51 protein-coding genes (2 of these 51 cut by a window edge) are annotated in these 57,671 nt (G+C 74.5%); 18 read left to right on the top strand and 33 right to left on the bottom strand.

Going from position 1 to position 57,671, the window contains the following annotated elements; genetic code table 11:
- Window positions 1-2,211: the 5' end (the start) of a hypothetical protein gene (locus AAHH18_RS03350; protein ID WP_343300570.1), read on the bottom strand. Its footprint begins 2,676 nt before the window's first position; 2,211 of the gene's 4,887 nt are visible here — the first part of the coding sequence; the start codon lies at window positions 2,209-2,211; the stop codon falls past the left edge of the window.
- A 908-nt stretch (window positions 2,212-3,119) separates the two neighbouring features.
- Here AAHH18_RS03350 and AAHH18_RS03345 point away from each other — a divergent pair.
- On the top strand, window positions 3,120-3,560 hold the full coding sequence (locus AAHH18_RS03345) for an OsmC family protein (RefSeq protein WP_343300569.1): 441 nt from the start codon (window positions 3,120-3,122) through the stop codon (window positions 3,558-3,560).
- Here the strand turns inward: AAHH18_RS03345 and AAHH18_RS03340 are convergent.
- From AAHH18_RS03340 to AAHH18_RS03325, 4 genes are all read right to left on the bottom strand, one after another.
- Window positions 3,523-6,021, bottom strand: coding sequence for a LuxR C-terminal-related transcriptional regulator (locus tag AAHH18_RS03340; RefSeq protein ID WP_343300568.1), 2,499 nt, complete (start codon window positions 6,019-6,021; stop codon window positions 3,523-3,525). The two genes, AAHH18_RS03345 and AAHH18_RS03340, sit on opposite strands and share 38 nt — an antisense overlap.
- Window positions 6,022-6,122: 101 nt before the next feature.
- Window positions 6,123-7,118 (bottom strand): pirin family protein, encoded by a 996-nt coding sequence (locus tag AAHH18_RS03335; protein ID WP_343300567.1) that lies wholly within the window; start codon window positions 7,116-7,118, stop codon window positions 6,123-6,125.
- Window positions 7,119-7,185: 67 nt separating this feature from the next.
- Window positions 7,186-7,746, bottom strand: a complete 561-nt coding sequence (locus AAHH18_RS03330; RefSeq protein WP_343300566.1) for a hypothetical protein — start codon at window positions 7,744-7,746, stop codon at window positions 7,186-7,188.
- A gap of 10 nt (window positions 7,747-7,756) precedes the next feature.
- Window positions 7,757-8,905, bottom strand: coding sequence for a zinc-dependent alcohol dehydrogenase (locus AAHH18_RS03325; RefSeq protein ID WP_343300565.1), 1,149 nt, complete (start codon window positions 8,903-8,905; stop codon window positions 7,757-7,759).
- 76 nt (window positions 8,906-8,981) lie between these two features.
- On the opposite strand from AAHH18_RS03325, the gene AAHH18_RS03320 reads away from it, so the two are divergent.
- The 3 genes from AAHH18_RS03320 to AAHH18_RS03310 all read left to right on the top strand — a co-directional run bounded on the left by AAHH18_RS03320 (window position 8,982) and on the right by AAHH18_RS03310 (window position 11,870).
- Window positions 8,982-10,196 carry a sensor histidine kinase gene (locus AAHH18_RS03320; protein WP_343300564.1) on the top strand — a complete coding sequence of 405 codons (1,215 nt, stop codon included), beginning with the start codon at window positions 8,982-8,984 and terminating at the stop codon, window positions 10,194-10,196.
- Window positions 10,193-10,858, top strand: a complete 666-nt coding sequence (locus AAHH18_RS03315; protein WP_343300563.1) for a response regulator transcription factor — start codon at window positions 10,193-10,195, stop codon at window positions 10,856-10,858. The genes AAHH18_RS03320 and AAHH18_RS03315 overlap by 4 nt, the downstream gene beginning before the upstream one ends.
- Window positions 10,859-10,949: 91 nt before the next feature.
- A complete protein-coding gene (locus AAHH18_RS03310) occupies window positions 10,950-11,870 on the top strand; it encodes a CPBP family intramembrane glutamic endopeptidase (protein ID WP_343300562.1) in 921 nt (306 codons plus the stop codon).
- Here the strand turns inward: AAHH18_RS03310 and AAHH18_RS03305 are convergent.
- The 7 genes from AAHH18_RS03305 to AAHH18_RS03275 form a co-directional block, all read right to left on the bottom strand.
- Window positions 11,836-12,213: a hypothetical protein gene (locus tag AAHH18_RS03305; RefSeq protein WP_283321353.1), complete on the bottom strand. Its 378-nt coding sequence runs from the start codon at window positions 12,211-12,213 to the stop codon at window positions 11,836-11,838. The two genes, AAHH18_RS03310 and AAHH18_RS03305, sit on opposite strands and share 35 nt — an antisense overlap.
- Before the next feature lie 144 nt (window positions 12,214-12,357).
- Window positions 12,358-16,869 (bottom strand): polysaccharide lyase family 8 super-sandwich domain-containing protein, encoded by a 4,512-nt coding sequence (locus tag AAHH18_RS03300; protein WP_343300561.1) that lies wholly within the window; start codon window positions 16,867-16,869, stop codon window positions 12,358-12,360.
- 125 nt (window positions 16,870-16,994) lie between these two features.
- Complete coding sequence (gene manA / locus AAHH18_RS03295) at window positions 16,995-18,170, bottom strand: mannose-6-phosphate isomerase, class I (protein WP_283321355.1); 1,176 nt, start codon at window positions 18,168-18,170, stop codon at window positions 16,995-16,997.
- 13 nt (window positions 18,171-18,183) lie between these two features.
- Entirely contained in the window at window positions 18,184-19,290 is a 1,107-nt protein-coding gene (locus AAHH18_RS03290) for a glycoside hydrolase family 130 protein (RefSeq protein WP_459349073.1), read from the bottom strand.
- Between the two features lie 122 nt (window positions 19,291-19,412).
- Complete coding sequence (locus AAHH18_RS03285; RefSeq protein ID WP_459349072.1) at window positions 19,413-20,321, bottom strand: carbohydrate ABC transporter permease; 909 nt, start codon at window positions 20,319-20,321, stop codon at window positions 19,413-19,415.
- Entirely contained in the window at window positions 20,321-21,289 is a 969-nt protein-coding gene (locus AAHH18_RS03280) for a carbohydrate ABC transporter permease (RefSeq protein WP_343300560.1), read from the bottom strand. The genes AAHH18_RS03285 and AAHH18_RS03280 overlap by 1 nt, the downstream gene beginning before the upstream one ends.
- A 16-nt stretch (window positions 21,290-21,305) precedes the next feature.
- Complete coding sequence (locus AAHH18_RS03275; RefSeq protein WP_343300559.1) at window positions 21,306-22,598, bottom strand: ABC transporter substrate-binding protein; 1,293 nt, start codon at window positions 22,596-22,598, stop codon at window positions 21,306-21,308.
- A 240-nt stretch (window positions 22,599-22,838) separates the two neighbouring features.
- Between AAHH18_RS03275 and AAHH18_RS03270 the strand changes: the two genes are divergently transcribed.
- Window positions 22,839-23,948 (top strand): LacI family DNA-binding transcriptional regulator, encoded by a 1,110-nt coding sequence (locus AAHH18_RS03270; protein WP_343300558.1) that lies wholly within the window; start codon window positions 22,839-22,841, stop codon window positions 23,946-23,948.
- Window positions 23,949-24,038: 90 nt separating this feature from the next.
- Here AAHH18_RS03270 and AAHH18_RS03265 read toward each other — a convergent pair whose 3' ends face one another.
- From AAHH18_RS03265 to AAHH18_RS03230, 8 genes are all read right to left on the bottom strand, one after another.
- Window positions 24,039-24,347: a hypothetical protein gene (locus AAHH18_RS03265; RefSeq protein ID WP_343300557.1), complete on the bottom strand. Its 309-nt coding sequence runs from the start codon at window positions 24,345-24,347 to the stop codon at window positions 24,039-24,041.
- Window positions 24,348-24,508: 161 nt separating this feature from the next.
- The gene (locus AAHH18_RS03260; RefSeq protein ID WP_343300556.1) at window positions 24,509-24,982 is read right to left on the bottom strand and encodes a hypothetical protein; all 474 of its coding nucleotides are present in this window, start codon (window positions 24,980-24,982) and stop codon (window positions 24,509-24,511) included.
- 245 nt (window positions 24,983-25,227) lie between these two features.
- Window positions 25,228-25,647: a hypothetical protein gene (locus tag AAHH18_RS03255; protein WP_343300555.1), complete on the bottom strand. Its 420-nt coding sequence runs from the start codon at window positions 25,645-25,647 to the stop codon at window positions 25,228-25,230.
- A gap of 13 nt (window positions 25,648-25,660) precedes the next feature.
- Entirely contained in the window at window positions 25,661-25,984 is a 324-nt protein-coding gene (locus AAHH18_RS03250) for a hypothetical protein (protein ID WP_343300554.1), read from the bottom strand.
- A gap of 94 nt (window positions 25,985-26,078) precedes the next feature.
- The gene (locus tag AAHH18_RS03245) at window positions 26,079-28,172 is read right to left on the bottom strand and encodes a glycoside hydrolase family 2 protein (protein WP_343300553.1); all 2,094 of its coding nucleotides are present in this window, start codon (window positions 28,170-28,172) and stop codon (window positions 26,079-26,081) included.
- A 41-nt stretch (window positions 28,173-28,213) separates the two neighbouring features.
- On the bottom strand, window positions 28,214-29,164 hold the full coding sequence (locus AAHH18_RS03240; protein WP_343300552.1) for a carbohydrate ABC transporter permease: 951 nt from the start codon (window positions 29,162-29,164) through the stop codon (window positions 28,214-28,216).
- Window positions 29,164-30,066, bottom strand: a complete 903-nt coding sequence (locus AAHH18_RS03235) for a carbohydrate ABC transporter permease (RefSeq protein WP_283321371.1) — start codon at window positions 30,064-30,066, stop codon at window positions 29,164-29,166. Before AAHH18_RS03235 ends, AAHH18_RS03240 begins: the two co-directional genes overlap by 1 nt.
- Window positions 30,063-31,478, bottom strand: coding sequence for an ABC transporter substrate-binding protein (locus AAHH18_RS03230; protein WP_343300551.1), 1,416 nt, complete (start codon window positions 31,476-31,478; stop codon window positions 30,063-30,065). Before AAHH18_RS03230 ends, AAHH18_RS03235 begins: the two co-directional genes overlap by 4 nt.
- 125 nt (window positions 31,479-31,603) lie before the next feature.
- Here AAHH18_RS03230 and AAHH18_RS03225 point away from each other — a divergent pair, with 125 nt between their 5' ends.
- A complete protein-coding gene (locus tag AAHH18_RS03225) occupies window positions 31,604-32,653 on the top strand; it encodes a LacI family DNA-binding transcriptional regulator (protein ID WP_343300550.1) in 1,050 nt (349 codons plus the stop codon).
- A gap of 102 nt (window positions 32,654-32,755) precedes the next feature.
- On the top strand, window positions 32,756-33,076 hold the full coding sequence (locus tag AAHH18_RS03220) for a hypothetical protein (RefSeq protein WP_283321375.1): 321 nt from the start codon (window positions 32,756-32,758) through the stop codon (window positions 33,074-33,076).
- 36 nt (window positions 33,077-33,112) lie between these two features.
- On the opposite strand, the gene AAHH18_RS03215 is transcribed toward AAHH18_RS03220, so the two are convergent.
- Entirely contained in the window at window positions 33,113-35,401 is a 2,289-nt protein-coding gene (locus AAHH18_RS03215; protein WP_343300549.1) for a putative bifunctional diguanylate cyclase/phosphodiesterase, read from the bottom strand.
- A 217-nt stretch (window positions 35,402-35,618) separates the two neighbouring features.
- On the opposite strand from AAHH18_RS03215, the gene AAHH18_RS03210 reads away from it, so the two are divergent.
- On the top strand, window positions 35,619-36,701 hold the full coding sequence (locus AAHH18_RS03210) for a fatty acid desaturase family protein (protein WP_343300548.1): 1,083 nt from the start codon (window positions 35,619-35,621) through the stop codon (window positions 36,699-36,701).
- A gap of 84 nt (window positions 36,702-36,785) precedes the next feature.
- Here AAHH18_RS03210 and AAHH18_RS03205 read toward each other — a convergent pair whose 3' ends face one another.
- From AAHH18_RS03205 to AAHH18_RS03180, 6 genes are all read right to left on the bottom strand, one after another.
- Entirely contained in the window at window positions 36,786-36,995 is a 210-nt protein-coding gene (locus AAHH18_RS03205; RefSeq protein ID WP_283321889.1) for a cold-shock protein, read from the bottom strand.
- Between the two features lie 568 nt (window positions 36,996-37,563).
- Entirely contained in the window at window positions 37,564-38,175 is a 612-nt protein-coding gene (locus AAHH18_RS03200) for a hypothetical protein (RefSeq protein WP_343300547.1), read from the bottom strand.
- Complete coding sequence (locus AAHH18_RS03195; protein WP_343300546.1) at window positions 38,172-38,849, bottom strand: DUF6226 family protein; 678 nt, start codon at window positions 38,847-38,849, stop codon at window positions 38,172-38,174. Before AAHH18_RS03195 ends, AAHH18_RS03200 begins: the two co-directional genes overlap by 4 nt.
- A 74-nt stretch (window positions 38,850-38,923) precedes the next feature.
- Window positions 38,924-39,208 (bottom strand): hypothetical protein, encoded by a 285-nt coding sequence (locus AAHH18_RS03190; protein WP_343300545.1) that lies wholly within the window; start codon window positions 39,206-39,208, stop codon window positions 38,924-38,926.
- 170 nt (window positions 39,209-39,378) lie between these two features.
- Window positions 39,379-40,002 carry a DUF47 family protein gene (locus tag AAHH18_RS03185; protein ID WP_222171465.1) on the bottom strand — a complete coding sequence of 208 codons (624 nt, stop codon included), beginning with the start codon at window positions 40,000-40,002 and terminating at the stop codon, window positions 39,379-39,381.
- On the bottom strand, window positions 39,999-40,970 hold the full coding sequence (locus AAHH18_RS03180) for an inorganic phosphate transporter (RefSeq protein WP_283321382.1): 972 nt from the start codon (window positions 40,968-40,970) through the stop codon (window positions 39,999-40,001). Before AAHH18_RS03180 ends, AAHH18_RS03185 begins: the two co-directional genes overlap by 4 nt.
- Window positions 40,971-41,181: 211 nt before the next feature.
- Between AAHH18_RS03180 and AAHH18_RS03175 the strand changes: the two genes are divergently transcribed.
- The 6 genes from AAHH18_RS03175 (at window position 41,182) to AAHH18_RS03150 (ending at window position 48,845) form a co-directional block, all read left to right on the top strand.
- Entirely contained in the window at window positions 41,182-42,111 is a 930-nt protein-coding gene (locus AAHH18_RS03175; protein ID WP_343300544.1) for a carbohydrate ABC transporter permease, read from the top strand.
- Window positions 42,111-42,929, top strand: coding sequence for a carbohydrate ABC transporter permease (locus tag AAHH18_RS03170; RefSeq protein ID WP_343300543.1), 819 nt, complete (start codon window positions 42,111-42,113; stop codon window positions 42,927-42,929). The genes AAHH18_RS03175 and AAHH18_RS03170 overlap by 1 nt, the downstream gene beginning before the upstream one ends.
- Window positions 42,930-42,946: 17 nt before the next feature.
- A complete protein-coding gene (locus AAHH18_RS03165; RefSeq protein WP_343300542.1) occupies window positions 42,947-44,299 on the top strand; it encodes an extracellular solute-binding protein in 1,353 nt (450 codons plus the stop codon).
- A 121-nt stretch (window positions 44,300-44,420) separates the two neighbouring features.
- Entirely contained in the window at window positions 44,421-45,050 is a 630-nt protein-coding gene (locus AAHH18_RS03160) for a 2'-5' RNA ligase family protein (RefSeq protein ID WP_343300541.1), read from the top strand.
- Between the two features lie 76 nt (window positions 45,051-45,126).
- Window positions 45,127-46,161: a LacI family DNA-binding transcriptional regulator gene (locus AAHH18_RS03155; protein WP_343300540.1), complete on the top strand. Its 1,035-nt coding sequence runs from the start codon at window positions 45,127-45,129 to the stop codon at window positions 46,159-46,161.
- A 185-nt stretch (window positions 46,162-46,346) separates the two neighbouring features.
- Complete coding sequence (locus AAHH18_RS03150) at window positions 46,347-48,845, top strand: glycerophosphodiester phosphodiesterase family protein (RefSeq protein WP_343300539.1); 2,499 nt, start codon at window positions 46,347-46,349, stop codon at window positions 48,843-48,845.
- A 124-nt stretch (window positions 48,846-48,969) separates the two neighbouring features.
- Here AAHH18_RS03150 and AAHH18_RS03145 read toward each other — a convergent pair whose 3' ends face one another.
- The 3 genes from AAHH18_RS03145 to AAHH18_RS18290 all read right to left on the bottom strand — a co-directional run bounded on the left by AAHH18_RS03145 (window position 48,970) and on the right by AAHH18_RS18290 (window position 51,745).
- Window positions 48,970-49,653, bottom strand: a complete 684-nt coding sequence (locus tag AAHH18_RS03145) for an 8-oxoguanine DNA glycosylase OGG fold protein (protein ID WP_343300538.1) — start codon at window positions 49,651-49,653, stop codon at window positions 48,970-48,972.
- 35 nt (window positions 49,654-49,688) lie between these two features.
- Window positions 49,689-51,290: an exonuclease domain-containing protein gene (locus AAHH18_RS03140; RefSeq protein ID WP_343300537.1), complete on the bottom strand. Its 1,602-nt coding sequence runs from the start codon at window positions 51,288-51,290 to the stop codon at window positions 49,689-49,691.
- A gap of 239 nt (window positions 51,291-51,529) precedes the next feature.
- A complete protein-coding gene (locus tag AAHH18_RS18290) occupies window positions 51,530-51,745 on the bottom strand; it encodes an HNH endonuclease signature motif containing protein (RefSeq protein WP_459349076.1) in 216 nt (71 codons plus the stop codon).
- A gap of 955 nt (window positions 51,746-52,700) precedes the next feature.
- Here AAHH18_RS18290 and AAHH18_RS03135 point away from each other — a divergent pair.
- The 4 genes from AAHH18_RS03135 to AAHH18_RS03120 all read left to right on the top strand — a co-directional run bounded on the left by AAHH18_RS03135 (window position 52,701) and on the right by AAHH18_RS03120 (window position 55,676).
- Window positions 52,701-53,276 (top strand): hypothetical protein, encoded by a 576-nt coding sequence (locus AAHH18_RS03135; protein ID WP_343300536.1) that lies wholly within the window; start codon window positions 52,701-52,703, stop codon window positions 53,274-53,276.
- A gap of 80 nt (window positions 53,277-53,356) precedes the next feature.
- Complete coding sequence (locus tag AAHH18_RS03130) at window positions 53,357-54,199, top strand: nuclease-related domain-containing protein (protein ID WP_343300535.1); 843 nt, start codon at window positions 53,357-53,359, stop codon at window positions 54,197-54,199.
- Between the two features lie 46 nt (window positions 54,200-54,245).
- Window positions 54,246-54,815, top strand: coding sequence for a hypothetical protein (locus AAHH18_RS03125; protein WP_343300534.1), 570 nt, complete (start codon window positions 54,246-54,248; stop codon window positions 54,813-54,815).
- Window positions 54,816-55,028: 213 nt separating this feature from the next.
- The gene (locus AAHH18_RS03120) at window positions 55,029-55,676 is read left to right on the top strand and encodes a hypothetical protein (RefSeq protein ID WP_343300533.1); all 648 of its coding nucleotides are present in this window, start codon (window positions 55,029-55,031) and stop codon (window positions 55,674-55,676) included.
- A gap of 82 nt (window positions 55,677-55,758) precedes the next feature.
- On the opposite strand, the gene AAHH18_RS03115 is transcribed toward AAHH18_RS03120, so the two are convergent.
- The 3 genes in view from AAHH18_RS03115 to AAHH18_RS03105 are tightly spaced (at most 54 nt apart) and all read right to left on the bottom strand, a layout consistent with a single transcriptional unit that may run on beyond the window.
- Entirely contained in the window at window positions 55,759-56,238 is a 480-nt protein-coding gene (locus AAHH18_RS03115; RefSeq protein ID WP_343300532.1) for a GNAT family N-acetyltransferase, read from the bottom strand.
- 54 nt (window positions 56,239-56,292) lie between these two features.
- Entirely contained in the window at window positions 56,293-57,567 is a 1,275-nt protein-coding gene (locus AAHH18_RS03110; RefSeq protein ID WP_343300531.1) for a low temperature requirement protein A, read from the bottom strand.
- A 47-nt stretch (window positions 57,568-57,614) separates the two neighbouring features.
- Window positions 57,615-57,671, bottom strand: partial view of a PIN domain-containing protein gene (locus tag AAHH18_RS03105; RefSeq protein WP_343300530.1) — the end only. Its footprint extends 399 nt past the window's final position; the window shows 57 of its 456 coding nt (coding positions 400-456); its start codon lies off the right edge, out of view; it ends in the stop codon at window positions 57,615-57,617.

Below are 57,671 nucleotides of genomic sequence, written 5' to 3'. Positions count from 1 at the left end.
GGTGCCGGCCAGCACCGGCGCGAGCGCGTCGAGGTCGGCCCGCACGGCGCGGTGCTCCGCCTCGATGTCCGCCAGGCCCTCGGGCAGCCGGGGCCAGCCGCCCGCCGGGCAGTGCGCCTGCCAGATCTCCCGCTGGCGCTGGACGTCGACGAGCGCCGCGTGGAGGTCGGCGACGGGCCGGCCGGGTCGCAGCAGGTCCTTGGCCTGCTTGCGCAGCCGACGGCGCAGCCAGTACCCCATCGGGCTGCCGTGCTCCGCGCGCCACGCCTTCGAGGCGGTGGCGGCCACCATGTCGGAGGGGCTGCGCTCGAACACCAGCGGCTGGAACACGTCGAGCGCCCCGCGGACCCCCGCGAGCACCTCGAGCTGCTCGGCCCACGTCGCGAGCGTCGTCGCGGGGGTGAATCCCGTGACGTCGGCGACCTCCGCGATCCGACGCTGCAGCGCCGGGAGCCCGTCGTCGCCCGCGAGCCGCTCCACCCGGCGCAGCGCGTCGGCCGCCTCGGCGTCGGAGAGCAGCACCGCGCCGTACCAGGGGGTGTCGACCGGACGCAGCGTGAACGCGCCGGCGCGCGCGGCCTCGGCAAGGTCCGCCGCGACGGCCCGGCGCCGGTCCGCGTCGAGCGCTCGCGCGACGTCCGGGCGCAGCCGCACCGTCGTCCGCGGAGCCGGGCGCTGGGCGGTCAGCCGCGCGAGCGCCTGGAACGCGTCGTACGCGGACGCCTCCCACGGCCGCCGCACCAGGTGCAGCGCGTCGACGTAGCCGCGCAGGCGCTCCCGGCGCTCGACGAGCCGGCGGCGCAGCTCGGCCGTCCCGGCGGGGTCGCCGGGGTCGACGTCCAGCGTCATGGCGCCCATGAGGCGGCGGACCGACGCGGCGCGCCAGGCGGCGTCGGGCGCCACGTCCAGCAGCACCTCGCCGACGCCGAGCCGCTCCAGCCGCTCCTGCAGCGCGACGGCCGCACGACGGTGCCCCGGCACGTACAGCACCGTGCGGCCGTCGGCGGCGGCGTCCGCGACCAGCGCGGCGAGCGTGCCGGTGACGTCGCTGTCGGCTGGGGCGTCGACGAACACGTGCGCCCCGCCGGCCACCACGTCGAGCACGTGCTGCTGGGCCGGGTCGAGGTCGCCCACGCCGCGCTCGGCCGCCGGGTCGCGGTCGCCGCGCACCGGGGACGGCAGGGGCACGGCGAGCGCCTCGACGGCCTCCGTGACGCCCGCGAGCGCCGCGACGACCTCGTGGCGCTCCAGCCCGGCCGCGAGCCGGTCGAGGTCGTCGACGAGCACCTGCCCCGGGTGGACGAACGTCCCCACGACGATGCGGTCCACGAGCTGGAAGTCGTCCAGCACGGCGGTCCCGAGCGAGGTGAGGCGGGCGACGGCGTCACGGGGGTCGAAGCCGGATCCGGTGAACGCGCTGCGGGCGACCGCACCGGGGTCCAGCAGGGCACCGCGCGACCGCAGCGCGCGCGCCAGCACCGGGTTGACCTCGAGCGACGGCTCGAGGGTCAGCTCGTAGTCGCTCTCCGCCGTGCCGCGGGCCGTCAGCGACACGGGACGCAGCAGCACGGGCGCGCGGACCTTGCGGGCGACCGTGGCCGGTCCCGCCGTGTCCTCCTCGGCACCCGCGGGCCGGGCGCCGCCGGTCTCGCGCGTCGCGGTCGCGATGGCGGCGACGTCGTCGGTGGCGACGTCCGGGGTGCTGTGCTCGGTCCAGGAGGCGACGCCGATCGCCAGGTACGTCGGCGCGATGCCGTACTGCTGCGCGTACGTGGCGGCCCGGGCCGCCACCGCGCGGGCGCGCCGACGGGCCGTGCCGAGGGCGGCACCCTCGCGCACGAGGTTCGACAGCCGCGTCTCCCGGCCGGCGAACAGCTGGGCGATACCGGAGGGGTGGGCGGCGGACAGGTCGAGCGCGGCGTCGCCGAGCAGCTCGACGTCCGCGAGCGTGGACCCGCCGGCCGCCTCGACGAGCGCCGCGCGCCACGTGCTGGTGGCGCCGGCGACGAGCTCCTCGGGCGCGGGGGGCTCGACGAGGACGGGGCCGGCGTCGGGCGCGGGGGCGTCGCCACCGGGCGTGGCGTGCCGCTCCGGCCGGGGTCCGGCGTCCTCGGTGCCCGTCGCGGGGGCGTCCGCGCGCGGCGCGGGGACGGCGGCCTCCGAGGAGGCGGCCGGCTGTCCGGTGGCGGGGCGGCGAGCGGGGACCTTCACCCGCAGCACGCTATCCGCCGTGGCTCGGGCGCAGGGTGTGACGCGCCGCCGTGCCGGGTGATCACGCGGATTCCGGCGGGTCGCGCAGGGGCCGGCGGCTCGGTCCGGGGCCCCGTGCGACCGGGGCCGCCGGTGCCGGACGGGAAGGCGTCCGCGAGGTGCCGGACCGGAAGACGCCCGCGAGGTGCCGGACCGCAGGACGCCCGCGAGGAGGCGCCGGGGACGGACCGCCCGCCGGGGGCCTGGACCGCGCTCGCCGGGTGCCTCACCGGCGGACCTCCGGGACGCCTGACCCGCGGCTCTGCGGGACTCCCGGCCCGGGACGTCATCGACGGTGCGCACCGCGCAGGGGGCAGGCGATGCGCACCGTCGGGACAGAACTATGGACCTGGGATGGTGCAGCGGTCAACAACCTGGCGTCCCCTCGGGTGAACGCTCACAGCGGGCGCGGCGGAGGGGGTCCGTCGTCGCAGGTCGGCGGACCCTGCCGTGACCGGGATCACGCTCGCCCGCCGGCGAACCGGCGCCCGACAGCGGGCCGGCGCCCACCCGGGGTGCCGATCCTCACCCGGGGTCCGATCCTCACCCGGGGGACCGATCCCGACCAGGGGGACCGACCCTCATCCCGGGGGACCGGTGCCCGGCGGGGGGCGGGTGCCGGGCACCGGGGCTGGTGGGTGCCGGTGGGGCCCGTCAGCCGCTGCGGACCCCACCGACCGGACCTTTCTAGGCCACCCACCCGACCCCTCAGGTGCCCCTGGGTGCCCGGGCGGGGCCGAGATGGGTACTGGGACCGCTCCCGTCAGGGGTTCCCGGGGGCCGATTGAGGGTTCCGACGCCGCTCGGTCCGTGCTGCACTGGGTAGTGCGCCCGCCCGTCCGCCGCGTTCGTCGGTGAGGAGGAGACCCGTGCCGGTCCCCGAGGAGTACGCCGTCACCGTCGCTGCCGGCTCGCTGCACGTCGAGGGGGCGACAGCCCGGCTCCCCCACCGCTGGACGGAGGGCGGCGTGGAGGTCCGTGGTGCGTTCACCGGCGCGCACCTGCTGCACCTCGCGGTCGCCGGCTGCGTCCTGAACGACCTGTTCCGCGAGGCGGCGGCGCTCGGGGTCCCGCTGGACGGTGCGGAGGTGACCGCCACCGGGGGCTTCGACACGGTCACGTGGGCGTCCACGGGTGTGGAGTACGCGGTGCGGTTGTCCGGCCCGTCGCCGGCCGAGGCCGAGCGGCTGGTCGCCGCCGTGGACGCGGTCGCGGAGATCCCGCGGGCGCTGCGCCAGGGCGTGCCCGTGCGGCGCGCGGACGGCCCGGACGTCAGCCCGCCCGCCACCCCGCGAGCTCCGCGCGCGTGACGTAGCCGAGCTTGCGGAGCGCGCGGCTCATGTGGTTCTCGACCGTGCGCACGCTCAGGTAGAGCCGGTCGGCGATCTGCCGGTTGGTGAGGCCCTCCCGCGCGAGGACGGCGACCTCCTGCTCGCGCCCGGAGAGCGGCTCGACGCGCACCAGCCGGGGCCGGGCGCCTCCCGGGTCCGCCGGGGCGATCCCCAGCAGGTCCTCCCCGGCCCGCACCAGCGCCGGCGCGACGTCGGCGCGCGTCGCGGCCAGGTGGCGGGCGACCTCCTCCACGTCGCGGTCCGCGACGGCCAGCAGCAGCCGCACGTACGGCTCGAGCAGCGGCACGGAGGTCCGCGCCAGCACCTCCCGCACGGTGGCGGCGCGCGCCGGGGTCAGGTTCGCCGGGCCGCCGACCCAGGCCAGCAGCGCCGGCTGCAGCAGGCCCGCCTCGGCGTACCGCTGCCCCGCCTGCCACGCGGTCTGCCCCGGAGCCGTGCTGTCGCCCGAGACGGTCGCGAGGGCGACGTGCGCGAGGACGCGCAGCGAGCGCACGAGCGGGTGGTACGACTGCGGGGTCTTGTCGAGCTCCCGCAGCAGCACCTGGGCCAGCGGGGGGTTGCCGGCGTGGGCCTGCAGCACCGCGCCGAGCGTCAGCCCGCGGCGGTGGAACGTCGTCTCGATCGGGCCCGCCGCGCCGAGCCGCAGCGACGTGCTCACGACCCGCCACGCGGCGTCGGGCTGCCCGGCGAAGTACAGGACCTCCGCCAGCACGCACGCGTGGACGCGGATGCCCAGCGCGTCCACCGCGTCGGAGGCGGCGTCGAGCAGCCGGCGCTCCCACTGCTCGGCCTCGGCGATCCGCCCGGACATCAGCAGGCTCTCGCCCCGCAGCGCCGCCCGGTAGTGCACGACCTCGGGGTCGGCGCCGTCGGGGGCGCCCGGCCCGCACGCCCGCAGCGCCTCGGCGGGCCGGCCCGCCTCGAGCAGGGCGGCGGCACGCACCACCTCCGGCCAGCCGCGGAGGAACCGCAGCGACGGGGCGTCCGTCCGCTCGTCGGCGAGCTCGCGCGGCGGGCGCCCCGCGGCCAGGTCGGCGACGAGCCGGCGCTTGAGGTCGCGCAGCCGCAGCAGCGGGCCGAGGTCGGCGCCGACGCGCGCGATCCCCGCCTCGGCGTCCTCGTCCGGGAGGCCCGCCCACGCCGCCCACCGCATGCGGTAGTACGCGTGGAGGACGCGGTCCTCGGCGGAGTCGCGCGCGCCCGGGTGGGTCCCCGCGAACACCGCCGCGAGCTGCTCGGTCGCGGGACGGCGCATGAGCAGCGCGAGGTAGGCGTTCGCGGTCGCGAGCGTGGGGGCGGCGACCCACGCGGAACGCCGGGCGGCCTCCTCGACGGTCGCCCGCTCCCGCACCAGGCCCGCGAGCTCGGCCGTCCACCTCCAGTAGGCGTCGTCCTGCCCGGGGGCCTCGCGGAGCAGGACGGCCGAGAGGTCGTCCTGACGGGGCCCGACCGGGGCGAACGCCGCGCCCGCGGCGGCCGTGACGCGGGCGGCCAGCTGCCGGCGGCGGACCGCACCGACCCGCGCACGCAGGGCGTGGGCGAGGGCCGGGGGCGCGACCCCGAGCACCTCCCCCGACCCCGGGGTCTCGTGGCTCACGACGCGGCCCGCGTCGGCGAGCTCGGCCAGGACCGGTGCGGGCACGAGGAGGTCCGCCACCTCGGCGGGGACGGGCCCCGTCGCCGCCAGGAGCTCCAGCCCCTCGACGTGCTCGCGCGGCGCGTCCGCGAGGAACGTGAACGCGACCGCCTCGACCGGGACGTCGGCCGCGTCGCCGGCGTCCACCCACAGCCCGTCCGTGCGGCGGACGGCCCCGGACGCCCGCGCGGCGTCGGCGAGCGCGACCACCGCGCGGGGGTTCCCCCCGGTCTGCGCCATCACGGCGGCGGTGAGCCCGGCGTCCGCGGGCGCTCCGAGCACGGCCGCGAGCAGGCCGGACACCGCCCGGAACCCGAACGGCTGCACGCGCACCACGGCGGGCGGGCGGTGCAGTAGCACCTCCCGGAGGGCCGCCGACCCGTGCAGCAGCGGGTCGGCCGTCGTGGTCGCGACCAGCAGGCACGGGGTGCGCCCGAGCACGCGGCGGACGACCGCCAGGCTCCCGGCGTCCACCCGGTCGGCGTCGTCGACCAGCAGGAGGCTGCGCCGGGTCGGCAGCTCCTCGACGAGCCAGTCCGCGAGCGCGGTCGCGTCCGGCGTGCGCACCGGCGCCGAGGCGTGGTCCAGCAGGGCCGCGAGGTCGCCGGGACCGGACGCCCGCAGCAGCACGGCGGTGGTCCCGCGACGCGACGCGTCGGTCAGCAGCGCCTCGAGCACGCTCGTCCTGCCCGACCCGCGCTCCCCGCGCACGAGGACGTCCCGGCCCCGGGGCAGCCAGCGCTGCACCGCCCGGACGGTCACCCCGAACCCCTCGGTCTCCACCGGCCCCCCGCGTCGTCACGCTGTCGCGATCGGCCAGCATGTCGCGCCCGGGACCACCTAGTCGGCGCCAGCCACCACCTACGCAGCCGCTCGTCCGGCGGTCAGCTGCGCGGCTTGAGGCGCAGCTCGGGGATGGGCGGCGCCGGCAGCGGCGGGTGGGGATGTCCCTCGACACGGCCGAACCGCGACGGGCCCGGGGCGGTGCCGGCGACCTCCGCCTGCCACCGTCCGCGGGCGGCGAGGACCTCGTCGTGGTCCCGGCCGATGAAGTTCCACCACATGACGATCCGCTCGCCCAGCGGCCGCCCGCCGATCAGCAGCACCCGGACGTCCTCGTCGCCCGCGCGCAGCGTCAGCGTGCGGGCGCCCGGCGCGCGGTAGAGCAGGTGGTGGAGCGGGGCCGCCACCCCGTCCACCTCGACGGTGCCGGTGTCGACCAGCACGCCGTGCTCGAAGAGGGGGTCGACCTCGAACGTGTGCGCCTCGCCGGCGCGCAGGCGCACCTCCGCCCCGAGCAGCGGGGCGAACGTCGGCACCGGGGACGTCGACCCGGCGAGCGAGCCGAGGAACACCTGCACCCGGCCGCCGGGCAGCGGCACGACCGGCGGCACGTGGTGGTCGAACGCCGGCGGGACGTCCCGGTGGGCCTCCGGGAGCACCGTCCAGAGCTGCACCCCGTGCAGCACGGTGGTGGCGTCCGTCGAGTCCTCGGAGTGGCTGATGCCGTGCCCGGCGGTCATGAGGTTGACCTCCCCGGGCCGGACCAGGCAGTGCGTGCCGAGGCTGTCGCGGTGCTCGATCTCCCCGGAGAACAGCCACGACACCGTCTGCAGCCCGGTGTGCGGGTGGGGCGGCACGCGCATCCCCCCGGTCGCCGCCACGTCGTCGGGCCCGTAGTGGTCGAGGAAGCACCAGGCGCCGACGAACGACCGCGCCCGCTGCGGCAGCGTGCGCCGCACGGTCATCGCGCGGATGCCGCCGAGCGGCACGTCGCGCGGCTCCAGCAGCTCCGTCCCCGCGGGCAGGCCGGCGCCGGCGGCGGGCTCGGCGACCGGCGTGCACACGCGCTCCGTCGCGACGGCCTCGAGGTTCGTCATGTCGCTCCCGGTGGTCGCGTGGCGGGGGCGACCAGGGTACGCCGGGAGGGCCCTGGCCCGGCGCCCCTCAGCGCCGCCGCACGAGCCCCCGCACCACGGCGACGGCGACGACCCCGCCGGCGATCCACGGGCCCGCGACGAGCAGCGGGTCGAGCACCTGGTGGCGCACGTCGACCCGCCCGCGGCGGGAGGCGACCGGGTGGTGCCGCAGCTCGGACAGCACGCCCGTCTCCGTGACCGGGTCGTCCGGCCGGGTGGACGCCAGCGACCGCAGGTGCGCGGTGGTCGACTCGACCCGGTCGGCGGCGATCAGGAGCAGCCAGTGCGCCGCGCGGCCCTCGCTGAACCGCTCGTACGCGTACCGGCGGACGGCCCCCGCCGGGCCGTGCAGCGGCTGCGCGGTGCCGAAGACCGGCGTGAGCCTCTCGTGCTCGATCGAGCGCTCCCGGGGGGACGTCTCGGGCTGCTGCTCGGGCAGGTCCCAGTGGGCGCCCGTCTCCAGGTCCGTCCGCTCCCGCGGGGAGGAGGGGCGGTCGGCGGGGTCGAGGTCGGCGCCCCAGCCGGGGATGCGGGCGCGGAGCTGCTCGGGGGTCTCCGGCAGCGGCGGCTTCTCGGCGCGGTACGGCATGGTCTGCCCCTCAGTCCTCGTCCGGGATGATGACCGGCTTGATGATCCCGTCGAGCTTCGACGACATCAGGTGGTACCCCTCGGCGATGTGCTCCAGGGGGATGCGGTGCGTGATGACGTCCGACGGCTTCAGGTAGCCGTTGCGGATGTGCTCGAGCAGGCGGGGCCACTGCCGTGCGACCGGCGCCTGGTTCATCCGCAGCGTCAGGCCCTTGTTCATCGCGTCGCCGAACTTCACCGCGGAGAAGATCGGGCCGTACGCCCCCATGACGGACACGGTCCCGCCCTTGCGGACGCCGTCGATCGCCCAGTTCAGCGCGACCGGGGACCCGCCCTGCAGCTTCAGCTTGGCGGCGGTGACGTGCTGGACCAGGTTGCCGTCCGCCTCGGCACCGACGGCCTCGATCACCCGGTCGAACCCCAGGCCGTCGGTGGCCCTCTTCATCTCGACCACGATGTCGTCGTGGTGGGTGTAGTTGCGCGTCTCGGCGTACGCGAACTCCTCCGCCTTGCGCAGCCGGTAGTCGAGCTGGTCGACCACGACGACCCGCCCCGCGCCCATGAGCCACGCGGACCGGGCGGCGAACAGGCCCACCGGGCCGGCGCCGAGCACCGCGACCGTGTCGCCCTCGGCGATGTCCGCGAGCTGCGCGCCGAAGTACCCGGTGGACAGCGCGTCGGTCATCAGGAGCGCGTCCTCGTCGTCCAGCCAGTCCGGGATCACCCGCGGTCCGACGTCCGCGAACGGCACCCGCACGTACTGCGCCTGGCCCCCGTCGTAGCCGCCGGTGGTGTGCGAGTACCCGTAGATCCCGCCGACGGCGGTCGCGTTCGGGTTCACGTTGTGGCAGTTCGAGTACAGGCCCCGCGCGCAGAAGAAGCACGTCCCGCAGAAGATGTTGAACGGCACCATCACGCGGTCCCCGACCTGCAGGTTCCGCACGGACGCGCCGACCTGCTCGACCACCCCGATGAACTCGTGCCCGAACGTGTGCCCGATCCGGGTGTCGGGCATCATCCCGTGGTAGAGGTGCAGGTCGGAGCCGCAGATCGCCGCCCGTACCACCTTCACCACCGCGTCGTTCGGGTGCTCGATCCCCGGGACGTCCTTCTCCTCCACGCGGACCTTGTACGGCCCTCGGTACACCATGGCTCGCATGGGCGGGCCCCCTCCCGATCGGTCCCCCCAGGGTGCGGAGCGTTCGGCCGGACCGCATCTCGGGGAGAATGGCGCGATGCAGATCCCGGGGGCGCAGGACGAGTCCGCGTGGCGGCTGTGCGTCCTGCTGTCGGCCACCGTGCTCCCGCCCGCGACGGCGGCGCTCCTCGTGGTCATGGCGGCCGGCGGGGCGGCCGCGACCCACCTCGTGGCCGTCGGCGCCGCAGCCGTGGGGCTGCACGTCGCCGCCTGGTGGGCTGCGCTCCGGCCGGTCGCGTCGTTCACGACCGCGGCGGCTGCCATGGCCCTGCTGGCGGTCGTGCCGGTGCCCGGCTGGTCGACCGGGGTGCTCACCCCGTCGTCCCTGTGCTTCCTGCTCGTGCTGTGGCGGCTGGTCGCGGCGGGCCCCGGACGGTGGGCGGGGCCGGCCCTGGGCGTCGCGGTCGCCGGAGTGGCGCTCGCGGAGGCCGCGTCCGTGCTGCGCGAGCCGACCGGGGCGGCGCTGCCGGTGTGGATGCCGCTGCTGGAGACGGCACTGCTCCTCGCCGCCGTGGTCGCGGTGTGGGGGTTCGCGCGTGCCGTGCGGGCGCAGCGCCGTCGCGCGGCGGACCGGGCGGCCGAGCGTCTCGCGCTCGCCCGGCGCACCGAGCGCGCCGAGATCCGCCGGGACCTGCACGACGTCATCGCCCACTCGCTCACGCTGGTCGTCGCCCAGGCGGAGGCGGCGCGGGTCGGGACGCGCGAGCCGGCGACCGCGCAGGCGCTCGCCCAGCTCGCGGACACGGCCCGCGCCGCGCTGCTGGGCCTGCGCGGGATGCTGCGGGTGCTCGACGCGGCTCCCAGCGCCGCAGGGGACGTCGTGCCGTCCCTCGACGGGCTGCCGGCGCTGGTCGCGGCGGCGGCGACGCCGCTGCACCGCGTGACGCTGACCGAGCGGGGCGACCGGCGCGTGATGCCGGCCGACGCCGAGTCGGCGGCCGTCCGGCTGGTCCAGGAGGGGATCACCAACGCGCTGCGGCACGTCGAGCCCCCGGTCGACATCGCGGTGGACGTGGACTGGCGGACCGACGACGGCGGTGACGGCGGCGGGAGTGACGTGGTCCGCGTGACGGTGCGGGACGACGGCGGCGCAGGTCCACGCCCGGCGGGCCACCCGGAGCCCGCCGCGGGGAGCGGCTCCGGGCTCGCGGGCGCGGCGCGGCGGATCGAGGCCGCGGGCGGCGAGCTGGCGGTGGAGCGCGGCCGGGGCTGGACGCTCTCCGCCCGCCTGCCCACGGTGGGCGCGACGTGACGCCGCCGGTGCGGGTGCTGCTCGCCGACGACCAGGCCCTGCTGCGCGAGTCGCTCGCCACCGTGCTGGCCGCCGACGGGCGCATCGAGGTGGTGGGGGCCGTGGCCGACGGGCGCGCCGCGGTGGCCGCCGTGCAGGAGCGCGCGGTCGACGTGGTGCTCATGGACATCCGCATGCCCGTCCTGGACGGCATCGCCGCCACCGAGCAGGTCGTGCGGCTCAGCCCGCGCACCCGCGTGCTGGCGCTGACGACGTTCGACGTCGACGAGCTGGTCCTGGCCGCGCTGCGCGCCGGAGCCAGCGGGTACCTGACGAAGGACGCCCGCCCCGGGGCGCTGGTCGACGCGATCTGCGACGTGGCCGCCGGGAGCTCCGCGTTGGCCCCCGCCGCGGCGGCGTCGCTGGTGGAGCACCTGCGGCGCGTGCCGGTGCCCCGGCCCCAGGCGGTCGCGCGGCTGTCGCCACGGGAGCGGGAGGTGTTCGACCTGATCGTCGCGGGACGGTCGAACGGCGAGATCGTGGCGCAGCTGCACCTCACGCAGAACACGGTGAAGTCGCACGTGCGGGCCGTCCTGACCAAGCTCGACCTGCGCGACCGGGTGCACGTCGTGATCTACGCGTACGACAACGGCCTGGCCGGTCCCCCTCACCCCGCGGGGTGAGGCCCGCCCGCCCGCCGGGGTGATGTGGCGGCGGCTCCCCCGCTGCGAGGGTCGACGGCGAGGGCCACCGTGGCCCGGCGAGGAGACCAGCATGACGTCCACCGGAAGCGCCACACCCGGCCGCGCCGCCCGCAGCGGGACCGAGGAGCACGCGTCCGACGACCGGGACCCGCGCCGCGTCCTCGCCTGGTTCACCGGGACGCTCGCACTCATCACGGCGCTCGTGCTCGTGCCGCTGTTCGTCGGCGGCGCGGACGCCGACACCTTCAACGCCGTCGTCCCGGGTCTGTCCTGGGCCCCGGCCCTGTCGGCGTTCGTGGCGCACCTCGGCAGCGGGCGCCGCACCCCCTTCCTGACGTGGACGGCGCTCCGTCCGCTGCGGACCGGCCGGGTGCTGCGGACCGGCGCGCTGGTGCTCGCCGTGTTCGTCGCCGTCCCGTCGGCGACCACCCTGCTGTCCGTCGTGCTGGGCGTGGTCGACTGGCGACCGGCCCCGGACGCCGCCGGTCTGCTGCCGCTGGTGCTGCCGCTCGCCGTGCTGGGCATGCTGACGGTCACCGGTGAGGAGATCGGGTGGCGCGGCGCCCTGCACACCACCCTCGCGCGGTACGGGCTGGTGCGCGCGACCGTGGGCATCGGCGGCCTGTGGACGCTGTGGCACCTGCCGCTGCTGGTCGCCTACCACCAGGGCGGGGCGATGGCCGGACGCGAGGTGGTCGCGACGACGGTCAACCTGCTGGTCGCCGCTCTCGTCCTCGGTGCGGCGCGGGCGCTGTCCGCCTCGGTCTGGCCGGCGGCGTGGGCGCACGCGCTGCTGAACACCACGCTCGTGTACGCCTCGTCGAACCTCGTCACGCCGGCCGCCGAGCTGTCCGACCCGGCGTTCTGGATGCTCCAGGTGGTGACGTGGGCCGTCCTCGGCGCCGCGGGGGTGCTCCTGCTGCGGGCTGCGCGGCGCGGCGGGGCAGGCGTCGGCGTCAGCCGCCGACCAGGCGCTCCTGCGGCACGCTGAGCCGCACGACGTCGCCCTCCACGGCCGCCACCTCGTCGCCCGCGGCGTACCGCGACCCGCCGAGAAGCCCGCCGCGGACGCGGACGTAGCCGAGCCGCAGCAGCCGGTCCCGCTCCCCCTCCGGCAGGTCGGAGTCCCGGCCGACGGCGTCGACCACCGCGCCCACCAGGCCGCCGACCCCTCCGGACCCGGTCGCGCGCTGGCCGTCCGCGGTCGCCGCGGCCGGGTCGCCGAGCGACACCTCCGCGACGGTCCCGACGTCCTCGCCGGCCGCGTCGAGGACCGTCATGCCCTCGCGCACGCCCGCGATGGGGCCCTGCTCGTCGTTGATCGGCACCGTCATCGTCACGTCCCCTTCCGTGGCGGGCCGATGGGGCCCCGTCGCCCCACCGGCGCCTCCACCCTCCGTCGGGCGGGTGGGCGCGGCAACCGGAGGTGCGCCCGGGGACGGTGCGGGCCCGGTCGGCAGCCGCACCGTCCCCGGGTCCTAGGCCCGCCGCCGGCGCGCCCGGACCGCGAGCGCCGTGCCGAGGGCGAGCAGCGCGAGCGCCACCGCGAGCGGCAGCACCACGTCCGCACCGGTGACGGCGAGCGGCCCGCCGCCGGTGACCACCGTGAGCGGCGTCTCCGCGAGGACCCGTCCCGTCTCGTCCCGCACCTGCAGGTGGTGCGCACCCGCCGGCAGGTCCGTCGGGACGGTCACCACGACGCTCGCGGCGCCGTCGACCAGGGCGGTGACCGTGAGGCGCCGGTACGTGGACGCGACGCCGATCTCGGCCTGGTCGCCGGGGACGTGCGCCAGGGTGACCGTCACGCGGTCCCCGGGACGCACCGTGGCGGCCGAGACCGTCACCGCCGGCGCGGGCTGCTCGCCCGGCCCCGGCTCCTCGCCCGGCCCCGGTTCCTCGCCCGGTCCGGGGCTCTCCCCCGGCCCCGGCTCCACGGCCGCGACCTCCACGGCGACCACGCGGGAGACGTTCCCGGCCCCGTCGGTCGCCCGCGCCTGGACGGTGACGGCGTCCGTGCCGGGCACGGTCACCGGCCCCGTGTACGCCGTCCACGCGCCGGAGGTGCCCCGCCGGTGCTCGACCGAGGCCACGCCGGACCCGCCCTCGTCGGACGCCGTCACGGTCACCACCCGGCCGTCCGCCGCGATGCTGACCTCGGGCGCCGTCGTGTCGGCCGGCGGGAGCTCCACCAGGCCCGTGAGGGCCGTGCCCAGCGCCGCGGCGGCCGCGTCGACGTCCTCCTGCGTCGTGCCGTCGGTCGCGAGCAGCGCCTTGGCGTGCTCGAGCGCGGGGAGCAGCGGCGCCCAGCTCTCCGCGGTGTACTGCCGGCTGTCCAGCGCGTCCGCCCGGGCGACCAGGTCCTCGAGCTCCCCGGTGGCGACGGCGATGCTCACCGCGCACCACACCAGCTCGTCGCCCTTGGCGTGGGTGAGCAGCACCCCCGTGCTGCCCGAGCCGCCGGTGGCGAGGTCCACCTCGATGCGGCCGTCCGCGTCGACCCGCGGCGTGCCCACGACCGACGCGACGGTGCCGTCGAGCGATGCGGCGGACACGACGTCGTCGGCCTCGGCCGGCGTGATCGACGCGCCCAGGACGGCCGTGGAGTCGCGGCCGGCACCCACCGCGGGCGCCGTGCACCCGAGCTTGTAGCCGCCGTAGACCTCCAGCTCGAACAGGGACAGGCCGTACTTGGTGACGGGCAGTCCGATCACCCGCAGGTACCGGACCTCCGCGTCCGGGAAGTCCACGACGTTGCGCAGCTCGGCGGAGGTCTTCTGGACCCGGGCGAGCTCGTGCCACTCCTGCCCGTCGTCGGAGCCCTCCACGCGGAAGTCGTCCGACGTGGCCGACTCCCACGTCAGCACCACCTGGTTGACGGTGCGCGACGACTCCAGGTCCACCTGCAGCCAGCGCTCGGTGGTGTACGGCGCGTTCTGGCGGAGCGACGCCCACCGGGTGGTGGCGTTGCCGTCCGTCGCGTTGCCCGGCGCGAGCTGCGCGCTGTACTGCGAGTCCGCGGTCGTCGGCCGCCCGAGCGCGACGTTCTCCCGCCCCGCCACCACCGGCGGGGCCTCGGCGATCGCGGAGTCCGGGAACACCTCCAGCTCCCACAGCGAGACGCCGTACTGGGTCGTGCTGCGCTGCACGGTCTGCATCCGCACGTAGCGCGCCTGCTCGTCCAGCCCGACCACGTCCACGCCGCCGTCGCCGCCCTCCGCCGGGGTGGCGTACGCGTCGCGCCACGCGGACCCGTCGTCGGAGACCTGGATCCGGTACTGCCGGGCGTACGACGCCTCCCACCACAGCCGGACGGTGCCGACCGGCTGGACGGACCCCAGGTCGACCTGGGCCCACGCGCCGTCGGACAGGTTGCCGCTCCACCGCGTCGTCGTGCTGCCGTCGGTGATGTTCCCCGCCGCGCCGCTCGACGTCCCGGACGCCGAGACCCCGCGACCGAGCGCGAGGTTCACGCTCGCGTCCACCGCGAGCTCCCGCACCTCGTAGCCGTCGCCCGGCCCGTCCAGGAGCAGCAGCCGGACCGCGGTCGCGGCCGTCGGCTCGATCGCGATCCGCGTGGTGCCGCCGGTGCCGTCCTGGGTGAGCGCGTGGTCGGTCCAGGTCACGCCGTCGGCGGTCGTCTGGAGCAGGAACCGGCCGGCGGGGGCGTCGCCCCAGGTCACCGTGACGCCGGTGACGAACGAGCCGTGCTCCAGCTGCCGGGCGAGCCACGCGGTGCCGTCGCCCTGCGACCGCCACGACGTGCCCTCGTCCCCGTCGCCGGCGAGCGCCGCCGCGTGCCCCGCCTGCGCGCTGCTGGCCGTGTACGGCGACGCCGCGTCGTCCCCGGCGGTCAGCGCGGCGGTCACCGTGCGGCCCAGGTCCGCGCCCGAGCCGAGCCCGAACGTGCCGTGCGCGGACGCGTCCGGGCCGGTGAGGCCCACCCGGACGACCAGGCCGGGCCGGCTCGGGTTCGCCACGCTGACGACGGGCACGTCCCCGGACTCGTCGAGGATCACGAGGGCCGGCTGGTCCACGGTGAGCGCGCGGCCGTCCCCGAGGTCGAGCGTCCCCGGCTCGTAGAACGTCGCCATGGTGCGGTGCAGCCCGGGGTGGCGCACGGCCTGGACGGCGCCGTCGTTGCGCAGCACCTCCACCGCGGGGTCGGCGGCGTACGCCTCGACCTCCGCGGGCTCCGCGGCGGGCAGCACGACGTACTCGTAGCCGGCGTCGGTGGGCCGGACCCCGTGGTCGACGTACAGCGTGAACGCGTCACGGCTCACCGGGTCCTCGCCGATCCAGCTCCCCGTCTGGGTCTTGTCCGACACCTGCACCCGGGACCCGGCGGGGAAGACGTACCCGACCTCGTCGTTGTACGCCCACGTCGGGCCCTCCACCGTGGCGCCGTCCGTCCCGGGAGCCACCGGCACGCCGCCGACCGAGGCGTTCGGCTTCGCGACGGCCTGGTTGACCGTGGTGTGCACCGGGGCGTCCGAGGTGGACGCGATGCCGGTGCCGAGCGCCACCATCTCGTCGTCGAACGTGAAGTAGCTCTTCTTGCCGGTCGTCGCGGCGCGGTCCAGCGTGTAGACGCTCGCGCCGTAGGTGCCGTCCGAGACGCCGCCGGTGAAGCTGCCGCCGTTGCCGGTCGAGCCGCGCGTCTGCTCCTTGACGTAGGGCGCCGTCACCCCGGGGTAGTGGAACCAGTCGAACGTCGGGCCGAGGTCGAGGTACTCGCGGTTGTTCACCTGGATCGCGGTGGCGCCGGCCGAGTTCCACACGATCTCGTTGCCGACCGACGGCCGGAACGTGGACCGGTACTCGCTGCCGACCGTGCGGCTGGAGTTCAGCCGCGTGAAGATGCCGTAGTCCTCGCGCAGGTGGGACGCGAACTCGGAGCGCCAGAAGTACCTGTCGCCCGTCACGCCGTTGGTGCGGGTCTCGCCGCGGATGCCGTCGAGGACCGCCCGGTACGCGGTGGAGTACAGCGGGTCGGTCCGCACCATGCGGGTGAGCGGCTCGATGAACTCCGACGCGTGGCTCGTGATCCCGTCGACCGTCTTGGGCTGCCGGTAGTTGAGGTAGAGCATCCCGATCTCGCCGCGGATCATCCAGCGGGTGCCCGAGATGATGTAGAACGCGATCGTGTCGAGGTGCTCGCGGCTGAACGCCAGGCTCGTGCCGCGGGACACGTCCGCCCAGAGCGCCACGTTGGTGAACAGCACCATGCCGTAGCCCTCGCTGTAGAGCTGGGCGCCGTGGGCCCAGAAGCTGGCGTCCGGCTGCACGGCCTCCTGCACCGTCCCGGAGTCGTCCACGGCGACGGTCTGCACCATCGTGTCGAACCCGGCACGGATCTTGTCGAGGTCGTGGGTCGCGATCGCCTCGAACAGGTAGTTGGTGGTGCGCCAGGCGCCGTTCGCGCCGACCGGGTCGAGCTTGCCGGTGTTGTGCTCCAGCGCGACGGCCATCGCGTCCTCGCTCAGCACGTCACCCAGGGAGATCGCGATCCGGCCCATGGCGATCGACTCGCCGATCTCGGTCTCCCACCAGTTGGTGTTCCCCGGGTCGGCGACGTCCCAGTAGGCGAGCGCCCGCTCGACCGCGGTCACGAGCGCGGGGTCCTCGAACCCCTCCGCGTCGGGGTCGCGGTACGCGTGGGTCATCGCGAGCATCCGGTAGAGCGCGGTGTACGCGGACCACACGGACCCGTTGGCGGAGCTGGTGCGGTCCGCGTAGTCCACGTCCGCCCACGACCCGTCGGCCCGCTGGGTGGCGGCGTACTCGAGCGCCTCGGACGTCCGCGCCAGGTAGATGCCGTTCGCGATGATGATCTCGTCGCCCTGCCCGAGGTAGTACTCCTCGAGGCGGGAGACGATCGTGTCCAGGTCCTCGGCGGGGTCGGCCGCAGCCGCGCGCGGTCCCGCCGCGAGTCCGCCGCCGCCCAGCACGAGGGCGACGGCGAGGGCGATCACTGCTCTGAGGTGTCTCACGTCCAGCTCCTTCGCTGATGTGGCTCGAGACGCACCGGTCAGGGGGCCCGGTGCGGGTGCTGCAGTGGTGCGGTGGTGCGGTGGCCGGGGGTGCTGCGCTCGGGGGCGGGCGCGGGGCGCGCCGGTCAGGCGGCGGCGACCACCGCCGTCCCGTCGCCCGAGACGGTCAGGGGCCCGTCGACGTCGGGCACGAGCACGGCGTCGCCGGGACGGAGCCCCCGGACGTCGCCCGCCTCGACGCGGACCTCGCCCGCGGTGCACACGACCACGCGCGGCCCGTCGTCCGGCCCTGGGACGACGGACCCCGCGCGCGGCGTGAGGACGCTGAGCGCGAAGTCCGGGACGGGCGGGACGTAGTCCACCGCGCCGGGCGCGACCCGCACCGGGCGCAGGAACCCGGTGAGCCGGGGGGTGAAGTCCGTGACGGCGAGCAGCTCGTCGACGTCGACGTGCTTGGTGGTGAGCCCGGCGCGCAGCACGTTGTCCGACGCCGCCATCACCTCCACCGCCATCCCGCTCAGGTAGGCGTGCAGGGTGCCCGCGCCGGTGTAGAGCGCCTGCCCGGGCTCGAGCCGCGCGAAGTTGAGCAGCAGCGGGGCGACCAGGGCCGGGTCCCCGGGGAACTGCCGCGCGAGGTCGCGCACGACCCGGACCTCCGGGCGCGTGCCGACGGCCTCCTCCGCGACGCGGGCGACCTCCTCCACCCAGGGGGCGGGCGTGGGGCCGCGCTGGTGGAGCAGCCAGGTCAGCGCCGCGCGGTGCCCCGCCGCCGGCGCGTCGTCGCGCAGCAGGCCGACCAGGGGCTCCAGGGCGGGGACCTCGAGCTCCGCGACCAGCTTCGCCGCCTGCTCGGGCTCGCGCAGCCCGCTGAGCAGCTCGAACGGCGTGAGCGCGTAGAGCACCTCGGGCTTGTGCGAGCGGTCGCGGTACGTCCGCTCCGGGGCGTCCCGGCCGACGCCCCGGCGCTCCTCCGCCGCGAACCCGGCCTCGGCCTGCGCGGCGGTCGGGTGCACCTGGACGGACAGCGCGTGGGCGGCCGCCAGGATCTTGGTGAGGAACGGCAGCCGCGGCCCCGCCGTCGCGAGCACCCGGCGCCCGAGCACCGCCTCGGGCTGCCCGGCGACGAGCACGTCGAGCGGCACCCGGCGCCCGGGGGCGGCCGCGACGGACGGGTCGTCCGGGTGGGCGCCGATCCACACCTCCGCGACCGGGCGCCCGTCCAGCGGACGCCCGAGGAGCTGCTGCACGAGCGACGTCGAGCCCCACGGGTAGCGCCGCACCGGGTTGTCGAGCAGGAACACGTCGGGCCCCCGGTCAGCTCTCGGCGCCGTCGGGGCTGCCGGCGCCGTCGGCGCGGACGAGCTCCGCGACGCCGATCCGCGAGTCCGCCATGCCGTAGAACACGAACCGGCGGGCGCCGACCTGCTCGACCGCAGTGGGGAACACCACGTTGCCGAGCGTGCCCTCGAGCTCGTCGTCGGTCTCGGGGACCAGCAGCGGCTCGGCCGTGCGGGCCAGCACGCGCCGCGGGTCGGCGGCGTCCAGCAGCATCGCGCCGGCGGTGTAGCGCGCGCCGTAGGCGAGCTCGAACCCCTTGACGTCGGCGCCGGTGACGCCGTGGTGCAGCACCAGCCAGCCCTCCGGCACCCGGATCGGCGCGGGACCGCCGCCGATCTTCGACTCCTCGTACGGCATCTCCGGCGCCGCGACCATCGACGCGTGGGTCACCGACGTCAGCGCGGACAGGTCGCGCCGGACGGCGTCGAGGTCGACGAAGCCGATCCACATCGACGGCCGGTCGTCCTCGATGCCGCGCGGGGCGGGCGCGCCCTCGCCCGGGCGCAGCCAGTCCAGGTCCCACATCGGCCGGTGCAGCAGCGCGAGCCAGGGGCGGCCGTCCGGGCCGGGCACGGCCTCGGGGAAGAACACGACGTCCTTGTTCGCGAACAGGTTGAGGTCCGTGCCGAGCTCGGGCTGGTACCCGAACCGCAGCGGGCCGAGCCGCCGCCACGCCACGGTGTCCTCGGAGACCGCGAGCGCGGGACGCGGCCCCAGCGGCCCGTACGCGACGTACGTCATCACGTGCAGGCCGAGCGGCTCCACGAACGTGATGCGCGGGTCCTCGACGCCGGCGTTCCGGGTGCCGTGCTCCCACTGCTCGTCCGGGGCCAGGACCACGCCCTGCCGCTCGACGCCGGTCGGCACCCCGTCGGTCACCACGACGCGGGCCCGGCCGATCCGGGAGACGTTGCCCTCCGCGACCATCCGGGGGAACAGGTACAGCTCGCCGTCCGGGCCCCGGGCGGTGCCGGGGTTGAGCACGCCCTCGACCTCGAGCGGGTTGCCCGGCTCGGGCTCCATGATCGTGCCGACGCGGCGCAGCGCGTAGGGGACCGTCTGGACGGATGCGGTCGGGTTCACCTGGGTCATGACCTTGCCTTGAGGTTGTGGGCGCACGCCGAGGACGGCGGTGGCCCTGGTGCGGGCGTGCAGACGTGCGGGCGGGACGTGCGGGCGGGACGTGCGGGCGGCGCCGGGCGGGCTCAGCCCTTGACGGCCGAGCCGAGGTTCGCGGACGTGAAGTGCCGCTGGAACAGCAGGAACAGGACGACGGCCGGGACCGCGAGCACGCACGCCCCCGCGAGGACCGCGCCCATCGGGTTGTCCTGGAACGTGGAGTTGGCCTGCGAGAAGTTCGCGAGGCTGACGGCGAGCGGCTGCATCGACGCGTCCTTCGTCACCAGGAACGGCCAGAGGAACTCGTTCCACGGCCCGATGAAGGTCACGAGCATCGCCGTGAGGATCGCGGGGCGGACCAGCGGGACGGCGATCGACGTCATGATGCGCAGCTCGCGGGCCCCGTCGATGCGGGCCGCGTCGAACACGTCTCGCGGGATCTGCAGGAAGTACTGCCGGAAGATCAGCACGGCCACCGAGTTGACCGCGAACGGCAGGATCATCCCGAGGTAGCTGTCCGCGAGGCCGAAGTACCGGACGACCATCACGTACAGCGGCACCATGAGCAGCTGGAACGGGATCGCCTGCACCAGCAGCACCAGGGCGAACACCAGCCCCTGGCCGCGGAACGACAGCACGGACAGGGCGTACCCGACCATGAGCCCGAGCACGAGGGTGCAGCCCACGACGCCGGCGGTCATGATCAGCGAGTTGAGCAGCGACTGCAGCAGGTCGATCGACCGGTTGACGCCGGCGAAGTTGTCGAGCGTCAGGTTGCCCGGCAGCGGCAGCATCCCCAGCAGGCTCGTGTCCCGCTCGTCCTGGAGCGCGCCGACGACCATCGAGTAGAACGGGACGAGCGCGAGGAACGCCCCGATCGCGAGCACGACGAACCGGCCGGCTGCCAGGACGCGGCGGCGCACGCGGTCCCGCCCGTCCGCGGCGGACCGCCCGGTGGTCGTGGCGGCCGTGGTGGGGGTCGTGGTGGTCGCCATCAGCCCTTCCTCTCCGTGAGCCGGCGGGAGACGAGCGAGACGACCATCACGGCGAGCACGAGGATCATGCCGATGGCCGCGGCGACGTCGGGCTGCCCCTGCTGGATGCCCTTCTGGTACATGAGCAGGGCGGGGGTCATGGACGCCCCGTTCGGACCGCCGCCGGTGAGCAGGTACGGCTCGGTGAAGATCTGCCCGGTCGTGATGATCGACAGCAGCACCACGAGCGAGGTCACCGGCCGGACGCCGGGCAGCGTGACGGACCGGAACCGCCGCCACGCCCCGGCGCCGTCCACCTCCGCGGCCTCGTGCAGCTCCCGCGGCACGTTCTGCAGCCCCGCGAGGTACAGCAGCACGTAGAACCCGAGGTTCTTCCAGGTCACGTACACCGCGATGAGCGGCATGATCAGGCCGGCGTTCGCGAGCCACGTCGGGTCCGGCGCGAGGCTGCCGAGCAGCCGGTTGACGACCCCGTTGCCGCTGAACAGGAAGATCCACGACGCGAGCGTCGCCACGGAGGCCGTGACGTACGGGACGTAGTACGCGACCCGGAAGAACCCCTTCCACCGCGTCGAGGCGTCCAGCGCGGTCGACAGCAGCAGGCCGAGGACGACCGTCAGCGGCACGTTGATGACGAGGAACGCGAGCAGGTTGCCGAACGCCTGGCGCACCGCCGGGTCGGCCAGCACCTGCCGGAAGTTGTCCAGGCCCACGAACGGGTGCGGCACCTGGACGCCGGGTGCGGTGAAGAAGAAGTCGTGCACCGACATCCAGACGCCGAACCCGAACGGCACCAGGAACACCACGACGACGAACGCCGTGTACGGGGCGCTGAGCAGGACCCCGAGCGGGTGCTCACCGAGCCAGCGCTGCAGGCGCCGGCCCCGGGCCGGGCGGCCCCGGCCCGGGTCACGGCTGCCCGTGGTCCGGGCCGGCGACCGCACGGCGTCGTCGCGGAGGGTGGTCATGTCCGATCCGCCGAGGTCAGCCGGACAGGCCGTCGACGGTCGTGGCGGCCTGGCCGAACACGCCGGGCAGGTCGCCGGAGCCGGACTGGACCGCCTCGCCCCACGCGTCGCGGAACACCTGCATCTTCTCCGCGAGGCCGTCGACGGTGGGCACGTCCACGGCGAGCGGCACGGCGGCCGCGAAGGACTGGAAGAACGGCTTCTCCGCCAGGAAGTCCGCGGCGAGCTCCGGCACGTCCGTGCGCGTCGGGAACTGGCCGGTGGTCTCGAGCAGCGCGAGGTCGTTCTCGTCGTCCGTCGCGAACTTGAGGAACTCCCACGCGGTCTGCTGGTTCTCGCAGGAGGAGTACAGGCCGACGTTCTTGGAGTCGGCGAACGTCGACGTCTGGTCCGCGGACGTGCCGTCGTGCGTCGGGATCGGCACCGTGCCGTACTCGACCTTGCCGTCGAACTGCCCGGCGCCCCACGGCCCGGCGATGCCCATGGCCGCGACGCCGTCCGCGAACGGACCGGCCCACATGTCGCCGCTGTACGCCTCGGCGGACGCGTAGCCCTCGGCGTACAGCGTCTGCCAGAGCTCGAGCGTCTCCAGGGCCTCGTCGCTCGCGAACGTCGCCTCGCCGTCCTCGATCAGCTGCGTCCCGCCCGAGTTGGCCAGGAAGAACGGGTAGAAGTCGAAGTTGACGTTCGTGTAGTCCGCGGTGGCCGGCGGGTAGATCGCGTAGTCCGCGGCACCCGAGTCCTTGATCGCCTTCGCGGCCGCCAGCAGGTCGTCGTACGTCTCGAGCTGCGGGTCCTCGGCGTCCAGGCCGGCGGCCTCGAACACCGTCTTGTTGTAGTAGAGCATGAACGGGTTCGTCTTCCAGGGGAGCTGGTAGAGGTCCCCGTCCGCACTGCGGAAGCCGTCGGCCGCCGCCCCGGACCGGCCGGTGATGTAGTCCTCGGCGTCGTCGAACGTCGTCGACAGGTCGACCAGGCCGCCCTGCTTCTGGAAGCCCGGGACCGCCGAGGGCGCGGTGTTGAACACCAGGCACGGCGTGTTGCCGGCGGTGATCGACGCCGAGATGACGTCCTCCGAGGAGCTGCCGGCGGGGATCGCCTGGGCGGTCACCTGCTCGTCGGGGTGGTCGGCGTTCCAGGCCTCGACGACCTGCTCGCCCCAGGCGATCTCCTGCTCGTTGGTGGAGTACCAGATGTCGATCGGCCCCGTGCCCGTCGCCGAGCCCGCCCCCTGGTCGTCGCCGTCGCCCGATCCGCACGCCGTCAGCGGGAGCACCACCACCGCTGCGGCCGCCGTCAGCACTGCCATTCGTGCGCCACGCTTCATCGCGTCGCTCCTCGCTTCCCGGGACCCGTGGTCCCCCCGTGCTCCGGGCGCCTCGACGCGGCCGGAGCGCCGGTCTGTCGTGACCGGGCTGCGGCTAGTAAACCGGTTTGAACGACGATGGTCAACCATGAGTTCATGCGGGGTGCGATCCGGGACGATCGGCGCGAAACGGGCGCTCCGGTTTACTAAACCGGTGAGGAGGAGGTGCGCTACGATGCGGCGGTGGACGTAGAACCCGCACCAGGCGCCGGCGCCGTGACCGGCACTCCGGCCGCGCGCGCGACGAGGCCGGAGCCCCGAGGACGCCGCACGACCATCGGCGACGTCGCCGAACGCGCCGGGGTCTCCAAGAGCGCCGTGTCGTTCGTCTTCAACGGGCGTCCCGGCGTCAGCGAGGCGGCGCGCACCCGCATCCTCGAGGCCGCCCGCGAGCTCGACTGGCGGCCCGACTCCCGGGCGCGGGCACTGTCCCGCAGCCGCGCGCAGGCCCTCGGCCTCGTCATCCGCCGCGAGCCCGAGCTGCTCAGCACCGACCCGTTCTTCCCGCACTTCGTCGCCGGCGTCGAGAGCGCCCTGTCGTCGTGCGGCTACGCCCTCATGCTCCAGGTCGTCGACGGCGAGGAGTCCGAGAGCGCCGCCTACCACCAGTTCGCCCGCGAGTCGCGGGTCGACGGCGTGTTCCTCACCGACCTGCGCACCGACGACGAGCGGCCCGACACCCTCGACCGGCTCGGCGTGCCGTACGTCCTGGTCGGCCCCGCCGCGCCCGTCGAGGGCCGGCCGCGCCCCCTGAGCGTCGACGACGAGGCCGGCGTCCGCCGCGCCGTCCGCCACCTCTACGCGCTCGGCCACCGCCGGATCGCGCACGTCGCCGGCGCCGACGGCTACGTCCACTCCGAGGTCCGCCGGCGCGGCTGGGCGGCCGAGATGGCCGAGCTCGGGCTGGAGGCCGGGCTCGTCGTCACCGCGGACTTCTCCGGGGCGTCCGGGGCGCGCGCGACGCACGAGCTGCTCGACCTCCCCCACCCGCCCACGGCCGTCGTCTACGCCAACGACCTCATGGCGATCGCGGGCATCTCCGTCGCCACCGACCGGGGCGTCCGCGTGCCCGACGACCTCTCGGTGGTCGGCTTCGACGACGTCCCGCTCGCCGAGTACGTCGTCCCGCCGCTCACCACCGTGCGGCAGGAGGTCATCACCTGGGGCCGCGAGTGCGCGCGGACCCTCGTGGCCGTCGTGGAGGGCCGGGAGCCGGAGGAGCCGCTGCTGCCGCCGGTCGCGTTCGTGGTGCGGGGCAGCACCGGCCCGGTGCGGCAGCGCGCGGACGCCTGACCGGACGCGGAGGCACTCACATCCATCTTTCCGGGAGACCGGGCCAGGATCCCTTCCCTGTGATGACGGCACGGCGCTCGTCGACACCGTTCAGCGCCACTGGAACGTGAAGTTCCATCCCAGTGCGTCGGCAGCGAGGTCCGAAAGACCCGGGTGGCGACGCTTCATCTCGGCGGCGACCTGCCGTCCTGCGTCTCCCAGACTGGTGCGCGACCACTCCACCGGGAGGGCGAGCGACTCGGCGACCATCTGCTCGACGGTGGATGTCCTGGAGGGACTCCCCCTGCGGACCGCGACCGCATCGGCGGCTTCTGCATCGACCCGCGGGAAACCCCCGCGCTTGTACCCGAGGTAGGCCACGACGGCTTCGCTCAGCGTGTCGGAGTCGGATGAGGTCACGGGTAGATCACCACGTCTTTCGTCGGTCAGCGGATCAATCCGCACGATCTGGGTCCCGTCCGGACTGCGGCGGAGAACTGGCAGCTCGGGCGCCTCCGTCCCGCGCAGCCGCACGCGCTCCTCGCGCGTTCTCCTGAGTGCCGCGATCGAGCTGCCCGAGCTCAGAAGCCGCCGAGCGAGCTGATGACGCCCCCGCCCCCCAGCCCCATGTACTTGCCGAGCGGAGATGAGCTCACCGGTTCGCCTGCGTCCAGGTGCTCGGCGTGCGCCAGCAAAGGAGCGGTCACCGCTGTCGTCTCCTTCACTCCGCGAGCCCTGAGCTCGTTCGCCAACGCGCGTGCCACCTCCGCGGGTACGCCCACGACCGCGCCTCCGTGCACCTCGATCAGCGGGACCACTGCGTACTTCCAGCCGATCCCGCGGGACACCATCAGCTCCGTCCGCCGCTTGTCGGAGGTGAGCACGGCGACGGCCTTCCGATCGAGCCGGACGGGGCCGTTGCGCAGCGAGCGGCGCTCCGGGTCGAGGAAGCCCGAGTCACGGTCCAGGCGGGCGACCACCACGCCATTCTTGGCCGGGTCCAGCGCGCGAACGGACACGATGCCGCCGCCGGCCGACGGTTGGGTGCTGGTCACGTGTAGTCCTCCTCTGAGCCTCGGACCTGTCGCGTCACGGTACCGAGGGGCTTGGCGCTCGGCCGCGACCGCCGGCCAGCCGAGCCAGTTCCTCGAAGAACACCCGGCGCGCTGCGGTCGACGACGTGGAAGTCCAGCCCATCGAGGCACCCAGCGCGCAAGCGCTCCTCGCGCAGCGCTGCCAGCGCCCGAGAGCTGACACGATCGCGCCGCTGTGCGGGGTCACGCCTGTCGACGACCATCCGCTACGGCAGTGGCGGCGGCGGGGCGAACCGCTTGGCGACAGCGGTGGTCGCCTCCGGGCTGAGCCGGGGCGGCGCACCAGCTCGCGCGCGAGAGAGAAGCTTGTCCGGAACGCGCGCACCGTATCGGCGGACGTAGTAGGCGAGGTCCTCCGACCACACGAACTCGCCGTCCGACAGCACGTTGATCCCCGCCACGTCGCGGTGCACCGGCTCGATGGCGTCGTCGGCACGCGCCGTCGTCGCGACGATGACGCTTCCCTGCTCGAGATATCGGGCGACTGCCTCACGCACGTCAGGCTCGAGCGGGTCGACGACGGCGTCGTGGATGCTCGGGCCCTCAGGGTCCCCGTGACGGAGCTCCCTGAAGAAGCCCAGGTCAGGGCGCGCACACCACGCCGCCCGAGCCTCCTGATCGCTCACGGAGTCCGGCCGTTCACTCCCAGGCGGACGGGTCGGTCCGCCGCCCCTCGGCCGACGCGGTCACCATCTGGTCGAAGGTCAGCACCGATGCGCCGAACAGCAGCGAACCGTCCCGGTGCACCAGCAGCTGTCCTCCCCCACGCACGGGCTTCCAGAAGTAGTACGCATCGACCTCTGGCACCGGCCGGGAGTGACGCCGGGCATCGGTCGGCGACATCTCCAGCAGCCGTGCGGCGACGGCGACGGCCACCCCCAGGGCGGCGCGCTCCTGCGCGGCCCGGACGTCGGCCTGGACACGTTCGATGGCGGCGTCGGGGTCGTCGAGGGGGAAGGCCACCCGACGGACCGTAGCCAGGGACGGCGCAGCCCCGGCGCGACCTCCCACCGGTCGTGAGAGGTCGCGCCGGGGGCGCGCGCTCAGTCCGCGGCGGTCACCCGCCGGTGCGCGCCCCGCGGCGGTTCGGCGCCTCGACCGGCGCCGCGTCGACGTACGCGCGGGCGCGCACCTGCCCGTCCTCGTCCTCCAGCCACAGGTGCAGCCGCGCGGCGGGCGCGTCGCCAGGGGCCGGCACGGTGACGCGCACGGCCGCGCTGAGCTCCCAGGGCTCGGCCTTCACCGGCTCGGACTCCGCCTGCGCGGGCACCGGCTCGGCACCGAACGGCGTCCCGGCCGGCACCCAGGCGGCGCGCACCCGCCCCAGCACGGGCGACGGCCCGTGGTGCGACACGTGCACGTCGAGCGTCAGCGGCGCCGTCGGCACGGGGATGTCGGCACCGGCGTGGGCGGGCACCAGGTCGATCACGAGGGTGGTGGGCGCGTTGACGTCGCGGGGGTCGACGCCGCCGAGGTCCTTGGGGCGGCGGTCGGCGTCCCGCAGGCCGGCCATCTCGTGCTCCACGTCGGTGAGCTCGGTGTAGACGTAGCCGGCGAACCGGTCGTGGCGGCGCAGCTCCTGGGTCTGCCAGCGCAGGTGCCACCCGCGCTCCAGCGACGTGAACCCGGCGCCGTACTCGCTGTTGAGCACCGGCACGCCCCCGCGGGGGAACGCCGCCGACCCGTACAGCGACTTGTCGACCACGAAGTCCGGCCCGAGCTTCACGGGGAAGTCCTCGCGGCTGCCGTCCGCGAGCGCCGCGAGGTTCGCCGCCCACGCGGCGGGGTCCTCGTCGTAGTAGTGCCAGTCGACGAGGTCGGTGCGCACGTGCGACCAGCCGGAGTTCTCGACCACGGGCCGGGTGTCGTCGAGCGTGCGCAGCAGGTCGTAGGCGCGGGCCGCCGCCTCCGCGCGCGCAGGGGATCCGGGGATGTCCCAGTCGAGGCCCCACTCCTCGTTGTACAGGCCCCAGATCACGATGGACGGGTGGTTGCCGTCGCGCTCGACCATCGGGGCGAGCTGCGCCTCGAACGCGGTGGCGGCGGCGTCACTGAACCGGCTGGGGGCCGGCGGCTCCGCCCAGACGAGCATCCCCATCCGGTCGGCGGCGTGCAGCCAGCGGGGGTCCTCGAGCTTGATGTGCTTGCGCACGAGCGTGTACCCGAGGTGGCGCGCGAGCTCGAGGTCGGCGAGCAGCGCGGCCTCGTCGGGGGCCGTCGGCCCGGTGCGCGGCCAGTAGCCCTGGTCGAGGACGCCGGTGACGTAGAGCCGCTCGCCGTTGAGCAGCAGGTGCTCGCCGCGGACCTCGACGCGGCGCAGGCCCGCGGTCACGCGGACGGTGTCGGCGTCCTCCTCGGGCGCGCCGTCGGCGCGGGTGGTGACCGCGAGGACGTACAGGTGCGGGTCGGCGGGGCTCCACAGCCGGGGGTCGGCCGGCTCGACGCGGCCGCGGGCGACGCCGTCCGCGCCGGCCACGAGGTCGACGCCCTCGCGTCCTGCGGAGCCCTCGGCCACCTCGACGGACACCCGCGCGCCGGCCGGGGCGTCGCCCGCGACCGCCACGGTGACGTCGAACCCGGTGAGCGAGTCGCCGCGCACCGCGACGGACGCGGCGTGGGTGCGGCCGCGCGCCTCCAGCCAGACGCTCTGCCAGATGCCGGACGTCGGCGTGAACGACACCCCGTCGTAGTCGTCGCGCGGGATCGAGCGCTGCTTGCCGTGCGGGATCGCGCGCTTGTCCGCGGGCGCCTCCACGTCGACCTCCAGCACGCCGGTCGACCCCGCCGCGAGGACGCCGGTGAGGTCGACCTCGAACGGCGTGTGCCCGCCGACGTGCTCGGCGACCGGCACCCCGTCCACCCGCACCACCGCGCGGTGGTGCACGGCGCCGAAGCACAGCACGGCGCGCGACCCGGCCCACGCGGCCGGCACGCTCAGCGTCCGCCGGTACGTGGCGCGCTCCAGCCACGTGCGGGCCACGCCGGACGCGGCCGTCTCCCACGCGAACGGCACGACGACGGGCACGGTGCCGTCGGGCAGGTCGAGCTCCCAGGTGCCGTTGAGCGGGACCCAGCGGTCGGATCGGTCACGGTCGGGCCGCGGGTACTCGGGGCGCGGGACGGACGCGACGCGCGGCAGGGCAGCAGACATCGGGTGGAGCCTTTCGACAGGGTCGGCGAAGGAGTGCGGGGTCAGCCCTTGACGCTTCCGGCGAGGATGCCGTTGATGAAGTGCCGCTGGAGGGCGATGAAGATCAGCAGGAGCGGGACGAGCGCGATCGACGCGGCGGCCAGCAGCTCGCCGGTGACGGTGGCGTAGTCGGCGCCGATGCGGTTGCCGGTGATGTTCTGCGCGAGCGTCGAGAGCACCACCTGGAGCGTGGCCATCCGGGAGGACGACGCGGCGACGACCGGCCAGACGAAGTCGTTGTAGATGTTCATGACGGTGAGCACCGCCAGGCCCGCGAGCGCCGGCCGGATGACCGGCAGCACGATCCGCCAGAAGATGCCAAACTCGGTGGCCCCGTCGACGCGCGCGGCGTCCAGCAGCTCGTCCGGGACGGCGGCGATCACCTGGCGCATCCAGAAGATGGCGAACGCGTCGACCGCGCCCGGCAGGATCAGCGCCTGGTACGTGTTGACCCAGCCGAGCTCCTTCATCTCCAGCAGCAGCGGGATGATGAGGACGATGGTCGGCAGCATGAGCGTGATGAGCACGGTGCCGAACAGCAGGTCCCGGCCGCGGAACGTGTACTTCGCGAACGCGTAGGCGGCGAGCGGCGCGCAGAACAGCGTGATCGAGCCCTTCACCACCAGCACGACGGCCGTGTTGAGGAACCCCCGGCCGATCGGCACGTCCGTGAACATGCGCCGGAAGTTCTCGACCGTGAACGCCGACGGGTCGACGCCGAGCGGGTCGCTGATGATCTGCGTGGCCGGCTTGAACGCCGAGACCAGCGCCCAGACGACCGGCGCGAGGAACGCGAGCGCGAGCACCAGCAGGAACGCCTGCGACCCGAGGGTACCGGCGAGCTCCCGGCGGGGACGGCGCCCGCCGTCGCGACGGGGGGATGCGCCGGCGGCTGCGGCGCGGCGGGGCAGGGCGGCGGCCGGCGCGGTGTGCGCGGAGACGGGGGCGGTCATCAGTCCTCCGACCGGAGCAGCCGCACGAACAGCAGCGACAGCGCCATGACGACGATCACGAGCAGGAACGAGTTGGCCGCGCCCGTGCCGAGGTCGGCGCGGGTGATGTGGTCGTACAGGTGCAGGCCGGCCGTGGTGGTGGACCCGTACGGCCCGCCGTCGGTGACGACGTACGGCTCGGCGAACATCTGGAACACCGCGAGCGTCTGCAGCACCACCGAGAACATCAGCGTGCGGCGCACCAGCGGGACCGTGATGCTCCACAGCTGCCTGCGGGGCGAGGCGCCGTCGATGGACGCGGCCTCGTAGACGCTGCGGTCGATGGACTGCAGCCCGGACAGCAGGATGATCACGATGAACCCGGTGGTCTTCCACAGGAACAGCAGGGCGAGCGTCGGCTTGGCCCAGGCCGTCGTGGTCAGCCAGCCGACGTCCGGCAGCCCGACGAGGTTCAGCAGCCCGTTGACGGCGCCGTAGTCCCGGTCGAACACCACGACCCAGATCTGCGCGACCGCGACCAGCGGCGTCACGAACGGCACGAGGAACGCGATCCGGTAGAACCCGCGCATCCGCACCTTGGCGTTGTCCAGCAGCACGGCGACGACCAGCGCCAGCACCATCTGCACCGGGACGATCAGCAGCCACAGCACCGCGGAGTTGCCGAGCGACGACCAGAACGCGTCGTTGCCGAGCAGGTAGGTGTAGTTGCCCAGGCCCACCCACTCGGCGGCGCCGGAGCCGCGCCAGCTCGTGAACGACAGCCGCAGCGTGAACACCATCGGGTAGACGCTGAAGGCGACGAACAGCGCGACGAACGGCAGGACGAAGACGTAGGGGGCCACGGCCCGGGGCAGGTGCGGGCGGCGCCTGCCCCGGGTCGTCGCGACGGCGGCAGCGGTCACTGCCGGTCCACGAGGTTGCTCTGGATGTCGGCGGTCGCCTGCTCGATCACCTGGTCGGGCGTGAGCTCGCCGTCGAGCATCCGCTGCACGTCCGTGCCGAGGTAGTCGACGGCGCCCGCCCACCACGACGGCGTCGGGGCTCCGCCGGGGATCTGCGCGCCGGCCTCGACGGCCGTGGTCCACAGGTCCTGGTCGCCCAGGCCCGCCACCGGGCCGAACAGCGGCGCGGACGGGTCGGCGGCCGGCAGGTACGCGGGGATCGACGTGGCCAGCCCGTTCGGGTAGGTGTCGTTCGGGCCCCACACGGCGGAGTAGCCGGCCTCGTCGAACATGAGGAACTCGTAGAACAGCCACGCGAGGTCGGCGTTCTCCCCCGCCTTCGGCAGGACGAACGACGAGCCGCCCATCGCGCCGGACCGGGCGCCGCCCTCCTCCCAGGCCGGCAACGGCATGGCGCGCCAGTCGCCGGTGGTCTGCGTGAGCTGCTGCTCCGGGGCGAACGAGAACCAGATGGCCCACGGGTAGAACACCTGGCGGCCGTCCTCGAGCGGGCCGACGTCGCTCGGGGACAGGTACTCGGCGCGCGTGCCCAGCCCCTCGGACTGCACGGTGTCGAGCCACCCGAGGATCTGCCGGTAGGCGTCGGAGTCGAGCCGCAGCTCGCCGTCCTCGTCCGCGATCGACGTGCCGAGCTGGCTCGCGTACATCTCGAGCTGGAGCTGCCCGAGGAACGCGCTCTGCTCCAGGTGGATCGGCTGCGCGTCCGGCACCGCCTGCTGGTACTGCCGCGCGGCGTCGAGCAGGTCGTCGTAGGTCTCGATCTGCGTGGCGTCGACCCCGGCGGCCTCGAGCGCGGTCGCGTTGTAGAACAGCAGGCCGGGGTCGAGGTCGAACGGCACGCCGTAGATGCCGCCGTCGAGCGAGTTCACGTCGACCTTCTGCGGCGCGATGTCGTCGACGTACGGCGCGAGGACGTCGCTGAGGTCCCACAGGTAGTCCGCGTACCCGGCGACCTTGGCGTCGTCGAGGAACACCCCGTCGGGGACGTCCGTCTCGGTGATGAGCGTGTTCTGCAGCTTGGCGTCGATGTCGACGGCCTCGTGGTGGACCACGACGTCCGGGTAGACCTCGTTGAAGTCGTCGATGACGGCGTCGAAGACCTCGAACAGGTCGCCGGAGCGGTCCCAGATGGTGATCTCGCCGCTGGGGCTGCCGGTCGGCGCCTGGAGGCGGTCCGGGTCGGCGGACGTGGTGCCGGACCCGCCGGCCCCGTCGTCGGACCCGCCCGAGATGGACGGCCCGCAGGCGGCGAGGACGGTGGTGGCGGCGAGCAGGCCCGCGGCGATCGCGAACGGGCGGGGGCGCGTCCGGGCCGCGGGGGCGGTCCGCGGACGGCGGTGGGTCGGGTGCATCGGCACTCCCTCGTGCGAGCAGGGGTGCGGCGGCTCCGCACCTCTTTGCCAACGTGTGCAAACTAGCGCGGCTTTGCACACGATGGCAAGCCCCTATGCTGGGGCTCGACCGACGAGGGGGTGCCATGGCCGCGACACTGCGGGACGTCGCCGAGCACGCGCAGGTCTCCGTGCGCACGGTGTCCAACGTGGTCAGCGGCTACGCGCACGTCAGCGAGAAGATGCGCCGCCGCGTGCTCACCGCCATCGAGGAGCTCGACTACCGGCCGAACCCCGTCGCGCGCACCCTGCGGACCGGCCGCACGGGCGTCCTCGCGCTCGTCGTCCCCGAGATCGACCTGCCCTACTTCGCCGAGCTCGCCCGCGAGATCATCAACGCCGCCGCCCGGCACGGGTACCGCGTGATGGTCGACCAGACCGGGCACGACCACGAGCGCGAGCGCGAGCTGCTCACCGGGGCCGACCGCACCATGCTGTTCGACGGCGTGCTGTTCAGCCCGCTCGTCACCCGCGCCGAGCTGCTCGAGATGCAGCCCGCGACGACCATGCCGCTGGTGCTGCTCGGCGAGCACGAGTTCGACGGCCGGTACGACCACGTCGCCATCGACAACGTGCAGGCCGCCCGGGACGCCGTCACCCACCTGCTCGCCCGGGGCCGGACGCGCGTCGCCGCCATCGGCGCCCAGCCCGAGGAGTCCTACGCCACGCCCCAGCAGCGGACCACCGGGTACGAGCGCGCCCTCCGGGACGCCGGCCTGCCCGTCGAACCCGAGCTGATGCGGCCCGCCGCGCACTACCGCCGCGCCGACGGCTACCGCGCCACGGAGGCCCTGCTCCGGCTGCCGGACCGACCCGACGCGATCTTCTGCTACTCCGACCTGCTCGCCACCGGCGCGATGCGCGCGGTGTTCGACGCCGGCCTGCGCGTCCCCGAGGACGTCGCCGTCATCGGCGTCGACGACATCGAGGAGGGCCGCTACTCCCGGCCCACGCTGAGCACGGTGTCCCTGGACACGCCGTTCATCGCGCGCGAGGCCGTCGCCCGCATCACCGCCCGCATCGGCGACCCGGACACGCCCGCCGTCGAGGTCACCGCCCCGCACACCGTGCTCGCGCGGGAGAGCACGGGCGGGCCCGACGGAGCGGACCGGGACGTCCGGGACGCCCGGGCCTGAGCGGCGAGGGCCGGACGTCACCGCACGGCGGCGCCCCGCGACCCCGCTCGACCCCCGAAGGGCCCTGGTCCCGCCGCCGGGCCCGGTGCCACGATGACGCGCATGGAGCCCCGCGCCCGCACCCGCACCCTCGCCGTCGCCGGCCTCGCGGCGGCCACCCTGCTGCTGCTCGCGGCCTGCGCGGCCGGCGTCAACCCGGAGGTCGGCACGCCGCCGCCCGGCTCCGAGGCACCGGCCGGGTTCTGGCTGGGCCTGTGGCACGGCGTCATCCTGCCGGTCACCTGGATCGTGTCGCTGTTCACCGACACGGTGACGCCCTACGAGGTGCACAACAACGGCAACTGGTACGACGTCGGGTTCGTGCTGGGGATCTCGATCGTCTTCGGCGGGCCGCTCGGCGCCCGCCGCTCACGCCGGCGCTGATCGGCACCGGCCCCCGGCCGGGACCCGCGCCCGCTCTCAGGCGCGGGCGTGCGCCCCGTCCGCCATGCGCCGCAGCGTGGCCGTGAGCTCCGCCGCGGGCAGCGGGCGGCTGTGGAAGTACCCCTGCGACCGGTCGCAGCCGAGCCGGCGCAGCACCCCCAGCGTCTCGGCGTCCTCCACACCCTCCGCCACGACGTGGAGCCCCAGGTGGTGCCCGAGCTGCACCGTGCCCGCGACGATCGCGCGGGTGCGCGGGTCGGCCGTCAGCCGCGCGGTGAACGAGCGGTCGATCTTCAGCTCCTCCGCCGGCAGGTCGTTGAGGTAGGCCAGCGAGGAGTAGCCGGTGCCGTAGTCGTCGATGCTGACGCCGATGCCCTGCGCGGCGATCCGCTGCGTGACCCGGATCGCGAGCTGCGGGTCGCGCATGAGGCTGGTCTCGGTGATCTCGACGACCAGCCGGTCGGACGGCAGGCCCGCCGAGACGAGCGCCTGGTCGATCACGCCGAGCAGCTGCGGCTCCTCGAGGCAGGACGTCGACAGGTTGACCGCGACCCGCAGGTCCAGGCCCTCGTCCCGCCAGCGCACCGCCTGGGCGGTCGCCTGGCTCAGCACCTGCCACGTGACGAGCTGCATCACGCCGTGCGCCTCGGCCAGGTCCAGGAACGCGACGGGCGGCAGCACGCCGTGGGTCGGGTGGTCCCAGCGCACCAGGGCCTCGACGCCGACCGGCCGGCCCGTCGCCACGTCCACCTGCGGCTGGTAGTGCAGCACCAGCCGCCCGTGCTCGCCCCCGGTGGTCGTGAGCATCGCGCGCAGGTCCTCGAGCAGCTCCCGCTCGGCCCGCGCCCGGATGTCGGCCTCGTGGTCGAACACCCGGATGCCCCCGCCCGCGCGCTTCGCCAGGTACATCGCGGCGTCGGCCCGGCGCAGCAGCTCGCCCTGGGCGCGGCCCTCCAGCGCGGTGCAGGCCACGCCGATGCTGGAGGCGACGTGGATCGTGCGGTCGGCGACGTCGACGGGCTCGGCGACGGTGGCCGCGAGGCGCTGCGCGACCCGCACCGCCGCCGGCGCGTCGGAGCCCGGCAGCACGACCGCGAACTCGTCGCCGCCCAGCCGCGCCAGCAGGCCGCGGCCGGCCACGGCCTCGTCGAGCCGGGCGGCGACCGCCACGAGCACCGCGTCCCCGACGGCGTGGCCGAAGCGGTCGTTGACGTCCTTGAACTTGTCGAGGTCGACGATGAGCAGCGCGGCGCCGCCCTCGCCGTCGGACGCGTCCGCGACCGCCTCGATCAGGGCGCGGCGGTTCGCGACGCCCGTCAGCGGGTCCGTCCGCGCCTCGATGCGCGACGTGGCGAGCTGCGACAGCTCGCCGACGAGGTGGAACACCCGGCCGCTCGCCGCGAACACCCCGAGCGCCGCCAGCAGCGCCACCGACCGGTCCGAGCCGGCCGTGAACACGTCGAGCAGCAGCAGCACGACCCCGGCGACGATGACGACGATCGAGCCCGTCGTCGTCGCCCGCGACGACGCGTACCGGCGGGCGCTGCGGGCGCGCGGCAGCATCGACGCCACCGCCAGCGCCACGGCGAAGCCCGTCCACGCGAGCACCACGCCGGGGCCCACGCCCGGGGCGTCCTCGCCGAGCCGCAGCGCCCGGAGCAGACCGCCGACCTCGATCAGCGCCAGCCCGGCGATCACGCCGACCAGCGTCAGCGCCCGGGCGTCCCGGCGCAGGTCCGCGATGGCGGACACCGTCAGCGCCGTGCCGAGCATCACCGTCATGACCGCGAGCCGGACCAGGTGGCCGACGAGGGCGACGACCGGCACCGCGGCGGCAGCGCCGTCCGGGAGCTGGCGCACCACCCACAGCCCGAGGGCCAGCGCGCACAGCGTCGAGCCGATCGCGTTCAGCCAGTCCCCCGGGTCGGAGACCGCGGTGCGGAGCCGGTTCCAGCGCACCAGGCCCTGGTACGCGACCGCCGACGCGAGGACCGCCCCGGCCGTCAGGCCCACGCCGTCGAGGTCACCGGGCAGCGCCCGCACGGCCAGCTCGACGACGAGCCCGACGGCGACGACGGCGGCGGACCGGGCCGCCCAGCGCCACACCTGGGCGTCCGTGCCCGTGAGCTGGCGGACCCGGGCGCGCAGCGCGACCGCCGCCACGGCGGCCGTCACCGCCCCCGCGGCCACGCCGAGCTCCGGCGGAGCGGAGACGGCGGCGACCACGGCGACGAGCGTCAGGACCGCGAGGGCACGCACCGCCCAGCGCAGCCGCGGCGCGGCGTCGGCCGCTGCGCCGGACCGGTGCGGGGATGCGCGGAACATGCCTTGATCATCGGCCCCGAGGCCCCGGCCTGGAGCGCGGGCCGCAGCGATTCACCCGGTCCTCGCGGGTGATCCGGGACACGTCCGGGACGACCGAGGCGTGGGCACTCCGGCGCCTCCGGCAGGTCCCGGGGTACCGTGGGGTGATCCGAACGATCGAGCGCCTCGCTCACGCCACGGCTGGGAAGCCGACCGACCCCCACCGTTCGGAGACCCCGTGCCCGCATCCCCTCCCGTCGCCACGCGCACCTCGGCCGCCCAGAGCGCCGTCACGGGCTCCTACCAGGAGCTCTCGCAGCAGGTCCGGGAGGCCGGGCTGCTGACGCGCACGACCGGCTACTACGTGGGGCTGCTGGTCGGCCTCGGGGTCGCCCTCGCCGCGCTCGTCGCCGGGTCGGTGCTGCTCGGCCACTCCTGGTTCCAGCTGATCGTCGCCGGTGCCCTCGGCATCGTGCTGACGCAGTTCGCGTTCGTCGCGCACGAGGCGTCCCACCGCCAGGTGCTGGCGTCCGGCCCGGCGAACGACCGGCTCGGGCGCGTGCTCGCCAACGGCGTGGTCGGCATCAGCCACTCGTGGTGGATGTCGAAGCACTCGCGGCACCACGCCAACCCGAACCGCGTCGGCAAGGACCCGGACATCGCCCCGGACACCATCGTGTTCCTGGAGCAGGACGCGGTCGGGCTGGGACGGGTGAAGGCGGCGCTGGCGCGCGTGCAGGGCTGGGCGTTCTTCCCGCTGCTGACGCTCGAGGGTCTGAACCTGCACGTCACGTCGATCCGCTCGCTGCTCACCGCCGAGCGCAGCCGCTCGCGGACCCTGGAGCTCGCAATGATCGCCGCGCGGCTCGCCGCGTACGTCGCGCTGGTGCTGTGGCTGCTGCCCGTGGGGCTGGCCTTCGCGTTCCTCGGCGTGCAGCTCGCCGTCTTCGGCGTCTACATGGGCGCGTCGTTCGCCCCGAACCACAAGGGCATGGCGATCATCCCGGAGGGCAGCCGGCTGGACTTCCTGTCCAAGCAGGTCCTCACGTCCCGGAACATCACGGGCGGGCGGTTCATGAGCGCCCTCATGGGCGGGCTCAACTACCAGGTGGAGCACCACCTGTTCCCCAGCATGCCGCGGCCGCACCTCGCGCGGGCCCGCCTGCTGGTGCGGGAGCACTGCTCCCGCCACGGCGTCCCCTACACGGAGACGTCCCTGCTGCGGTCGTACGCGATCGTCGTGCAGTACCTCAACCGCGTCGGGCTGGCCGCGCGGGACCCGTTCGACTGCCCGATCGTCCGGCGGTACCGGGCGGTCTGACCGCCTCGGCGCCGGGCCGTCACCCCGCGGGGTGACGGCGGGTGGTCCCGGCCGCCGGGCGAGGCCCGGCAGCCGGGACGCCGGTCACGCGAGCGGCCGGATGTTCGACGCCTGCGGGCCCTTGGGGCCCTGGGTGACGTCGAACTCGACCTGCTGGTTCTCGTCGAGCGAGCGGTAGCCGCCGGTCTCGGCGATCGCGCTGAAGTGCGCGAACACGTCCGGACCGCCGTCGGACGGGGCGATGAACCCGAAGCCCTTCTCGGCGTTGAACCACTTCACGGTCCCGTGGGTCATGATGTCTTCTCTCCTTCGAAGCGAGGCGACGCGACTGCGACGCCTCGAGCCGCGCCCCGAGGGGCACGGACAGTGGTGGCCGTGGAGCGTGCGCTGCACGGCGGCGGCCGGGGGGCGGACGCCCGCGAGCAGGGCGACGGCGCCCTGCCACGACGGGGCGACGCCCAGGGCGCGCGAGTGGTGGTCGTGGACGTGGTGGCCGTCGGCCTCGCGCGCCACCGTGCCGGCGTACTCGCCGGCGCGGGTCGCGACCCAGAGGTCGTCGTCGGCCTGCCGCCAGTCGAGGGCGGCGGGGGTCGTCGGCGCCGCGTCGGCCGCAGGGCGGCGGGCGGGGCGGACGAGGGTGGGACGGTCGGGACGAACGGTGGTGAACGTGGTGATGGTGACTGCTCTCACTCCGCGCGCCGTCGGCGGCTGCGGAGGTGGTCGGGGGGCGGGTCAGGGGTGGTCGCCGGCGTCGTGCGGGCGACGGGTCAGGCCCTGCCGCGGCGGGGAGGTCTCTCGTCCCCGCGGATCGAGTCCGGTCAGTCTACAGGACGGCGCCGCGGGGGCCCGGGCGGGCGGGCGCTCAGCCGCCGAGGTGACCGCCCACCGCGCCGGCACCGCCCGCCTTCGCGGCCGTGACCACGCCCGACGTGATGAGGGCCGCGAGCGGCGAGGCGGCCACGGTCCCCCCGGCGTCCAGGTGGTCGGCCTGCGCCCGCAGCGCCTGCGCGACCGGACGCGCCCCGCCCGCGCGGTGCGCGACGACGGTGTCCGCGAGCGCGCGCAGCAGCGACGGTGGCTGCGACTGCTCCACGTGGTCGGTGCGTGCGACCAGGGGCAGCAGCAGCGCCCGGCCCCGCGCCGGCTTCGCCCGCAGCAGCAGCGTGCCGCCGCCGTTCGGGAGCAGCGCGACCGACGTGCCCGGCTCGAGCCGGACCTCGCGGCGCCACACCCGGCAGCGGACGCGCAGCAGCGTGCCGGCGTCGGGGTCCAGCCACGTCGACTGCCACAGCAGCACCACGAAGAACAGGGCGAGGGCCGGGACGGCCGTGACCGCGTGGACCCGGTTCTCCGGCTGGGTGACCGCCAGGACGACCACCACGGCGAGTGCCGCGACCGCCGTGCCCGCGGCCGAGACGCGGCCGGACCGCGAGGAGAACCCCCGGACCCGGACCCGGGCACCGCCGTCGCTCATCCCCGTTCCCCCCACGGCGCTCCGGCGAACGCCTCGGTGCGCCACGGTAGCCGCACCCTCTCCCCCGCGTGCACCCGCCGGCACAGCTCCATCGCCCGGTCGAACCGCATCCGCCGGCCCCCGCCGGTGAGCTCGGCGCCGCCCGGCTGCCACGTCGCGCTCCACCGCGGGTGCCGCAGCACGACCGTCTCGCCCGCCACCACGTGGCCGATCGCCTGGTCGACCTCGTCCAGCAGCGCCTCCGACCCGGGGTCGCAGGCGTCGCACGCGCACACCGGCACCCTCTCGACGACGACGTCCGGGCGGACCACCGCGACCTCCAGCGGAGCCGGAAGCCCCGGGGTGTCGGCGTCGCCCTCCCGCTCGAGCAGCAGCAGACGCATCGCGCCGTCGCGCGGCGGCACGACCGCGAGCCCTCGGTCCTCCCCCGGCAGCGCCGTGCGGTCCTGCGGGCCGACCGGCTCGGTGCGCGCACCCAGGCGGGACACGAGCACGTCCACCCATGCTGTCGCGCGCGCGTGCACGATGCGGAACCGCTCCGGGTCCGTGACGCGGCCGTACTCGTCGTCCGCGGGGCTGGGGACGTCGGCGTGCGGGTCCGGCCACGACGGCAGGCCCAGGCGGTCGTACCGCCGGGCGACGTCGGCGCGCAGGTCGTCGAGGAGGAAGCGCACGAGCACGACCGTAGACGCCGCCGGAGGCCGACCGGTCGCGGACCCCGGCCGGGCGCCGTGCACGGCGCGCGGACTCAGACGCCCGGATCGAGCCACATCCCCCATCCGACGCCGCCCAGCGTCACGAGCAGCACCGCGAGAGCCCACCCTGCCGCGACCAGCTGACGACCCGGTGCGGGGTCGAGCCGCCACCGGTGCACCGCGGCGCCGAACGGCCACGTGAGGAGCCAGCCCAGGATCAACGCGACCCCGGCCACGACGCCGTGGGGCTCGCCGCCGAGCAGGAGCACGAGACCGATGAGGAGCACCGGGGCCGCGATCACCGGCCACAGCGTCCCGGCCGCCAGCAGCAACTTCACACGACTCCGTCCACGAACCACCGCCCCCGCGCCTGGGGTCCGGGCGACCATACCGATGCTCCCGACGGCGCGGCCGGGGACCACCGCCGACCGGTTGCTGCCCGACCCGCCGCGGGCACCTCGGGACTCCGCGCCCGGCGCCGACCTCCGGTCGCGCAGCGCTCGCCCCCTCACGTCCCGCGCTTGATCGCCGCGGTCGCCAGGTGGTCCGCCGCCTCCGACAGCCGGATCCCCACGATGTCGAGCCGCCGCAGCACCTCGCGGCGGCGGAGCGTGGAGTCGTCGAGCGGCTCGGCCAGCAGGCGGGACATGGCCGTCTGGTAGTGCGCGCGCACCGGGGTCTTCTTGGCCGCGAGCGCCGCGACCGCCACCCGCCCGACGTCGTCGCGCAGGCACGCCGTGGCACGGGCGAGCGCGCGCACGCCGTCGCGGATCTGCTCGAGCACGGGCACGCCGTCCGCGCCGGGGGCGACCCCGTACAGGTCGACCTCGCGGACGTAGTCGCGCAGGTTGTCCAGCACGTCGTCGACGGCCCGCGAGTAGGTGAACAGGTCCTCGCGGTCGAGGTAGCTGGTGAGCGCGCGCGTCAGCGACTCGACGACGTGCGCCCGCCAGGCGTCGCCCTCGTGCTCGACCGCCGCGACGGCCGCCCGCGCGTCGGCGACGCCGAGCGTGCCGCGGGTGAGCCGCAGCGCGATCGTCACGGCGTCCTCGGTCGCCCGGAGCTGGCCGGCGAGGCCGTCGACCAGGTCGTCCCGGGCGGCGCCCGAGATGCCGCGGACCAGCCGCCTCACCCGGCCCCGCGGCCGGCGGTCAGCCACGCGACGCCCGTCGCCACCAGGACGCTCGCGGGCACCGTCAGCACCCAGGCCAGCGCGACTCTTCCGGCGTACTCCCATCGGACTCTTCCTCTCCCTCGTGCGAGCCCGGCGCCCACGAGGGAGCCGGAGAGCGTCTGCGCCATGCCGACCGGGCTGCCGACGGCGGAGCTGGCGAGCATGACGGCGGCGGTCGTCGTCTGGGCGGTGACCGCGTCGAGGCCGCGGACCGCGAGGATGCCGCGGTTGACGGTCCGCTCCATGCGGCCGAGCCCGACGGCGGCGCCGGCGGTGAACAGCCCGGCGCAGAGCGCGAGCTGCCAGGCCACCGCGTCGACGGTCGCGGCACCGGGCGCGGACGCCACGGCGACGATCGCCAGCAGCTTCTGGGCGTCGTTGGCGCCGAACGCGAGGCACAGCACGACGTAGGACGCGACGTGCCAGCGCCGCACGGCCGCCGGGGAGACCCGGGACGCCGCGGACAGCCGGTGCACCAGGCCCGCGAGCGCGAGGCCGGCGAACGGCGCGGCCGCGACGAGCGCGAGCACGCGGCCGATCGCCGCCCAGCCCATCGCCTCCCCCGCCCCGAGGCCGCCGCCCGCGACGCCCGCGATGAGCGCGAGCGTGAGGCTGGTCGGCTGCCCCCACCGGCTCAGCACCCCGGTGACGACGAGCGCGGCGACGACGGCGGCCAGGAACACCGCGCGCCCGGTCGCGGGGTCGCCGCCCGGCGGGACGAGCTCCCGCGCCACGGTCCGCGCCACGGCGGTCCCCAGGAGCGGCGGCGCCAGGGCGATCGCGCACCCGAGCACGAGCAGCGCCGCCCACGGGCGCCCGCCGTGCACGCGCAGGCTCGTCGCGGCGATGGTCGCGCCGGCGTTGGACCCGTACACCAGCGCGAGCACGCCCGCCGCGACCAGCAGGACGACCGACCCCTCGGGCACGGCGGCTCCTCTCGTGATTTGCGTACGCGCTCTCGCAAACGTCAGCGGGTGTTGTCGGATGCTACTCATGAGTGTACAGTCCGAGCCAAGCCGATCCGGTCACGCAGCAATGGTGCGGAATGACGGGATGTCCATCTCGACCCGTTCTGGGTGGACCACACAGCATTTGTCGCGCCCGCGTCGCCGCGGGCCGGACACCCCCGGAGGATCCATGCACGACGTCGTGGCGACGCGCCCCCGCAGCGGTCCGGAGCGGCTCCCGCGCCGGCCCCGCGGCCGGCCGCACGCCTGGGCCTACGCAGCGCTGGCGCCGACCGTGGTGGCGCTGCTGGCCTTCAACTACTGGCCGCTGCTGCGCACCGCGGTGCTCTCGTTCCAGAGCTCCGACCTGTTCGGACGGCCCGCGGGCTTCGTCGGTGCCGACAACTACGCCGCGATGCTCGGGTCGCCGGACTTCCGCCGCACCCTGCTCGTCACGGCCGTGTTCGTGGTCCTGACCGTCGTCGGCAAGCTGCTGGTCGGGCTCGCGCTCGCCGTCCCGCTGTCCCGGCGGCTGCGCGGCACGGCGTTCTCGCGGGCGGCGGTGCTCATCCCGATGGCCGTGTCCGCCGCCGTCGCCGGCCTCGCGTTCCGGGCGCTCATGAGCCCGACGTACGGGCTGCTCGACCAGATCGCGATCGCGCTCACCGGCCGTCCCGCGGGCTGGCTGACCGAGCCGACCATGGCGATGGTGTCGATCGTCGTCGTCGACGTCTGGATCTCGATCGGCTTCGTGACCCTGCTGCTCATCGCGGCGGTGGACGCCATCAGCGTCGAGGTCGAGGAGGCCGCGGCCCTGGACGGCGCCTCCCGCGCCCGGATGCTCCGCTCCATCACCCTGCCGCTCATCACGCCGACGCTGTTCTTCATCGTGGTGACGCAGTCCGTGCAGGCGATGCGGGAGTTCACGATCATCCAGGTCGTGACCGGCGGCGGCCCGGCGCGCGCCACCCAGACGCTCGTCTTCGACATCTGGGCGAAGGCGTTCGGCGGCACGGCCGACTACGGCGCCGCGTCCGCCCGCGGGATCATCCTGCTGGTCGTCATCGCCGTGCTCACCGTCGTGCAGTTCGGCGTGCTCGAGCGGCGGGTGAACTACTGATGCGCGCCCGGGCCGCCCACATCGCGCTGGTCGCCTACCTCGCGGTCGCGGCGCTGCTCGTCGCCCTGCCCGTCCTGTACGTGGTGTTCGCGGCGTTCCGCCCCGGGCAGGCGCTGACCGGCACGTTCCGGGACGTGCTCCCGACCGGCATCTCGCTCGAGAACTTCCAGGCCGCGCTCGGCCGGGCCCCGCTGCTGCGGCAGATGGTGAACTCCGGCGTCGTCACGCTCGCGCAGACCGCCGCCCAGGTGCTGACCGCGCTGCTCGCGGCCTACGCGCTGGTGTTCGGGCGCCTGCGCCGGCCGAACCTCGTGTTCGGGTTCGTGCTGCTCACCATGATGATCCCGGGCGAGACCATCCTCGTCGCGAACTACCTGACCATCCGGTCGCTCGGCCTGTTCGACACGGTCGTCGCCGTGTTCCTGCCGTTCCTGGTCTCCGCGTACAACGTGTTCCTGCTCCGGCAGACGTTCCTGTCGTTCCCGAAGGAGATCCAGGAGGCCGCCGTCGTGGACGGCGCGGGTCCCATGCGGTTCCTGTTCGGGTTCCTGGTCCCGCTGTGCCGGCCGACCGTCGTCACGGTGACGCTCATGGCCGCGATCGCCGCCTGGAACGGGTACCTGTGGCCGCTCGTGGTGTCCGAGACCCCGGCGTCCCGCACCGTCCAGGTCGGCATCAAGATCCTCACCGACGAATCCGGCACCGACCTCGGTGCGTCATTGGCGGGCGTCACCATCGCCGCCGTTCCCACCATCGTCCTCGTGCTCCTCGGCCAGCGATTCCTGGCCAAGGGTCTCACGCAGGGCTCGGTCAAATGAGGAGAGGAATGTCCACCATGCAGAGAATCCGAGGACGCAGGGCGCTGGGGGCGGCGGGGCTGCTCGCCGCGGGCGGGCTGGTGCTCGCCGCGTGCGGGTCGGCCGAGGACCCGGGCGACAGCGCCGGCGGCACGTCCGGCGGGGACGGCGACGGGGTGACGATCGACTTCTGGTACTCCGTCAGCGGGGTGCCGGCGGACACCCTCACCGCCCTGGTCGACGAGTTCAACGAGGAGCACGACGACATCACCGTCAACGCCGTCTTCCAGGGCAGCTACGTCGACTCGATGGCCAAGCTCACCAACTCGGTGCAGTCCGGCGCGCTGCCCGACGTGGTCCAGGGCGGGGACACGTTCTCGACGTACCTGAACGACACGGGCCTGACCGTCGCGCCCGGCGAGGTCGCCGGCGTGGACGGGACCACGTTCGACGGCGAGGACCTGGTGCCCGTGCTCGCCTCGTACTACACGTTCGGCGGCGAGCTCACGTCGGTGCCGATCATGGTGTCCCAGCCGGTGGTGCTCTACAACACCGCGATGCTCGAGGCCGCGGGCGTCGACCCGGCCGACGCGCCCGGCAGCATCACCGAGCTGTTCGAGACCGCCACCGCGGTGCACGACGCGACCGGGACGGCGGGCCTCACGATGTTCCTCGACCCGTGGTGGTCCGAGCAGTTCACCGCGTCCGAGGGCCTGGAGTACTGCACGCCCGAGAACGGGGTCGGCGCCGAGCCGGCCGACGCGTTCCAGTACACGACCGACGCGCAGGTCGGCCTCTGGGAGCACCTGCAGCGCCTCGTCCAGGACGGCTCCATGCTCAACACCGGCACCGACGGCAGCGCGTCGCTCACCGCGTTCGCCGCCGAGGAGGCCGCGATCATGGTGCAGTCGTCGCGGATCTTCGGGGACGCCGAGCGGGCCGCCGCGTTCGACTTCGGCGTCTGGCCGCTCCCGGTCGGCAGCCCCGACGGCGGGGCCGTCCCCGGCGGCAACTCCGTGTGGCTGGTCGACGAGGGCAGCACCGACGAGAGCCGCGCCGCGTCGGCCACGTTCGTGCAGTACCTGGCCTCGCCCGAGGTGCAGGAGCGGATCTTCCTCGAGACCGGGTACCTCCCGACCTCGCAGGAGGCCCTCGCGTCCCTCGAGGGGCAGACCACCGACGTCCAGCAGGTCGCGCTCGACCAGCTCGCCCGGACCACCGACTCGGTGCCGAGCGCCGGCTGCCACACCGGGGCCATGAACGAGGCCCGCGACGCCGTGCGCAGCGCCATCGAGGCCGTCGTCGGCGGCGCGGACGTCGCCGCCACCTGGGCGGACGCGGAGCAGCGCGGCAACGACGCGATCGCGAGCTACCTGGACCGGCTCGGCTGACACCGGCCCTCTGGACCACCGCGGGCCCGGGGCGTCGCCCGGGCCCGCGGTGCCGACCTCACCCCACCCCGCCCCACCCGCCCCACCCGCTCCCCCGCACCGACCCCGAAGCGAGATCCCGATGACCGAGCCCGTCTACGGCGTGTTCCTGCTCCCCGACCCGGTGACGTCCGCGGCCGTCACCACCGTGACCCTCGCCGTCGAGCGCCAGTTCGGCTTCGTGTCCGCCGGCCGGTTCCCGCCGCACGCCACGCTGGCCGGCTCGGTGCCGATCCGCGCGGAGGCGCCCGTCATCGAGGCCGCGCTGGACGTGGTGCTCCGCGACCGCGCCGGCTTCGACGTCCACCACGGCGGCATCGTCCGGCACGGCGCCGCCGTCACCTACGACGTCGACCGCCTGCCCGACGGCCGCCGCAACCAGGCGCTCGCCGACCTGGCCGTCGACGTCAACGCCGCGCTCGCCCCGCTCGCCCACGCCCTCGACGCCTACCTCGTGCAGCCGTTCGACCCGGAGCGGTTCCGGGCGCACATCTCGCTCGCGTCGCACGAGATGCGCACCCAGTCCCACCTCGGGGACGACGTCGAGGCGTTCGTCCGCGCCGTCCCCGCCCCGGCCGTGCCCGCGGTGTTCCCCGCGCGGCAGGTCGCGCTGTACGAGTTCCGATCCGCCGGCTGGACCGGGTGCTGGTGGGAGACGCTGCAGTGGCGGCACCTGCGCACGTGGACGCTGACGGCGCCGCGGGCGTCCTGACGCCGGCCGCGGTGCGGGGTCGGCGGGGCGGGTCGGAGGGGCGGGTCGGAGGGGCGCCGCCCCTAGCATGGGCGACGTGAGCGACCCCGCCGGCGGACCGGCCCCGCGCCGCCCGATCACGGAGGAGTACCTGGCGCTGCGGCTCGGCGTCTCCCGGGCGACGGTGTCCCGCGCCCTGCACGGCACCGGCCGCGTGTCCGCCCCCACCCGGCGGCGCGTGCTCGAGATGGCCGACCGTGTGGGGTACGTGCCCAACGTCATGGCGAGCGAGCTCGCCGCCGGCCGCACGCGCACCGTCGGGCTGCTGCTCCGGGACTCCTCCAACCCCGCCTACGGTCTGCTGCACGCCAGCCTCCAGGCCTCCGCGCACCGCCGCGGCATCGAGGTGCTCACCGTCACCGCCACCGGCGACATCGGCCCGTCGCGCCAGGTCGCCGGCCTGCGCCGCCTGCTCGGGATGCGTGTCAGCGGCCTGGTCGTCGCGACCGGCGACGTCCCGTCGGAGCACCTGCTGCCGTTCCGGGACGCCGTGCCGATGATCCGCGCCGGCCGCCCCGAGTCCGACCCCGAGATCCACGCGGTCGCCTACGACGAGGCGCACCACGCCCGGCTGCTCGTCGAGCACGTGCTGTCCCGGGGGCACCGGCGCGTCGCCGTCCTCACCCCCGACCGCGAGGTGTCCCTGCCCGAGTCGGTGCGCGCGTCGAGCGCCACCGGCCTGCTGGAGGCCGCGGGCGCCGAGCCGGTGCCCGTGCCCGTCCGCGAGACCACCGACGGCGTCGCGCGCGTGCTCGAGCTGGCCCGCCACGGCGTGGTGACCGCCGTGATGTGCCCGACCGACCTGCGGGCTCTCGAGGTGCTGCGGCAGGCCCGCGTCCGCGGCGTGCCCGTGCCCGACGACCTGTCCGTGACCGGCTGCGACGGCGTGCTGCCCGGGCTGGACCTCATCGGGCTCACCAGCGTCCGGCTGCCCGTCGAGGAGCTCGCCGACCAGGTGGTGGGGCACCTCGCCCGGCTCATGCAGGGCGAACCCGAGGAGCCGGTGCACGAGTCGCTGCGCGGCGAGCTGCTGGACCACGGGTCGGTCGGGCGCGTGGCCGTCGACGACTGATCGCTACCTCACCGGTCGCGCCCCGGCTGACGACCTGTCGTCATCCGTGGGAACTCCCCTCGGAGGCTCCGACAGGGCGGTCCTAGCGTCGCGGGCGTCGGTCCCCCGCCGGACGCGCGGCCCGGTGCCGGGCGGCCCGCGGCGGCACCGACGCGCTGATCACTGCGACGAGCGAGGGAGCCGTCATGAGGAGATCCATGCTGCGCGCGCTGGGCGTCCTGGTCGGGGCGGCGTGCGTGCTGCCCCTGACCGTCGCCGCCGCGCCACCGCTCGATCCGGCACCGACGGCGGCGGCCGTGGCGCCGGACGGGTCGGGGCCGGGTGGCTCTCCGGCCGCGCCGCCCGCCGAGGGCGGGGCGAGCGGCGAGCCGGGCCGGCCCGCGGAACCGGGTCGGCCCGCCGAGCCGGGCCGGCCCTCTGATCCGGGTCGGCCCGCCGGCCCCGGTCGCCCGCCCATCGAGCCGGGCACCCCGTCCGCCGCCCCGGCGTGCACCAAGACCGCCGCGCAGGTGCTCGCGGGCCTCCAGGGTCTGCGCGGCCAGCAGCAGTTCACGACCGTCCGGCACCGCGGCGACTTCGACGCCACCACCCCGGAGAACAGCCTCGGCGCGTTCCGGCGGTCGTACGACAGGTGCCGTCCCGGCGTCGAGACCGACCTGCGGCACACCGCCGACGGCAAGCTCGTCATGTTCCACGACACCCACGTCGGCAAGATGATGGAGCCGACCTACGTCCCGGAGACCGCGACCGGCCCGAACGCCGCTCTCACCAGCCTCACGCTCGCGCAGCTCCGGCAGAAGCGCCTCGTGACGATCGACCGCCAACCGTCCGAGTGGAGCATCGTCACGTTCGACGAGTTCCTCACCGACGCCGTCGAGCACGGCGGCCCGTCGCTGCTGTTCGTCGAGGTCAAGGACAACGCCGACATCCTCCCGGCCGTCCAGGAGACCCTCGCGTTCCACCAGCGGCACCCGCAGGCGGCGGTCTTCGACCGGGTGGTGTTCAAGATCCGCCTCAGCGCCTACCCGACGTTCGCCTCGTGGCGGCAGGCGACCGCCGCGATCGCCGGGCTGCCGCGCACCCCGCTCACGCAGGTCATGGTGAGCCGCGTCATCGCCGACGAGGTCGACCGGCGCGCCGACCTCGGCACACCGTCCGGCCAGACGCCCAGCTACTACGCGACGTCCACCTGGGCGAGGGCGAACGCCACCACCGACGGCGTCCTCAGCGTCGAGGTCACCATGAAGGACTCCGTCGGCTTCTACGAGACGCGGCACCAGCAGGGATCCAGCACCGGCACCGCGTTCCCGCAGCCGTTCCGGGACGTCGAGTACTACACGCCGCTCACCGTCAACGAGGCCAACACCCGCCCCGGCACCATGGCGCGGCTGACCGCCCTCGTGCGCGCGTCGAACAAGCCGCTCGGGCAGTTCGTGCCGATCCCCGACTGGGTCATGTGGCGCTCCGGCCCCGTCGACTGGGACCGGACCCTGCCGAGCGTCGTCGGCAGCGCCACCCCGATCACGCCGCGCGAGGCGTACTTCCAGAACGACTCGCGCTGCTGCTACGCCCTGGAGCTGCGCCTCGCGGACACCGGCCACGACCCCGAGCAGAACGAGCAGCGCACGATCCTGCCGTGGATGCAGGACATCGGCGCCACCGTCCTCACCGCCGACGACACCGACAGCATCGACGCGTTCTTCCACGGTCAGGGCACGCTGTACGACCTCGGCCGTCCCGCCGGTCAGACGCAGGTCAGCCCGGCGCCGGCCGCGATGAACTCGCTCATCAGCCCGTCCGCCAACCAGGGCACCCTCCGGCTCAGCCCGACGATGGTGATGGTCTCCGTCCGCTCCATCCAGGTCACCGACATCGACGGCGAGTACCCCGGCGACCTGTTCGGCACCATCAGCATCACCGACCGGAGCACCACCGGGCGCAAGCCCCTCCAGATCGCGCGCAACGACGCGCGCATCCACTACGCCGAGTACCCGGAGGTGCGGCTCGACGCCGGCGGCCAGTCGCTGTTCCGCGGCGGGACGCTCGACATCGAGCTCTGGGACCGCGACCTCGACGCCTCCCCCGACGACCTCATCGTCAAGCGGACCATCGACATCCCCGCCGACACCCCCGACGGCAGCTACTACGTCCTCACCGACCGCGGCGAGACGCACCCGATCCCCGGCGTCGGCAACAAGACCACCTACGGCAAGGCGGTCATCAACTACACCGTCCAGCGGTACTGGACCAACATCGAGCTGCGCGACACGACGATCCGCAACATCGACGGCGAGAACCCCGGCGACCTCTTCGGCACCATCCGCACCACCCACGCCGACCTCGACGACTCCTGGCGGAGCCACAACTTCCTCCGCAACCGCTGGGAGTACCTCAGCATCGGCCCCGGCCGGGACGTGCCGCTCAACTCCCACGACGCCCCCGGCTTCGACCTCGCCGCCATCCGGTTCGACCTGTGGGACGCCGACAGCGGCTCCGCGGACGACAAGATCGCCCAGGGCACGCTCACGGTCGACAAGCACCAGGACATCGACGCGGACAACCTCCGGCGCGTCGACGGGCAGTACGGGTGGGTCACCGCGACGACCTCGTGGAACGCCCGCACGAACCGGGTGCTGCTGCAGCCGATCGGGTTCGCGCCGGTGGTGACGGGGGACGGGTCGTAGGGGCGGGGGCGCGGGCGCCGCGAGACATCCCTGGTCGGGGCCGCATCCCGCGGGCATCCCATCGCGTCGGGGTCACGTCGAGAGCTGCCTCGGGCGCTGCGAAGTCGCGGGCGCGGGAGTGTCGTCAGCTCGAGGCAGCGCTCCCGTTGTCGCGGAAGAGCACCCACTCCAGGTACTCCGCTGGGACAGTGAGCACGCGAGCCCAGTCGTGGACCGCCTCCACGTAGGCGCGGTACCTGTCCGCGCGGGAACGGCTACCCGCGAGATCCACGAGGCGCACGCCGAGCGTGATGTTCAGCGCGCGGTAGACGCGGGCGTCCAGAATCAGCGGCTGCCAGTTTCGACCGTTGCGGCGGCCGGCGTACGCGAACCACTTCGTGAAGAAGGAGGGCCCGACTCCGGGACACCTCCACGCGTCGTACGCCTCCGCCAGTTCCGCCGTCGCATCCGCCCGGCGTAGCCGCTCGGCGCTGACCCGCAGCGCATCGACCAGCTGTTCCCGGTGGGCGAACGCCCGGGCGGTGTGCCGGAGTGTCCGCGCACCCGTGACCCCTGCGCCCCATGCCTGGACCACGAGAAATGCTCGAAGGAGCGCAACGTCGTCCGCGGCGTCGGCGCCGTCGAGCAGACGCGCTACCGCCGCGCGGTCGACCAGTCGGTCGCCGGGCTTCTGCTGGCTCGGGATCGAGACAGCGTCGTCCTCGAGCACCGCGACGATCTCAGGCTCGACGTCGAGAAGAGCCGCTCTCCACGATCGTGGACGGAACAACACGGGGTCCTGCCGCGCCGTGGCGTAGGCGTCAGTCACCCCGCGCAGCCCCTGTGGCATGGCATACGCATCGGTCACGACCTCGCCTCCCACGAATGCGCATGGCGGTACCGGACGATGACGTCCGCAGGCAAGCGACCGCGGTCACTCACCGTGATGCCCTGCCGTCGCGCCCAATCCCGGATCTCTGCCGGCGAAGCTCCCGACGCCTCCGATCCCGCACGCTCGGCCACGGAGGCGGGCACCGCAAGTGGCGCCTCCCCGTACTTCGTCGCGGTGATACTGGGCGCCACCGCGGGCTGGATGTGGTCGAGGAGGACTCGGAAGAGCCCCGGCTCGACGATGCGGGTACCCAGTCGCAGTGCCTCCGAGAGCTTCGTGCCGGTGAAGCTGCCATCCGTGACGAGCATGGCCGTGCGGCGTGAGACGCTTCCCGACACGCGCACGCCTACCTCTCGGGCTCTCGCCTCCAGGGCCGTGCGCACGTCCTCGTCGCACCCTGTGAACACGACCGATTGCCCCACGCACAAGGGCTCACCATGTGGCCACCCCTCCGGCAGCGGGGCCAACCCCTCGCTCTGCCGCGCGTCGCGCCTAGTCCCGGCGACGTTCAATGCGGCGAGCACGCGGCCGCGATCAACGCCGAGTAGCTTCGCCACCTCGTAGAGCTCGGCCCGCTCGGCCTGGGTCACTGTTGCGTCGGCAACCGCCTTGTCCGCGAGTGCCAGCAGAAACGCCTCGTGCGCGAGCGCCACAGCGGGCGGTTCCAACTCCCACAGCTGAGCGACGTCCGAAAGTGCGCCGATCTCGTCAATCGTGAGGAGTCCGTCCTCGAGGACTTCCGCCAGGAGCTCCACGTACGAGGCTGTGCCCTCCGGCGCATCGGCTGGGACGACATCCGTCACCGCGAGATCATCGAGTAGTTGGACAAGGCGGCGCTGCTCTCGCGGTTGCTCGCTCTTCCGGCGGATCTCTCGCACGACACCGCCAGTGGAAGCGACCACTCCAGTGTCGGAAGGTTGCGTGGGCCACACGACGCCGCCGGCCGCCTTGACCAGCTCGTCATAGAGCCCTGCGCCAGTGCGCCGCGCACCGAGGTAGGCAGCGAGCAGACCGGCAGCCGCACGAGCATCACCGAGCGCAGAGTGCGCGCCCTCATGACGCACTCCTGCCGCTGCGCAGCAATCGGACAGTCGTCGGCGCCCCAGGGAGGGCATGTGGCGTCGACTCTCTTCGAGAGTGCACAGCGCTGGAGGCCATGGCATGGCCCATCCGGCGCGGGCGAACTCGGCGCGGAGGAATGCGAGGTCGAAGCGAGCATTGTGAGCGACGAGGACGAGGCCTGACAGCCGATCGGCGAGCTTGGCGGCTTCTGCCGAGAACAGAGGCGCGGTCGCAACGTCGGCCGCGGTGATGCCGTGGATATGCGTCGCACCGACGGGGCCCTGCGGATTCAATCGGGATGACCATTCGTCAAGCGCACGACCGGAAGCGTCGCATCGAACGACGCTTAGCTCGAGCACCCGGTCGCGAACCGCAGCGAGGCCGGTCGTCTCGACGTCGAGAACGGCGAAGACAGCGCGGCTGGACTCGGCCGTAGGCGGGACGGCCACTGACGCCGTCGCGCTCGTAGAAGTCCCCCGCTCGAGCGTGCGAGCCTGGTCGAGCAGCTGCACGGCCGTGGGCTCGATCGTCCGCTTGGCCGGTCGCAGCCAGTCCCACATCCCCATACGTCGTCCTCGATTCAGCGCGTGTAGTTGCCGGAGGCTATCGGCATGGTCGCGGCCCCCGACAAGGGCGCCTGCACCTGGATCGCCCGATCGGACGGTCAGGACACGCTCAGCGACGAAGCGCCCGCGCCGCCCGATCGCAACATGCTGCTCGCGAGTCGGCATAGCGAAGGCGGGGACCGTACCTATCCTTCCCCGCGAGCCGCGGAGTCCGCCGCAGCCGCGATGAGGACGAGCTCTTTTCGCCACTGCGGGGCTCGCTCACCCCGGGTCTTGCAGGCGTGACAGTTCGGACAGAGCGCCACCATGTTCCGCGGGTGGTCGTCGCCACCCAGCCCCAGATCCCGAATGTGGTCAACGTCCAGGATGGGGTCGCCCTGTCGATTTCGCTCAGCGGGCATTCCGGTGCACAACGGACTCTCGCACTTACCCCGGGACCGAAGAAGCACCGCCCGTCGAGCTGCCGCACTCCGCGCGAAGTCGAGGCGAGGCACGCCGCGCACCCGATCACCTTGTCCTCGTGCTTCGACCCGAGCGACCAGCTCTGCATAAGTCGAGTCAGGCCGCGCCTCGGGTCCCAAGGGGGCCGCTTCGGCGGCTCGCGCACCGTCGTCCAGCGCAGCGGAGACGTGAGCGGGCCACTCGTCGGGGTTGGCGCTTGGCACCGCGCTCAAGACCCACTCGATCTCAGCGCGAGCGAGTCCATCGTCGTCGACACCGTTCACCCACGAGCGACCGATAACCACGCACCACGTCAGGAACGTGATCGCCCCTCCGTTCGGCCGGTACCAAAAGCGGACGGGCGCTTGCTCGACTCGAGCCTTCTCGAGACGGGCATTTCCACGCCGGTCGACCCGCTGAGTTCCGACTCGACCTTCTCCTCGATACCCGAAGGGAGCGACGAGCGATGGCGGGTCGTCCGAATAGCGTCCCCTCTCGTTGGAAAAGACGTTCACGGTAGAGTCACCGGGGAATCGGGTAATGCCGGGGATCTTGTCGCCACCGTAGACAGCCTGAATCTCAGTCCGGCTAGGGTACGAGTCACCGACAGCCGGACGTCGAACCGATGCGAGTGGAACGCCCGCGGGACCCTGCGCTGCTGCGACGTCGCCGATCACGCGGTGACCCGAGAAGGCTGCTTGAGCTCAACGCCGTACGATCCGGAGTGCCCACTGGACGAACTCATAGCCAGAAGATCGGTGCGTACGCGCCCAACTTGAGCGATGCGACAACGACAGCCGCGAGCAATCCATCACCCCTTCCGCAGCGTCGAGTTCCTGCGAAAGACGGCCGCTACTCGCACGGAACGTGGTCGAGGCTGCGCGGTTGCCCAAGGGAGTTCCCTACGATCCGGACATGACAACGCCCGGTCCGCAGCAGCGCAACGCCGGCAACGGACACATCGGCATCCAAGGTTCCACCCGTGCTGCACCCCTCGTCGTGCAGCTCCGGCCGGAGACCCGCCAGGCCCTCGAGCGTCGCGCCGCCCGCGACCCGGGGCGGCGGGGAACGGCCGCGATCCGGCTCGCCCTCTTCATGTCGGCCCTCCTCCTCGTACCGCTCGTCGCAATCAACGCCATCGAAGGCTTCCGTCTGCGGACGCTGGTGCTGCTGCTCTTCCTCGCCATCCCCGCCGCCATCGCGCTGTGGGGTCGGCGCATGCTCCGCACCGTCCCCGGCGAGGTCGCGGTGGACGTCCTCGTCATCAGCGACGACGAGGTCCGCTTCGAGGCGCTCACCGCCGTGAACCCGGCGATGGGGGTCGCGGAACCGGACGTCTGGCCGCGGGGCTGCACGACCGTCGAGGTCCGGAGCTCACCGGTTCTCGGGACACGCATCGTCTTCCGCGGACCGGAAGCACGGCGCCGCGTCTACCTGGCGCGGATGCTCGACACCCCAGCGGCGACGATCGAGGCCAGGCTCGCGGGTTGACGCCGGCGCCGCCTACGCCGTTCAGGTGGTTGTCGCAGGCAGCGGTCGTCGCTGTCCCGCGCCGCGCCGATGTCGTCGGCATGTCCGACCCGAGCGAGGACGCCCCGAGCACCGTCAGGACCATGCGCCTGCGCTATGCCGGTGCGTGCCGCGCGTGCGGGGTGACGCTCGCCGCGGGAACCACGGCGGCGTACGACCGGCGGACCCGCACGGTGTCCTGCCTCGCGTGCCACGGCGCGGAAGCACCCGCCGTGCCCCTCGACACCTCGGCCGGCACGCCGGGCGCGTCTGCGCGGCGCGAGTTCGAGCGACGCTCCGCGAAGCGTGAGGAGCGCGTGCGGGCCGCGCACCCGCGGTTGGGCGGGCTGATCCTGGCGCTGTCCGACGACCCGCAGAGCACCACCGCGTGGGCTCGAGGCGCGCGCGGGGAGGAGCTGCTCGGGTCCGCGCTCAACGGACTCACCGACCGGGGCGTGCGCCTGCTGCACGATCGACGCATCCCGCGCAGCCGCGCGAACATCGATCACATCGCCGTCGCCGCCAGCGGCGTATACGTGGTCGACGCAAAGCGGTACCGCGGCCGGCCGACGCTCCGGGTCGAGGGTGGGATCCTGCGACCGCGGGTCGAGAAGCTGGTGGTCGGGGGCAGGAACTGCACGGCGCTCGTCGCCGGCGTGCACAAGCAGGTCGGCGTCGTGCGTGACGCCCTCGCTGCGGCGGGCATGGATGACGTCCCTGTGCACGGGGTCCTGTGCTTCGTGGACGCGGACTGGCCGCTGATCGGCGGGTCGTTCGTCACCGGCGGCGTCGCTGTGCTGTGGCCGAAGAAGCTCGGCGAACGTCTGCGAGCCGAGGGGACGCTGGACCAGTCGACCGTCGATGCCGCGCACCGCGCGTTGGCCGGTGCCCTGCCTGCCGCGTGAGGCGGTGGTCGGCGCTCATCTACCGTCTGGACCCGTGAGGAGCGACATGACCGACGTCCTGTACACCGGCCGCTGGAGCAGCAGGACCCGGCTGCCGGTCCCCGGCGTGGGCTGGTACGACGAGGCCAAGGCGCGCGCGATCTACGACGAGCGGAGGGAGTTCCTCTGCGTGGTCGACGCCGAGGACCGGCTGGAGGACGGCCGTCCACGTCAGCGGTGGATCATCGGCGTCTCGGGAGACGAGGGGTTCCGGTGCGGGTTCTTCACGCCCGCCGGGACCCTCTACCGCCAGATCGACTACGCACCTCGGCAAGGGCGCCTCTGGCGCGAGACGACCGTGGACTACCGGTATCCGGACGACGCCCGCCTCTACGCCCGCGGCTCCGAGTCGCTCGGCCACACGATCGCCCGCTTCGCCCCCGACGGGAGCGGCACCGTCCTGCACGTCGAGACCGGCAACCCCGTGGGCGAGGAGGTCGAGCTCCACGACGCGCCCGTCGCGGGGTTCTGGCTCGACAGGCCCGAGTTCGGCGACTGGTCCCGGCTCTCCGACCCGCTGTACGGCGTCCCGACGGACGACGACGTCGACCGCCACATCGCCCGCCGGCTGTCCTGACCCGGTCGACCCGGCGCTCCCCGCGGTGCTGCCGACCGCTGCGGCGGCGGGCAGCCCGATCCGGTGACAGACCGTCGGCCACGACCCGATCCCGCTTGCACCACCCCCCTCGCCCGTTACGTTCGAGGTGAGGGCCGTGCGGGACCATCCGCCGGACCCTCGCGGCACCCGCCGATCGAGCCGCGATCGGGCCGACCCGCTGGAGGACATCCCGTGACCACGACCCCCACCCGCCCTTGGACCCGCGCTCGCGCCCCGCGCGCGTTCGTGCTCGCCCTCGCCGCGGGTGCCCTCGTCGTCGGGACGTCGGCGTGCACCGGCGGCGACGACGACACGGAGAGCACCGACACCACGGCGCCGGCGCCCGACCCCGTCACGACCACGGACCCCGCCGACGACGGCGCCGATGACGACGCGTCGGCACCCGCCGGCGACGACCTGCTCGCGGGCACGCACCAGGTCGACATCCAGACGTACGGCGGCGAGTGGGTGACCACGACCGTCGAGGGCGGCGTCACCACGGTGACCGACCCGGCGGAGGCCGGCGGGGTGCCGACCACGTGGGTGTTCGAGCCGAACGGCTCGGCGTTCCAGGTGCGGACCGTCGCGACGACGGACGCGGAGCCGTCGTGCCTGAGCATCCCGGGCGACGGCGTCGTCACGGTGGCGACGTGCGACCCGGCGGCCGCCGACCAGCAGATCCAGGTCGGGACGCTCGACCAGCCGGACCAGGTGAACATCTCGTCGGAGGCGGGCGTCGTGGTCGCGGACCAGGAGGGCGGCCTCGCGATCGAGCCGGACCCGTCCAGCCCGGCCAGCGTGTTCACGCTCGTGGACCGCGGCGCCGCCTCGGAGGCCTGACCGCAGCGACCGAGCACTCCGGTCGGGGACGAGGGAGCGCGGCGGTGCCCGCTCACCGCGTCCCCGGCCGGCGCACGGCCGGTCACCCCGCAGGCGCGAAGCCGAGCGAGAGGTAGAGCCGGAGCGCGTCGGGCGCGGAGTCGTCGACCCGCAACCCGATGGGGGCGGGAACCGCCCGCTGGACGGCGTGCACGAGGGCCCGCCCGATGCCGCGGCGGCGCGCGTCCGGGACGACGAACAGGTCGGTGATGAAGGGGCCGCGCGGGACGTCTGGCCACGGTGGGTCCTCGACGGTGATGATCGCGCCGCACAGGTCGTCGCCGATCCGCGTCAGCAGGCTCCCCGCCGTCAGCCAGCGGCCGTACTCGCCGTTCCACGCCGCCAGCACGTCGTCCGAGGCGGCGGTCAGCGACATCTCGTCCGCCGTTCCCCGGTAGGCGGACCAGTAGCCGCGGCCGACGTCCGCCAGGTCCTCCTCGCCGATGCGGTGCAGCGCCACCGGGACGGGCGGGCGCCAGGGGTCAGCGGGGACGGAGCCGGAGAGCAGGAGCTGGTTCGCCACCCGCGCACGGTAGGTGCTGTCCGGGCGGCGCGGCGACGGGTCATCGCCCCGTGCTCACACCTCCCCGACCTCCTTCACGGCCGCCGCCTGGTCCTCGGCGCGCCGTCCCGCGAGCCCGTGCCCGACGACCGTCACCCACGGCACCAGCGCCAGCACGAGCAGGCCCCACACCAGGGGCGCCCCCGCGACGACCAGCGCCACGGCCCCGACCACCACCGCCGCGGACGCCGCCGCCAGCCCGACGTGGACGCGCCCGCGCTCCCGGCTCAGCGCCCCGAACAGCGCTGTGAACGTCGCCACGTAGACCGTCACGGGCACGGCGACCGTCAGCAGCGTCCCGACCCGCCCCAGCGCGCTGGCGCCCTCCAGCGAGAACGCCGCCGCGTGCAGCCCGCCACCGGTCGCGACGATGGAGCCGAACAGCACGATGTGCCCGTACCCCCACGCGAACGACCGCCGCCGGCGCGCGGCCAGGAGCGCACCGCTCGGCATGACGTCGTACGCCCACCACAGGCCGAACGTCAGGGCCACGCCGGCGAGCCCGAGCAGCGCGGTCTCGACGGTCCAGCCGGACTCCTCGAGGATCGCGGCGAGCGCGAACGTCGTGCCGGTGAGCCCCTCACCGACGGCGATGATGACGACCAGCCCGTACCGCTCCGCGATGTGGTGGGGGTGCCAGGGGGTGCCGCCGTGCACGCGCTCGGCGACGACCGGGCCGACGGCCTCGAGCACCATGAGCGGGACGACGAGGACCAGGGCCGTGACCGTCGGGACGTCGACCAGGGCGAGCGCCACCCACCCGGCCTGCGCGGCGAGCAGCGTCGCGATGAACACCGCGATGCTCGGCCGTCGGTCCGGGTCGGCGAGCGCCGCGCGGCTCCACTGGAGCACCATCGGCACGCGCATCACGACGTAGCCGAGCACGAGCACCCGGTTGTCGAGGTGCTCCCCCGCGGCGAGGGACTCGAACATCGGCGGGACGCCCAGCGCCAGGATGAGGACGCCGACCATCTGGACCATCGTGGTGAGCCGGAACAGCCAGTCGTCGGTGTCGTACGCCGAGGCGAACCACGTGAAGTTGATCCACGCCCAGGACACGGCGAACGTCGCGAACGCGAACCCGGTGACCGCCGCGCCGACGTGGCCGTCCGCGACCAGGACGGCGAGCTCCTCCGCCGTCCGCCCGAACGCAATGACGAACGTCAGGTCGAACAGCAGCTCCAGCGGCGTCGCGGTCCGCAGCCGCTCCAGCGGGTCCCGCCCGACCATCCGCACCCGCAGCGGGGCGACGCGCGGGGACGCGGCCGGGGAGCCGGGCGGACTCGTCACGCGACGGATCGTGGCACGGCCACGGCGATCCGGGAACACCGGGGCGGTCAGTCGGATGACAGTCCGAGGAGGGGCCGCATCGATGCCGCGAACCCCGGGGTCCC

The organism is Cellulomonas olei (genome assembly GCF_039548315.1).
Taxonomy (GTDB): domain Bacteria; phylum Actinomycetota; class Actinomycetes; order Actinomycetales; family Cellulomonadaceae; genus Cellulomonas.
The sequence above is the reverse complement of the archived record's forward strand: the minus strand, read 5'-3'. Positions and strand labels throughout refer to the sequence as shown.

What these genes read in the sequence shown, in the direction of transcription:
- AAHH18_RS03285 (WP_459349072.1), bottom strand. Translation starts at nt 20,321, where the DNA reads ATGGCGACCACCACGACCCCCACCACGGCCGCCACGACCACCGGGCGG.
- AAHH18_RS03230 (WP_343300551.1), bottom strand. Translation starts at nt 31,478, where the DNA reads ATGCACCCGACCCACCGCCGTCCGCGGACCGCCCCCGCGGCCCGGACG.
- AAHH18_RS03305 (WP_283321353.1), bottom strand. Translation starts at nt 12,213, where the DNA reads ATGACGGTGCCGATCAACGACGAGCAGGGCCCCATCGCGGGCGTGCGC.
- AAHH18_RS03280 (WP_343300560.1), bottom strand. Translation starts at nt 21,289, where the DNA reads ATGACCACCCTCCGCGACGACGCCGTGCGGTCGCCGGCCCGGACCACG.
- AAHH18_RS03320 (WP_343300564.1), top strand. Translation starts at nt 8,982, where the DNA reads ATGCAGATCCCGGGGGCGCAGGACGAGTCCGCGTGGCGGCTGTGCGTC.
- AAHH18_RS03245 (WP_343300553.1), bottom strand. Translation starts at nt 28,172, where the DNA reads ATGTCTGCTGCCCTGCCGCGCGTCGCGTCCGTCCCGCGCCCCGAGTAC.
- AAHH18_RS03240 (WP_343300552.1), bottom strand. Translation starts at nt 29,164, where the DNA reads ATGACCGCCCCCGTCTCCGCGCACACCGCGCCGGCCGCCGCCCTGCCC.
- AAHH18_RS03225 (WP_343300550.1), top strand. Translation starts at nt 31,604, where the DNA reads ATGGCCGCGACACTGCGGGACGTCGCCGAGCACGCGCAGGTCTCCGTG.
- AAHH18_RS03170 (WP_343300543.1), top strand. Translation starts at nt 42,111, where the DNA reads ATGCGCGCCCGGGCCGCCCACATCGCGCTGGTCGCCTACCTCGCGGTC.
- AAHH18_RS03165 (WP_343300542.1), top strand. Translation starts at nt 42,947, where the DNA reads ATGCAGAGAATCCGAGGACGCAGGGCGCTGGGGGCGGCGGGGCTGCTC.
- AAHH18_RS03160 (WP_343300541.1), top strand. Translation starts at nt 44,421, where the DNA reads ATGACCGAGCCCGTCTACGGCGTGTTCCTGCTCCCCGACCCGGTGACG.
- AAHH18_RS03275 (WP_343300559.1), bottom strand. Translation starts at nt 22,598, where the DNA reads ATGGCAGTGCTGACGGCGGCCGCAGCGGTGGTGGTGCTCCCGCTGACG.
- AAHH18_RS03220 (WP_283321375.1), top strand. Translation starts at nt 32,756, where the DNA reads ATGGAGCCCCGCGCCCGCACCCGCACCCTCGCCGTCGCCGGCCTCGCG.
- AAHH18_RS03205 (WP_283321889.1), bottom strand. Translation starts at nt 36,995, where the DNA reads ATGACCCACGGGACCGTGAAGTGGTTCAACGCCGAGAAGGGCTTCGGG.
- AAHH18_RS03310 (WP_343300562.1), top strand. Translation starts at nt 10,950, where the DNA reads ATGACGTCCACCGGAAGCGCCACACCCGGCCGCGCCGCCCGCAGCGGG.
- AAHH18_RS03200 (WP_343300547.1), bottom strand. Translation starts at nt 38,175, where the DNA reads ATGAGCGACGGCGGTGCCCGGGTCCGGGTCCGGGGGTTCTCCTCGCGG.
- AAHH18_RS03335 (WP_343300567.1), bottom strand. Translation starts at nt 7,118, where the DNA reads ATGACGAACCTCGAGGCCGTCGCGACGGAGCGCGTGTGCACGCCGGTC.
- AAHH18_RS03215 (WP_343300549.1), bottom strand. Translation starts at nt 35,401, where the DNA reads ATGTTCCGCGCATCCCCGCACCGGTCCGGCGCAGCGGCCGACGCCGCG.
- AAHH18_RS18290 (WP_459349076.1), bottom strand. Translation starts at nt 51,745, where the DNA reads ATGCCCGCTGAGCGAAATCGACAGGGCGACCCCATCCTGGACGTTGAC.
- AAHH18_RS03330 (WP_343300566.1), bottom strand. Translation starts at nt 7,746, where the DNA reads ATGCCGTACCGCGCCGAGAAGCCGCCGCTGCCGGAGACCCCCGAGCAG.
- AAHH18_RS03175 (WP_343300544.1), top strand. Translation starts at nt 41,182, where the DNA reads ATGCACGACGTCGTGGCGACGCGCCCCCGCAGCGGTCCGGAGCGGCTC.
- AAHH18_RS03135 (WP_343300536.1), top strand. Translation starts at nt 52,701, where the DNA reads ATGACAACGCCCGGTCCGCAGCAGCGCAACGCCGGCAACGGACACATC.
- AAHH18_RS03130 (WP_343300535.1), top strand. Translation starts at nt 53,357, where the DNA reads ATGTCCGACCCGAGCGAGGACGCCCCGAGCACCGTCAGGACCATGCGC.
- AAHH18_RS03325 (WP_343300565.1), bottom strand. Translation starts at nt 8,905, where the DNA reads ATGCGAGCCATGGTGTACCGAGGGCCGTACAAGGTCCGCGTGGAGGAG.
- AAHH18_RS03125 (WP_343300534.1), top strand. Translation starts at nt 54,246, where the DNA reads ATGACCGACGTCCTGTACACCGGCCGCTGGAGCAGCAGGACCCGGCTG.
- AAHH18_RS03150 (WP_343300539.1), top strand. Translation starts at nt 46,347, where the DNA reads ATGAGGAGATCCATGCTGCGCGCGCTGGGCGTCCTGGTCGGGGCGGCG.